Origin of the sequence: Emergencia sp. 1XD21-10 (genome assembly GCF_009936045.1) — a bacterium.
In the GTDB taxonomy this organism is placed as follows: Bacteria; Bacillota; Clostridia; order Peptostreptococcales; family Anaerovoracaceae; genus Senimuribacter; species Senimuribacter intestinalis.
Genome location: NZ_QWEQ01000007.1, coordinates 1 through 57,671, shown reverse-complemented (window position 1 = coordinate 57,671; position 57,671 = coordinate 1). Strand labels below are relative to the sequence as shown.

The window sequence follows — 57,671 nt, the reverse complement described above, 5'->3', positions numbered from 1 at the left end:
ATATTAGAGATGGTATAGTTCCAGGTGTAAACCTGATTTTGACCTTTGACGATGCGGAGAATCACATTGATTCTCTGATGATTGAAAGAACGCTGGACTTGTGGTTCGGCGCAGCGGCGTAGAGACTGCAGCATGTAGATGTCTAGGGGCAAAAAATAAAATTTAATGTCAAGGAAAAACCCTTGACACCCGGTGCCTGATATGGTAAAGTAATACGGTGTTAAGGAATCAGCCTTGACATTTGACTGGATTTTCATCTCAAAAAGAGGGGAAGGAATGATAGATAAGATTACAGAAGCTAGTCTTTTATATGATTTTTACGGACAGCTTCTTACAAAGCGCAAACAGGATGTAATGCGCCTTTATCATGAAGAAAATTTCTCATTAGCAGAGATTGCAGAGGAGTTTGGCATATCGAGAGCTGCCGTTTACGACTCCTTGAAGACAGCGGAGAAATCCCTCAGAGAGTACGAGGATAAGCTGGGACTGGTTAGCAAATTTATGAGATCCAGCGAGGCAATCGTCCGTATTGACCAGATGATTTGTGACTTGACAGTGAAGTATCGGAAGCAGACGGATTTGGTTGAAAAATTAGAAGAGATTAAGTCTGTTATTAACAGTTTGGAGGATGCTTAAGAAATGGCATTTGAGAGTTTATCGGATAAATTACAGAATGCGTTTAAGAAGCTGAAGGGCAAGGGAGTCCTGACAGAAGCTGATATAAACGATGCAATGCGGGAAGTGAAGCTGGCGCTGCTGGAGGCAGATGTCAACTTCAAGGTTGTAAAAGGCTTCGTAAACGATGTAAAAGAAAAGTGTCTGGGCACCGAAGTGCTGGAAAGTCTTACGCCGGCGCAGCAGATTATTAAGATAGTCAATCAGGAACTTGTGGAACTGATGGGAGGAACCGGCAGCAAGCTGACCTATTCGCCATCGGGTTTTACTACCATCATGATGGTTGGTCTGCAAGGTACGGGTAAAACTACCACCTGCGGAAAACTGGCAAACTATCTGAAACAGCATGGTAAAAAACCGATGATGTGTGCATGTGACATTTACAGACCGGCCGCAATCGACCAGCTGGAGGTTGTAGGAAAATCAGTGAATACGCCGGTATTCACCATGCGTGACAGTAAGGAACCTGCAAAGATTGCGCTGGCAGCAAAGAAAGAGGCCGAAAAAAAAGGTTTCGATGTCCTCATTGTCGATACCGCAGGTCGTCTGCAGATTGACCAGGCGCTGATGGATGAGCTTGTGGACATCAAAGGCGAAGTGAAACCTCATGAGATTTTACTGGTAGTAGATGCGCTGACCGGTCAGGATGCAGTTAACGTAGCTGAAGGTTTTAACGAAAAGCTGGGTGTAGATGGAATTGTCATGACCAAGATGGATGGCGATTCTCGCGGTGGTGCAGCCCTTTCTGCAAAGAAAGTAACCGGCAAGCCGATTAAGTTCATGGGCGTGGGCGAAAAATTCGACGCGCTGGAGCCGTTCCATCCGGAACGAATGGCGAGCCGAATTCTGGGTATGGGTGATATGCTTTCACTTATTGAGAAAGCAGAGCAGGCTTTTGACCAGGAAAAAGCTGAGAAACTGGAAGAGAGACTGAAGAAAAATCAGTTTACCTTAGAGGATTTTCTGGATCAGATGGGGCAGGTTAAAAATATGGGCGGCATTGGCAAAATCTTGGAGATGATGCCGGGTGTAAGTGCAGCTCAGATGAAAGGCGTGGACCTTGAAGAAAGTGAGAAGGAATTCCGTCAGATGGAAGCCATCATACAGTCTATGACGATTGAGGAAAGACAGAATCCAAATATTTTAAACGCCAGCAGGAGAAAGAGAATTGCAGCAGGCTGCGGACAGCCGGTTAGCAAGATTAACAACCTGATTAAGCGTTACGAAGAAATGAAGAAGATGGTAAAACAGCTTTCAAACCCGAAAGCCATGAAGAAAAATAAGTTATTTAGAGGTTTATTTTAAACTCTGACATAAAAGCAAAAGAATTATCATAAAAGGAGGAACAGAAAATGGTAAAAATCAGATTAAAGAGAATGGGTGCACACAAGAAACCTTTCTATAGAGTGGTTGTTGCTGACTCTCGCAGAGCTAGAGACGGTAAATTTATCGAAGAAATTGGTTACTACAATCCTCTGACAGAGCCACCTACAATCAAAATCGATGATGAAAAAGCAAAGACTTGGTTATCCAACGGTGCGCAGCCTACAGATGTTGTAAAAGGCCTGTTTAAGAAGTCTGGCATCATTGAATAAGAAAGCGGTGAGACGACGTGACTAAATTAGTTGAATCAATTGCAAAATCGCTGGTTGAACATCCGGATTCTGTTGTAGTGACAGAAACAAAGGACGATCAGGGCAGTGTTTTGCAGCTTCAGGTTGCAGCTGATGATATGGGGAAAATTATTGGCAAACAGGGAAGAATTGCCAAGGCGCTCCGCACTGTTGTCAAGGCTGCCGCCACAAAGCAGAACAAGAAAGTAGTAGTAGAAATCGTTTCAGAAGACGAATAATATTGCTGACAAAATCGGGCACATGGATTTACCTGTCAGGTATTTTCATGTGCCTGAAATAGTATTAGGAGAAAAATGGAAAAAATTAAAATCGGACGTGTCGTTAATGCGGTAGCGCTTCGCGGAGAAGTTAAAGTCTATAATTACTCCGGTTACAAAGAGCGCTACGAGGAATTGACTCGAATTATCGTCGATGATAAAGAATATGAAATTGAAAAAGTCAGGTATCAGCAGCACATGGTGATTTTGAAGCTTTCTGGTATAAACGACAGAAACGCAGCCGAATCGCTGAAGACAAAGGACGTTTATATCACAGAAGATGACCTGTTAGAGCTGCCGGAGAATACCTTTTATATAAGAGATTTGATAGGCCTTGCAGTAGAGGATGCGGACAGTGGGAAGCAGCTGGGAAAGCTGAAGGACGTTCTGCAGCCTTCTAGTCAGGATGTCTACGTGGTGGAGCTTGCCGGCGGCGGTCAGATTATGATTCCAGCGGTCAGCGAGTTCATCAAGGAAGTGAATCTGAAAGAGGGCGTTATTTCTGTACATCTGATAGAGGGGATGATTCCGTAATGAAAATCAATGTATTGACGCTGTTTCCTGAAATGTTTTCTGCTGTAACGGGAAGCATACTTGGAAGAGCCTGCGAAAAGGGTATTTTGGAATTTCGGTTCATCAATATCCGTGATTTCAGTCAGGATAAGCATAAGAAAGCAGATGATTATACCTTCGGCGGAGGTCCAGGGCTTCTGATGCTGGCAGACCCCATCTTTGGCGCATTAGAACATATCGACGCAGATAAAGATAGAGACAAAAAGAAGCTGCTCTACATGTCGCCTCGCGGCAAGGTGCTGGATCAGACAAAAATTGAAGAACTTGCAGCTGAAAAAGAAATTACCATCCTTTGCGGTCATTACGAGGGAGTCGACCAGCGGGTGCTGGATTACTGGCAGATGGAGGAGGTTTCTATCGGTGATTATGTACTGACTGGTGGGGAACTGGCAGCTATGGTGCTGATGGATTCTGTCGCCAGACTGGTACCGGGTGTTTTACCACGGGAAGGATCCGCAACAGAAGAATCTATTTACAGCGGGCTTTTAGAGTATCCCCAGTATACCAAACCGAGAGACTATCGAGGCATGGAGGTGCCGGAAATTTTACTCAGCGGCAATCACAAATTAATCGATTTGTGGAGATTTGAAGAGGCGCTCCGGCTGACAAAGGAAGTTCGTCCCGATTTATTTGAAAAATTTGTGAGAAACCGTGAAGATTTGACAAAAGATGAACGAAAGGTATTGGAAAAAATACTGAAATGATGTAAAATATTTTTATGAAAAAGATTAGAAAAAGTCCAATTGTATTATTTATGCTGGCGCTGATTTTGCTGTATGTGATTATCTACATTGTACCATCAGTAACAGGGGCGCTGGTGTCTTCTTATATCGTTGAATACGGCGAGCTTAAGGTCGCCGATGAGGTGACCGGATATCTGGTTCGCAACGAACAGGTTTATACCGCAGGGACAACAGGTACCGCCAATCGGTATATTGATAACGGCACCTTGGTGCGCAAAGGCACTACAGTGATGGAAATAACCGGAGGGGCGGATGGTGAAATTGATGATAAGTTTTCGCAGATTGTGGACAGGCTGGGAGACGATGCAATTCTCACCAGTGATTATGCGGCTACAAAGGGCGGCGTTATCAGCTATTACGCCGATGGCTACGAAAGACGTATTCGCCCGAACAATATGAAAAACGGCGGATATAGCTACTACAGCAAGTTGAGTCAGGACAGCGTGCAGAACTTGCAAAGAGATACAGTTGTAAGAGGAGAGCCGGTTTTTAAAGTTGTTGATAGAACTAAGTGGTATATCGTGACTTTCGTACCTAAAGACCATGGGGCACGTTACAAAACCGGACAAGATGTCATAGTCGAATTTGAAGATGGAACTGTAGACGCAGAGGTGCACAGCGTAACAGCAGATGTAGATGGCGAACATACCAGAGTTATATTGGCATGCAGCAATTACTACGAAAAATACATGCAGATGCGTGCATGTCCGGTGACACTGGTTACTTATGAGGAGAGAGGGCTTCTTGTCGAAAACAGCAGCATCACCAAGGAAAATGGACAGCTGGGGGTTTTTGTTAAAAAGAAGACCAGCGGCTCTGACTTTGTGCCAATAAAAGTGTATGCGACTGACGGTGTTCGCTCACTGGTAGCTGACACATTCTTTGACGACGCAGAAACAGGCAAACGGTACGATACTGTAGAAATCTACGATGAAGTGCTGAAAGAGCCAAAAAATTAAAAAACTTAAACAAAGGCAGGTGCTTAAAATATGTCGATCAAGTCAAATATCGAGTATATTCAGGAGCTGAAGACAGCTGCGGCCGAAAAATCCGGCAGAAGTGGAAGTGATGTGCTGCTGGTGGCAGTTACCAAGCTGCATGGAGCAGACGAAATCAATGAGGCTATCGATGCAGGTATTACAGATATCGGTGAGAATAAAGTTCAGGAAATCATGGACAAATATGAAAAAGTAAAACCTGTTCGCTGGCATTTGATTGGACATTTACAGACAAATAAAGTAAAATATATTATTGATAAGGTGTCCATGATTCATTCCGTGGATTCACTAAAGCTTGCCAGAGAAATTGACAAGCGGGCAGCGCAGCACAATTTGACTATGGATATTCTAGTACAGGTCAACTCTGCCGAAGAAGAATCCAAATTTGGCATCACTACCGAAGAAACGGATCAGTTGATTCTAGACATTGCTAATCAGTGCCCGAATATCAGAATTAGGGGCCTGATGTGTATTGCCCCTTATGAAGAGGATCCAAATGATGCAAGGGCATACTTTTCAGAAGTAAAGCAAATTTATGATAAGTACGCAGGTAGCCAGGAAGGGAGAATTGACTTCCAGTATTTGTCTATGGGCATGACCAATGACTTTGAAGTAGCCATAGAAGAGGGTTCGAATTTAATCAGAGTCGGGACTGCCATTTTCGGGTATCGTGACTATCGAAGTGAAGAAAAATAATAAAACAAATATAATTTAGGAGGAAAACAATATGGGTTTTGCAGATTCAATCAAGAAGGTAATCGGAATCGAAGAATTAGATGACGATGAAATGATTACAGAAGAAGAAGTTAATGCAGCGAAAGAAAAGCTTGCAAAGGAGCCAAGACGTTCCTTTGTAAGTGAGACAACAGTGCTGCCAGAGAAGAAGTCGAGCGTTTCTCAATCCAAACCAAGCGAAAAGCGCTTCTCTGTAACAGGTACCAGCGCATTTAAACTGGTTCTCATCGAACCAAAAGCTTTTGAAGAATGTCCGAAACTTGTGGACAGCCTGAAAGGCAGAAGACCTATTATTATCAATTTAGAGAAATTAGAGACAGAAGTTGCAAGAAAGATTTTCGATTTTATGAGTGGTGCAACTTATGCCCTTAACGGAAATGTGCAGAAAGTAGCAAACAATATTTTTATCTTTGCTCCAGAAAACGTAGGTATTTCCGCCGCTTCTGATGATAGAACCGCCTTTGAGTTTGGTGCGGAAGAAAAGAGTCCCTGGAGGTAAATAAATTTGGCTATTGTTTTAATAAGAGCAATTTACTGGTTTGCACAGATTTTAACTATGGCTCTTGTCGTAAGAGCACTGCTGAGTTGGTTTGCAACAAATCCTTATTCAGCCGTAGGAAAGATTTATCAGTTTTTAACTAAGCTGACGGAGCCTATTGTAAATCCTTGCAGACAGCTTCTTTATAAGCTGAATATCAACACAGGCATGCTGGATTTTTCTGTGCTTCTAGCGTTCTTTCTCATCGAGATTGTAGCAAATCTTCTAGTGAAACTGGTATTAATCGTTCTTTAAGAAAAATCGGGAGGTAGAGATATGATTACTCCACAGGAAATCGAAACAAAAGAATTTTCTAAATCAATGAGAGGATATAATGCAGAGGAAGTCGATGAATTTCTGGATATGATTATCCTTGACTTGCAGCAGCTGATGGACGAAAACGCACGGCAGCAGAAGACCATCAAGAGCTTAGAAGCAGATTTAAGTCAGTATAAACGTTCAGAGACATCTGTCCTGAATACTTTGGAGTCTGCTAAAAAACTGATGAACGATATCTCTGAGAGCGCAGAAAAGAGAGCAGAGATTATCATCAGAAATGCGCAGCTGGATGCTGAGACCATTCAGAGAGAAGCACGAGACTCTGTGTCCAAGCTGACTGAAGAGGGTGAGAAACTTAAATACAGACTAAGTACATTCAGAGAACGCTACAGAAAGCTTCTTGAAGATCAGCTTAGCCAGATTGAAGGCTCCAGCGAAGAACTTTTTGCGGAGCTTGAAAGAGAGTTTATGCCTGCTTCAATGGAGGAGACAATTGCCCCGAAAGCACCGGCAAGACCAGCGCAGTCACCAATGCAGAGTAATCCGGAACCAGCAATGACACCTTTGCAGAAAACACAGGTGCGTTCCAAGATGGATTCCAGAGATACCATGGTAATCGGCGGTGAGAAATCTTTAGAAGAGATGCTGATGGAAGACCTGCAGAGCAGGCGAAATGAAGAAACGACCCAGGTAAACAGTGACATGTTTAAAACCAGAGTCATCAAATAAGTAAGAATTAGGAGGCGGGGCACATGTGTTGCCCCGTAATTTGTCATGAGATATTATATATTAGCCTGCTTGCTTGTTATAGCAGATCAGCTTTGCAAGCTGCTGGTACGTACCCGAATGTATCTGGGAGAGTCTGTCAGTGTTGTTGGGGATTTTTTTAGATTGACGTATATTCAGAACCGAGGTGCTGCTTTTAGCATGTTCAGCGGTCAAAAAGTGATTTTAATCTTGATTCCGCTATTGGTAGTAATCGCAGCCATTGTGATTCTTCATAGAAAAAAAGGAGAACATTTCAGTTTATACCTTGCGTGGAGCATGATTCTGGCAGGAGGCATCGGCAATTTGATTGACCGCATAGCTTTGGGCTATGTGACGGATATGCTGGATTTCTCTATTTTCCCGCCGGTGTTCAATATTGCGGATATTGGTGTGACAGTGGGGTGCGGCGTATTGGTATTATATGTGCTGGCTGGAGACAAATTAAAGAGCAGGAAGTCGTGAGAAAGAAGATGGAAGAAAAAATCCAATACGAGTTTGATATAGAAGAAAAGCTGCAGGGCAGTCGAATTGATTCTGCGTGTGCGCAGGTACTTTCGGGAATGTCGAGGAGTTTTATTCAGAAGCTTTTTGAGAAAGGCAATATCTCGGTAAACGGAGAAATCTGCATTTCAAAAAAATATAAAGTAAAGTTTGGCGATAGAATTAAAATTGCTATACCGGAGCCGACAAAACTGGACATTTGCGCTGAGGATATTCCTCTGGACATAGTTTATGAAGATGAAGATGTTCTAGTTGTCAATAAGCCAAAGGGCATGGTAGTTCATCCGGCTGTAGGCAATTATACGGGAACTTTGGTTAACGGAATTATGTTTCACTGTGGGGACAGGCTATCATCAATTAATGGGGTTGTAAGACCGGGTATCGTGCACAGGATAGATAAGGACACCAGCGGACTTTTGATGATTGCCAAAAATGATGCTGCTCACGAGTCCCTGTCAAAGCAGTTAGCAGACCATACTATCACCAGAGCCTATCAGGCACTGGTGTATCATAACATAAAAGAAGATGAGGGGACAGTGGAGGCTCCTATCGGCAGAGACCCGGCAAATCGTCTCAGACAGGCGGTGACCGATTTGGACCACGGAAAGAGGGCAATTACGCACTACAAGGTACTGGAACGTTTTGGAAATTTCACGCTAATTGAGGCCAGACTAGAAACGGGACGAACTCATCAGATAAGGGTTCATATGGCGCATATTAAGCATCCCTTGGCAGGGGATATGGTATACGGACCGAGGAAAAGTGCAGTCAAGCTTCCACCTGATTGCAGTGGACAGGTGCTTCATGCTAAGGTGTTAGGATTTGTGCATCCCAGGACGGGAGAGTATATGGAGTTTGAAAGTTCTCTTCCCAGGTACTTTGAAGAGTTACTCGCCAAATTGAGAAAGGAATAGAAAATGGCAAAAATTTCAATGAAGCCCGGAACTATGCTAAATCCAGTACCGGCGGTATTAGTAACTTGCGGTGACAGTCTTGCGACAAACATTATAACCATCGCATGGACAGGGATTATTAATTCGGATCCGCCAATGACTTATGTGTCAGTGCGGAAGTCCAGATATTCCCACCATTTGATTTCTGAATCTGGCGAATTTGTCATAAACTTAACGACAGAGGAACTTGCGAAGACGACAGACTTTTGCGGTGTCAAATCGGGGCGCGATGTGAACAAGGCTTTGGAGATGGAAATTTCTTTGACAGCGGCGGACCATGTGTCTTGTCCGATGATAGAGCAGTCGCCTGTGAATCTGGAATGTAAAGTGGTGGAGGTAAAGGAATATCCGACTCACGATATGTTCATTGCAGAGATTGTAGGTGTTCATGCAGAGGAAGCGCTTTTCGATGAAAAGGGAAAGCTGTGTCTGGAGCGGGCAGGACTTCTGTGCTATAGTCACGGTGAATACTTTGGTCTGAAAAAGGAGCCTTTGGGTAAGTTTGGCTATTCAATTATGAAAGCGAAGACCCGAAAGCGGATTAACAGAGAAAGAATGGAGACTAAAAAGAAGGCCGGATACAGGTATGGGAAAAAGAGGAAGAAAGGCTGAGTGCCTTGCGGCAGTCAGCCTTGTAAGCTTGCGCCCAGCCAGATGTGCCTTTCGTTCGTGTTTGAAATCAAACTGCGATATTTTGCGGTAAGAGTGGAACTTGTACGTCAGCTAATCTAAAGTTTTTGGTTACATTTGATGTATTTAACACAATCTTCACACACATATCCGCCTTTAAATGTTGTGTTGTGATAGATGTTTCCGCAGAGGGAACAGTATTTTTGTATCATGCTAACGCCTCCTTCTAAAGCACGAGGCAAAGTGCAGCTTACAAAGCTACTGTAGACGATTTTTTTCAAAAAAACAAGGGGGATGTCGGATTTTGACACTTTTTTGTAGGATTTTGATACTTTTTTGTAAAGGAGCGTAAATCATGTACGAAAATTTTGCATTTCCAGAGAGAGATAAGGCGGTGACAGGATATCATTTTTCCTGTGAGAATCCGTCTCATGTGCTTTGCCTGATTCACGGAATCGGAGAGCATGCAGGTCGTTATAAGAGAATGGCACGGATTTTAGCAGAAAAGGGGATAGCTATCGTGTCTATGGATTTACGAGGTCATGGTATTTCAAGTGGTGTGCGTGGTGATACTGCGCCGAGAAGAGAAGTACTTGCCGATGTGGATGCGTTGATTATGCGGGCGAAGACACTTTATCCAGGGCTTCCTATCACGCTTTATGGACACAGTATGGGAGGAAATATCGGTCTTGACTATATGATGCGCGGAAGCAAAAATTACATTCCCGCGAAATATATTATTTCTGCGCCGTGGATTAAGCTGGTGATGTCTGTGCCCGGACCACTGCTTCCGTTGATTCGTACTGCCGCAAAGATAGCGCCGAAAGCGACTATCAGTCAGAATATCGATGAGAAGGATCTTGGGAATCCAGACTATGTAAAACCTTTTAAGAAGGATCCGTTGGTACATTCCAGAATTTCTCTGCGTTGTGCTGTGGACGGTTTTGATATTGGTACTGCCATTTATAAGGGGAGTCACCCAGATAATGGAGGAGCAGCGGATAAACCTTTTCTTTTGATGCACGGTGACGCAGATAAAATCTGCGACGTGGAGGGAAGCAGAAGGCTTGCTGCGAGACTTTCTCAGCGAGAAAACTTTACTTATGTGGAGTGGACGGGGTATTGTCACGAAATTCACAACGGAGGAAAAGAGGATACAGGAGAGGCAGTAATAGAAAAGATAGGACAGTTTATTGTAGAATAGGGGTAAAGACATGAATGAAGAAAACACAAAGGTATTGATGGATGAATTGCTTGCAGCTCATGACGGCGATCCGAAGAAAGTGCTGCAGGAGTATGATATTTTGATGATGCGTTATGATTCTGCGATTAGAGAGGTTAGGACAAAGCTGCAGATTCTAAACGATGAGCTTTCGCTGGCACAGCAGAGCCCGATTTCATCCATTACTGCAAGACGAAAAAAGACATTCAGTATTTTAGAAAAGCTGCAGAGACAGGGATTTCCGGTATCGCTGCAATCCATTGAAGAAAACTTAAATGATGTTGCAGGAATCAGAGTGATTTGCTCCTTTCTCGACGATATCTATAATGTGGCGGACATGCTGAAGGCGCAGGATGATTTAAAGGTCATTCAGATTAAGGACTATATCAAGAATCCAAAGCCAAACGGCTACCGAAGCTACCATATGATTGTGGAAGTGCCTGTTTTTTTCTCCAACGAAAAAAGACCTATGCGGGTTGAAATACAGATTCGGACAGTAGCGATGGACTTTTGGGCTACCTTGGAACACAGGATTAAGTACAAGCAGGATATTCCGAATCAAGATGAAATTATTGAGGAACTGAAACAGTGTGCGGATACGATTTCCCAAACTGATGAGAGAATGCTCAGTATTCGTGAGAAAGCCAGAGTATAAATTTTGTTTCCGAAAAGTAAAGGAGTATAGCATGATTGGAATTGGCATTGATACCGGCGGTACCTGTACCGATGCAGTAGTTTTGAATACCGACGGAAATCAGGTATTGTCTTTCAGCAAGACGCTGACGACGAAAGGAGATTTAAAAGAGGGCATTTTGAAAGCGCTGAGAGGTCTGGATGAAAATCTCGTTAAACAGGCGGAGTATCTGTCTCTATCTACGACTCTTGCAACAAATGCCTGTGTCGAAGGCAAGGGCGGTCGTGCTAAACTGGTGCTGATCGGTGTAAAACCACAGATGATTGCGAGGATGCAGGGAACCTATGGGCTTCCGCCGGTTTCAGAAATTTGCTTTTTAGAAGGAGATGCTGCCACTGTTGATAAAGGAACGCCTCTTCCGGACTGGGAGACTTTTCGAGAGACTGTCAAAGAAACCTTTCGTGAGTTTGACAGTGTCGCAATTGTGCAGATGAACGCCAAATACAATGACGGCCAGTTTGAAAAGGAGGCAGAAGCGATTATTGGTGAAGTGCTTTCTGTTCCTTGTGTGCGTGGATACAATCTTTATCAGGAACTGAACGTACAGAAGCGAGCAGCGACAGCACTGCTCAATGCCAGATTGATTCCTGTTATGGAGAATTTCTTTGACTCCATTGACCAATCTCTGGCGGAGCTGGGGCTGTCACTGCCGATTCAGGTCGTCAAAAGTGACGGCAATATTATGAGCAGAGACTATGCTATGGGAAGGCCGGTAGAAACTTTGCTCTGCGGTCCTGCTGCCAGCATTATCGGGGCTATGGAGCTTTCTGACAAAAAAGATGCCTTGATTGTGGACATGGGCGGGACTACCAGTGATGTTGCCCTTTTAAAAAATCGAGTGCCAGTGACAAGTGATGCAGGTATTTCTATCGGACCTTGGAAGACTATGGTTAAAGGGGTCACCATTGATACCTTTGCGTTGGGTGGCGATAGTGCGGTGGAATACGAAGACAACAGCCTTTATCTGGAGAAACGACGTATTGTACCTCTTTCCATGGCAGCAGCCCAGTTTCCAAGGGTTCGGGAAAAGCTGACGGAGCTTAATGCTGGTTTTGCTACCTACAGCTATCCTGCCAATCAGTTTTTTATGCTGGTAAATCGGCCTAAGAATATGGAAAAGTATACCGCTAACGAGCAGAAGCTGATTGAAGCGCTGGCAGTACAGCCTTTGATGTTCAGTGAAGCAGCAGAAGCAGTAGGGGTGAGCCCCTATGTGTTTAGAAGCAAGCGTCTTGAGGATGAAGGCGTAATCATCAGGTGCGGTGTAACACCGACTGACGTTATGCATATTTGCGGCGATTATGATGCTTACGATGTGGAAGCGGCAAAACAGGGTGTGATATATCTCTGCAAAGCAACGAAAAAAGATTTTGATACAGTTTGCAGGGAAATTTATGACTTGGCGAAAGCAAGACTTTACAGCAGCCTTACCGGTATTTTTATGAAATATGAGACAGACGGCAAGCTTTCTGCCGAAGATGAGGCAGCCGTTGAAAAGTTGGCGGCCTATATCTTTAAACAGAGACAGAGTGGTGCAAAGTTCATGCGACCGGATTTTAAATCTCAGATAGACTTTATTGGAATTGGTGCACCGACTAGAATTTTCTTACCGGAGGTAGCAGCGCTCTTTGGTGTTTCGGCGGATGTGCCGGAATATGCTAAAGTTGCTAATGCTATCGGCGCAGCAGTTGGCCGTGTAGTCGCTGAATATACTGTGCACATTCAGCCGGCACTGGGCGTTTATCGAGTCACTGGCGGCAGTAAAACGATGACCTTTGAAGAATACGACGAAGCACTTTCAGCGGCGAAGAAAGTTGCTGAGGAGCGGGCACGCGAGAAAGCGCTGGAGCAAGGTGCAGCAAAAGTGACGCGGGTTGAGACAGAAGTTTCAGAGGATTACTATCAGCTGACTGGAGAATCGCGAAAACTGTTTCTTGAAACCCTGGTGACGGCAAAAGCTGTGACCAAATAATTGTTGTTTGTTTGAAAAAAGCCCCTTTTCCGAAGGAAAAGGGGCTTTCTATTGTGATATTTGAGGCAGCTTGCGCCCCTCCTTTTTGCTTATTACTGAATAAATAAGAGGCGGATTTTTATTTTGATTCAGGCAGCTTCGGGTTGACCCAGAGGGTGCGGTTGTTAGTAAAGATTACCATGCCCGGTTTGGCGCCGGAAGGCTTTTTTACATATTTAACTTGTACATAATCTACAGGAACATTTTCTGAGGTGCGTCCCTTACTGTGATAGGCTGCGATAGCAGCTGCTTCAAAGAGCGCTTCCTCAGAAAGTGCAGCGCCGCCTGTCTGAACGATAACATGAGAGCCGGGGATATCTTTGGTATGCAGCCATAAGTCCGTCTTAGAAGCAGTCTTTAGTGTTAAAATATCGTTTTCTTTGTTGTTGCGTCCCACCAAAACCTGAGATCCATCGCAAAGGGTATAGCGGTGGGGCTGAGGTTTGTATTTTTTCTCTTTAAAAGCGCTTTTACGTTTTTTGATATAGCCTGTTTCGGAAAGCTCTCCGCGGAGTGCTTCTATTTCTTCTATACTATCTGTATTGTTCAGGTAAGTCAGAACTGATTCCAGATACTGGATGTCTGCATCAGTTTCGCAAAGCTGCACCTGTTTTTCTTTAATGGCTGTCTTGGACTTTCCATAACGTTTAAAATACTGCTGTGCATTTTTTGACGGGCTATGCCGAGGGTCAAGGGGAATTTTCACTGTGCTTCCGTCATAGTAGTTCATGACATCCACTGCAGCATCGCCCGGTTTTGCAAGGTGCATATTTGCAGTGAGAAGCTCCCCGTAAAGTCTCAGATCTTCAGAGTTTTCCGCTTTCAAAAGATCTTCAGAAAGACGCTGCTTTTTTAAGTAGAGCTTATCGAGAAGACTGGAGACAGATTTTACTAGATCGTGAGATTTCTGTCTTGCCCGGTTAGATGACTGCTTGTGGTCAAAATAATAGCTGAGACATTGGCTCAGGGTCTCAAAATCAATGCGCTGCGTACTTTCTTCGTACTGAGAAAGTGAAGCGATGTGAAATTCCTGTGGCACTCCTTTTTCATCAGCGTAAATATGGGGCATAAAAGTGCCACTTGCAATAGAAGAACGCTGAGCAGAAAGCCAGCTGACGCGGTCGTCATTGACAGCAAGTTCGCTAGCTACAGCAGGGGAGATACCGCCAACTTTTGAGAGAATTTCTTTTGGGTTTGTAGCCATTTCTAAAAGCGCTTCATCTGAGATTTCTTTGAAGGAAATTTTGTCTTGGGCCGGCGGGTAGACGTATTCCTTGCCGGGCAGAACCTGGCGCACCCGGTTAACATCGATGGAAATTCGTTTGATACTGTCGATGATTCTGCCAGTAGTCATGTCCACCAAGATGATGTTACTGTGTTTTCCCATGATTTCAAAGATGAGCTTCTTAGAGACAGTGAAGCCCAGTTCATTTAAGGTTTCCAGGGAAATCTCTATGATACGTTCTGCGTCTTTTTGAGAAATCTCTACGATACGACCGCCCACAAGGTGTTTTCGGAGCAGCATGCAGAATGCCAGTGGCGCTGGCGGATTGATCGGATTTTCCTCAATAAAATGCAGGCAGCTGTGGGCGCTGTTTATGCTGGCGTAAAGTTTTTTGTTACCCTGCTTTGTGTGTATATGAAATACCAGTTCATCACTTTCCGGTTGATAAACTTTTTCAATTTTTCCAAGCATAATGGTGTCCTGCAGCTCTTTTACCATAGCGCAGGTGATAATGCCGTCAAAAGCCATAATATGACTCCTTTCTTTTTGCGATACTTTCTCTATTGTACCCCGATGTAGAATCGTTTGTCAACGAAAGGAAAATATGATAAAATAAATTTATTATCATTGATGTAAGAAAGAGAGGAAAACGTTAGATGATAAAAAGTATGACAGGATTTGGCAGAGGTGAATATAATGACGGAAAACGGAGCATCATTGTAGAGATTAAGTCTGTCAATCACAGATATTGTGATATTTCGGTGAGAATGCCAAGGAGATATTCTTTTGTAGAAGATAAAGTGAAAAACACTGTGAAGGAAAAGATCAAACGAGGCAAGGTGGATGTTTCCATCATGGTAGAGAATTTGACGGAAAATGATGTCAATATTAAGCTGAATACCATGCTTGCACAGCAGTATTTGGACAATCTGAAAGCACTGCAGGCAAGCTTTGAACTTCCAGGTGAGATTACATTGCAGTACGTGGCAGGGCTTCCCGATGTGCTAAAGGCTATTCCCGATGTGGATGATGAGGAAGAAATGACCAGATGTATTCTCACCCCCGTTAGGGAAGCGGCCTCCAATTTGGAAGCCATGCGCAGCGTAGAGGGAGAAAAGCTGGCGGCTGATCTGGTTATGCGCGGAGGCATCATCAAAGATCTGGTAGATAGAATTGAAGAACGGGCAGCAGAGGTTCCAAAGGCTTATACTGAGAAACTTCGCGAGAGAATCAAGGAACTGATTGGAAACAGCGTGACTGTGCCGGAGGACAGAATCCTTGTGGAAGCAGCCATCTTTGCGGACAAATGCAGCATTGCAGAGGAACTGACCAGACTCAACAGTCATATGGATCAGATGAAAGAAATCATTGAAAAGAGCAGCCAGCCTGATGGGAAAAAACTGGATTTTCTGGTGCAGGAGATGAACCGGGAGGCGAATACGATCGGCTCTAAAGCCAATGATATCGCAGTGACTAATTTAATGCTGCAGGTGAAAGCTGAAATTGAAAAGATTCGTGAGCAAGTGCAGAATATCGAATAATTTCCTTGAATGAGAAGGCGAAAAGTGATATAATATTTACTCATACAACGCTTCGAGGAGATAAAAATGGACAGAGCCGAACACGCAGGAAAACTATTTATTATATCCGGACCTTCTGGCGCCGGCAAGGGAACGATTTGTAAGAGACTGGTAGAAGATACCAAGGTAGAAGTATCCGTATCGATGACGACCAGAAACCCTCGTCCCGGAGAGGAAGAGGGTGTTAGTTACTACTTTACAACGAAGGAGGCGTTCTGCAAGGAGATAGAGGCTGGAGGATTTCTGGAACATGCAGAAGTCTACGGCAATTATTACGGCACGCCGAAAGCCAAAGTGATAGAAAAACTTCAGCAGGGCATCGATGTTGTACTGGAAATTGATATTCAGGGTGCGCTGAATGTAAAGACTGCATATCCTGACGGGATTTTTATCTTTATTTTGCCGCCTTCTATGGCAGAACTCAGAAAGAGAATTACTGGCAGAGGTTCAGAAACGGAAGATGCGATTAACTTGAGGCTTTCGCAGACACTGAAGGAAGTTTCCTACATAGATAAATATGATTACTGTGTGGTCAACGGCGAACTGGAAGAGGCAGTAAGCAGGGTTAAGGCTATCGTAGTTGCCGAACACTCCAGAGTGTCTCAGAATGTTTACAAGCTGATTGAAAAATATAAGGAGGAAGTATAATGCTATACCCATCAATTAACGCGATTAGAAAGAAGGCAGACAGCAGATACACCATCGTAAACATGGCTGCTAAGAGAGCTAGAGATATCATTGACGGAAAACCGATTTTGACAGAATGTGAGATTAATAAGCCCGTATCTATCGCAGCTCACGAAATTGCAGAAGATTTAATCACTTATAAGAGAGAAGCACATTTAGCGGAGTTTGAAGAAATCGAAGAATTATAAGATCCAGCTGAGACTGTAAAAACAGCCCTTTGCATTTGCAAAGGGCTGTTTTATCGTGCTATACCGATATTCTCTGGCTGAATGACAAAAAATATGTTTTTCTTTTTGATTTCTCTTAGTTCTATAAGTTGCAAAATCATAATTTTGTTTTAGGGCGATTTGCCATATTTTGTCATAACCTGTCGAAAATAGTCGGAAAAAGAGGAGAAATTGCCATAGGCTCCTATTTGTGTTTATTATATAATGAAAAGTATAATACTGAGAATAATACGACTAGGAGGAACGATAATGGAAGAACAATCCATTCTCATAATAAGCGGTGCGGAAGTGGCAAGAGTTTTCGTAGGTGACATCGTCCTTGTGGAACAGGAGGGAAGAAAGCTTCATGTGGTAACTTCCTGCCGGGAGTATCGATATTATGAAAAGATGAGAAAACTGGAGGCGGCTCTTGACGGACGGTTTTGCCCCTGTCTAAAGGGGTGTTATGTGAATCTGGAACGCATTGTGTCGATGAAAGAACCGGAAATCCATTTTGATAACGGGTATGTTTTTTGCTTGGGTAGGACAAATTTTATTAAACTGAGACAGAAATACAAACTTTTTCTGAAAAATAGCGTAAATTTGGCATAATAGTTTTTAAAAAAGCTTGCAATTTCAATCTAAATGACGTATAATAATGGTCGGCTTGTTTATCTTTAGCCAAAATGAATTAATTTAACACACCCGGTTGTTTTGTAGAAGCGGTGCCGCGAAAGCGGTTTTATGCACGATAGACCGAGTGGAAGGTAAAACCAGGAGGAAAAGAATCATGGCAGTAATTTCAATGAAACAATTACTTGAAGCTGGTGTACATTTTGGACACCAGACCAGAAGATGGAACCCTAAGATGGCTCCTTACATCTTCACAGAAAGAAACGGAATTTACATCATCGACTTACAGAAGACTGTAAAGAAGATTGAGGAAGCTTATGACTTCATGAAGGAAGTTGCGGCAACCGGCAAACCAATCCTGTTCGTAGGAACTAAGAAACAGGCACAGAACGCTATTATCGACGAAGCGAAGAGATGCGGACAGTACTACGTAAGCGAAAGATGGCTGGGCGGTATGCTGACCAACTACAAGACTATCAGCGGAAGAATCAAGAGACTCTTTGACATTGACAGAATGGAAGAAGACGGAACTTTTGAAAAGTTATCCAAGAAAGAAGTTATCAAGCTGAGAGCTGAACGTGATAAATTAGAGAAGTTCTTAGGCGGTATCAAAGACATGAAGGGTATGCCTGGAGCACTGTTCATCGTTGACCCTAAGAAAGAAAGAATCGCAGTAAAGGAAGCTAGAATTCTGGGTATTCCTGTAGTAGGTATCGTAGATACAAACTGTGACCCGGACGATGTTGACTATATTATCCCTGCTAACGATGATGCAATCAGAGCAGTAAAACTTATCGCTGGCAGAATGGCTGACGCTGTAATTGAAGCTAATCAGGGCGAAAGCTTTGACGAAGGCACAGAGGAAGCAGCAGTAGAAGTTGAGGCTGCTTTAGCAGCAGACGCTGAATAATTCACATCGCTATTGATATAAGATTTGGAGGTCAAAAAATGGCTGTAACTGCACAATTAGTAAAAGAATTAAGAGAAATGACTGGTGCCGGCATGATGGACTGCAAGAAGGCACTTGTTGAAACCGATGGCGACATCGATAAAGCTGTAGAAGTTCTGAGAGAAAAGGGTTTATCCAAGGCAGCTAAGAAAGCTGGAAGAATCGCTGCAGAAGGTCTTGTTAAAATCGCATTTTCCGATGACCACAAGAATGCTGCTGTTATCGAAGTAAACTCTGAAACAGACTTTGTTGCAAAGAACCCTGAATTCGTAGAATTCGTAGATAATCTTTCCAAGATGGCACTGGCTGACGATGCAAAGTGCATGGATTGCTTCATGGAAATGACTTATGGCGATGAGGGTACTGTAAAAGACGCTCTGACCAACAAGATTTCCAAGATTGGTGAAAACATGAACATCAGAAGATTTGAAAAGATGACTACTGATGGCGTTGTTTACACTGGATATATTCACGGCGGCGGCAAAATCGGCGTTATTGTAGGTATCGAGACTGAAGCATCTGCTTCCGAAATCGAGACCGTAGGTAAGGACGTAGCTATGCAGGTTGCTTCCATGAACCCTAAGTTTGTAGACGAAACGCAGGTTGATGCTGATTGGCTTGCTTCCGAAACAGAAATTGCGAAGCAGCAGCTTCTCAACGAAGGCAAGAAGGAAGAACTGCTTGACAGAATCATCCCTGGCAAAATTAAGGCTATCTTAAAGGAAGTATGCCTTGTAGACCAGAAGTTCGTTAAGAACAGCGACCTGACAGTTGCACAGTATGTGGAAGAAGAAGCTAAGAAGCTCGGCAAATCCATGAAGGTTGTAGAAATGGTTCGTTACGAAGTAGGCGAAGGTATCGAAAAGAAAGAAGAAGACTTCGCTGCAGAAGTAGCTGCACAGCAGGCTGCAGCAGCTGCTAAGAACTAATCAAAACAGCAACTGGCAAATAAGTAAGAATGAAAACCCTTGAAAGACTCACCGGCTGAGCGCTTTCAAGGGTTTTTTAGTGGTTTTGATTGTAACGGTTACAAAAAAACAGCGGGTTTATTTGTCAGGGCGAATAAAGATAAAGTGAGGAAGGCCTGCTACCATGATTTAGTGAAAAGCAAAGAGCCACGGCGCTGCGCATATCGCTTTAGTAAAACCGGTAGATTTGACGGTGCTGGAGCTTCGGGAAAATGATTTAATCCAGCGGCTTGTCAGCTGCTGCAAAGAGTTTGAAAAAGACAGGATTACCACCGTTATTTTAGGCTGCACCGGTATGAACCGGGCGGCAGATGCTGTGCAGCTTGCTTAAAAAGAGGTCGGAAGTTGTGTGCAGGTCATTGAACCTTTGAAAACAGGAATCAAACTGCTTGAACTGATGATACAGATGAAATTTGTCAACGGTATTAAAAGTATAGAGATAAAAAGGAGCGATTATATCGCAGAGTAGGAAATGATACAGGGTAGGCTTTCATACAAAATCAAAAAATGATTTTAAACAAAAATGTTGTTTAAAATCATTTTTGGTGTATACTATAAACAGAGGTGATATACATGAAATTATTGAGAGTAAAAGCGAATGGATTCAAGAATTGTAAAGATGATTTTACGATAGACTTTACGGCAAAATCTAAGAAGACTGCTGAAGACAAAGAGTACGAGCTTCAAAAGATAGCGGAAGATTTGTATGTGTTCAATACGATGGCATTTGTAGGAAAAAATGCCTCTGGAAAAACGAGTGCAATAGAGCTTTTGGATTGCTGCTATTCTATACTCGGCAATTTTAGACTTGAGGAAAAATACTATCATTACGACGGAATTCAGCTTGAAATCATTTTTTTTCATGAGAATTCTATCTATCGCTATACAACGGAATTGAAAGGCGACAGCTCTCTTGGAAACAAAGCGAACTTTGTAAGTCAGCATTTGTATCAGAAACCGTATTATAAATCCAAGGTAAACGGTATTTTTGATTTGGAAGATTTCACAGAGTTAAAGGATTTGGGTGCATTGCCGGAGGATACCTCTATTCTGTTCTTTGCTTTGGAGAAGAAAAGAACGCAGGCTTTTTATTTTGATAGTTTCGGAAGCGGCACAGACACATATCAGCTTCTTTTTAAGGCAATGAAAGCTTACGAGATAGAAGAATCGGTATTTCTTACCATTATAAGGATTTTCGACGAAAATATTAAAAAAATAGAACGTGTAGATGCGCATAATTACAGATTAGCTTACGGCAGCAGTGAAGAAGTTGTATCGGATAACGAACTTTTGCATTTTCTTTCCAGCGGAACGACCAAAGGAATTTTTTTATACATTTTGATGGTAGCTTCTCTCAAAAATGGATTTGACCTTTTGATTGATGAAATAGAAAATCACTTTCATAAGACGCTGGTCGAAAATATGATTAGTTTATATAAAGATAAAAATGTAAACAGAAAAAATGCCTCTTTAATTTTTACCACCCACTATTGTGAAGTGCTGGATTTATTTAACAGGCAGGATAATATATGGATTTCCAAGGCGTCAGATAAGGTGGAATTGTATAACATGTATAGCGAGTACAATGTCAGATCCGAGCTTTTAAAGAGTAAACAGTTTTATTGTAATGCATTTAATACAGCAGTAGATTACGAGACACTGATGAAGATGAAGAAGGAGCTGATGGCATGAAAATTCTTATGATGTGCGAAGGCTCTAACGAACTGGAAATCATGAGGATTCTTTTGAAAAATAACTGTTTGAAGTATTCTGAAGATGACCTTTTGAATGTAACCCCTTATCATGCGAGACAGATTGAGAAAAACAGTGCAGTAAAAACGGCATTAAATCTCTATCAAGGCGAGGTGAAGGTTTTTCGTATCGGTGACGGATTTGGCGACAAGCTGAGAATCCCCAAAGATTATAAAGATAAAATCATCAGTGTAGAGAAATACTGCACGAAACCTGAGCTGGAAATGCTTCTTATCATTGCAGAAAAAATGACTGCAGAATTTGAAAAGGTGAAGTCATCGGTTAAGGCAAAGAATTGCAAAGAAATATATCCGCTGCGGCAGAAGAAAGTATGACAACAGCAGTGCATTTTACCAGGAATATTTTGGAAATCGTGCAGAATTACTGGTTGATTCCATAAAAGAGTATAAGAGAATAAAAGGAACGCACAAAAAAGACGAGGGATATTTGGCAGGCCTTCTAAAATGACGGCAAATCTTATTGACATAGACTGGGAATTACCTATATAATAGAGGTACATTTATGTGGCGGAAATCGGAGGTATAGGTATGTCCAAAAATGACTTTGTGTGTGTTCGCATGTTTGGTGGATTCGTCATTAGCTATCAAGGCACGAAGTATAATATGACGCAGCATTTAAACAAGCAGCCGCTGAATCTTTTGCAGTATCTGCTGCTCAATCATGAAAAAATTGTTTCTAATGAGGACCTTTATGACGCACTTTGGAGTGAGAGTAAGAATCCAAAGAGTGCGCTGAAGTTCACTATCCACAGCCTGCGAGCATCCTTGAAGGAATTATTTGGAGATGATACTGACTGGATTGTTTCCAGCAAAGGCGGATACAGAATTACAAATCAGATTAGATTTGTACTGGATACGGATTTACTCACTGAGATTTCTCAAAAACTGGAAGGAAAAGTGGAACTGACAGAGAAAGAGTACAAGTCAGCCATGAAAGTTATGGATCTTTATACCGGACACCTCTATATGACGTCTTCTCAGCATTTTTGGATTATGCAGCTTGCAGAATGGTACAGAGCAAGCTTTGCCAATATTGTAGGAAGAATCTGCAAATATCTGATTAATCAGGGCGAATATGAGCGAATGATTAAGATTGATTATCAGGCAATTTTGCGAGAACCTTTCTATGAGGGTTTGCATTACTTTTACATACAGGGACTGATTAAGACCCAGGAATATCACAAGGCGATTCAATATTACGACGAGATTAATGAAGCCTTTTACAAAGAACTGGGAACGGGCTTGTCACCAAAGTTTAAAGAACTTTATGAACTGATTGAGGAAGAGAACAAGTCAAAAATTCTTAAGATATCAGAAGTAAAAAAAGAACTCAATGACAATCGGGATAAGCAGGCAGACAGAGGTGGATTTTACTGCACCTACGATATGTTTAAGCACGTGTATGAGTTGACTTCCAAGGTTGCTAAGCGTGAAAACAAGAATTATTATCTCATTTTGTTTAATGTGACGGGTGCTGCAGAAATTGATAAGAAAAGCACCATTTTAAACAAACTGAAGGCTATGATTTTAGATTCTATCCGTTCGTCTGATATTTGTGCAAGAGTGGCAGATGATCAGTTCGTGCTTTTGGTGCAGTGCGCTAAACCGGATGATACCTATATCATTGTGCAGCGTATTTCCCAGCTCTTTTATAAATCCTATTCTTCCCGCCAGTATCGTCTGAATTACAGCGTGGAAGACATTAATGATTAAGTAGATAAAAATATCCACATATACTAAAAAAGGACTTTCAAAAAAGTCCTTTTTTTAGTATACTTAAAGTGAGACTAAAGCTTGAATTATAGAGGAAATTTAGATATGGCAGGCAAAGAAAAACAAAAGATTTTAATCGTAGATGATTCAGAGATGAATCGTCTGATTTTAAGTGATATTTTAGAGGAAGAATTTGAAATTCTGGAGGCAGAAGATGGTGAGGAAGGCATTATGATTCTCCAGAAAAGAAATATGGAAATTTCTTTGGTACTTTTAGATATCGTTATGCCGAGCATGGACGGGTTCGGTGTGCTGGAGGTGATGAATCAGAATCGCTGGATTAAAGATATTCCTGTGGTGATGATTTCCGCAGAGAATTCCACCGATTACATCGCAAGGGCCTATGAACTTGGGGTAACGGATTTTATTTCGCGTCCCTTTGACTCTTCTGTGGTTTACCGGCGAGTGAATAACACCATCATGCTTTATGCCAAGCAGAAGAAGCTGGCGACTATGGTTGCAGACCAAATTTATGAGACTGAGAAGCGAAGCGGACTATTAGTTTCCATCTTAAGCCATATTGTTGAATTTAGAAACGGCGAAAGCGGCATGCACGTCATTCATGTACAGGCGTTGACAGAACTGCTGCTTAGAAGTCTGGCGAGGAAGACGGATCAATATAACCTGACCCCGGCGCAGATTTCGCTGATTTCCGTCACTTCGGCCCTGCACGATATCGGAAAGATTGGCATTCCCGATCAAGTTTTAAATAAACCGGGCAAGCTAACCGATGAAGAGTTTGCCATTATGAAGACTCACTCTCAGCTGGGCGCATCTATGCTTGAGGCCATTCCTTTTTACAAAGATGAGGAGCTGGTTAAGGTTGCGATTGACATTTGTCAGTCACACCATGAGCGATACGATGGAAGAGGCTATCCTAACGGTCTGGTTGGTGAGGAAATTCCTATTGCGGCGCAGGTTGTGGCTTTGGCGGACGTCTACGATGCGCTGACTAGTGAGCGCGTTTACAAAAAAGCCTTTTCTCACGAAAAAGCCATAGATATGATTTTGCATGGGGAGTGCGGCGCATTTAATCCGTTGATTATGGAGTGCCTTAGAGACAACGAAGAGGAAGTGCGCAAGGTCATGGATAATGGGACACTGGGCTCCAGCTTAGACAAGGAGTTTTATCATATTTCCGACAGCATTGCCGACCGTGAGGAACTTTCTGCAGTGGACAAAGCTATGCGTCTTTTGGAATATGAACGGAAAAAGAATGAATTTTATGCGGAGATGTCCAAGGAAATTCAGTTTGAATATATAGCAGCGCCCCCTTTGCTTACAGTATCAGCGTGGGGTGCTAAAGTGCTGGGAATTTCTGAAAATATCCTAAATCCTATGGAGGATGAGAGCTTAGGTAATTGTTTCGGGAAAGAAAACATACAGAAGCTTATTGAATGTCTGGAGCAGACGTCACCGGAGAATCCAATTGTTCAGTTGGATTTTGAAATGACGCAGGCAGGCGAGGCAAGATGGAAACGGGTCGTTGCACAGACCATTTGGAGCAGTGAAGGCAGCGAAGGTGTAGGTTCCTTTGTAAAGTTCTATGGAAAGATTACTGACATTCATGAAGAATATGTCGAGCTATCCATTCTGAAGCAAATGTCGTCAAGAGATGGATTAACTGGTCTTTATAACAGAGCTGCTGCCACGGAAATGATGGTGGAGCGCATGCAGAAAAACCCGGATCATTCCTTTGCTTTCATTATGTTTGATATAGATGATTTTAAGTCAGCTAACGACCAGTATGGGCACATTTTTGGTGACTCGGTGCTGAAGTATGTGGCAGATAAGTTAACGCAGAGTATTAGAAGTTCTGATATTGCAGCACGTATTGGCGGAGATGAATTTATGTTGTTCCTGGAATACAGAACCAGTTTAGAGATGGTTGTTGAACGTATCTTTACGGCAATCAACAGCATGTTTAATGAATTTTCTGTTTCAATCAGTATGGGCATTGCAAAATCCGACGATGTGGGAACAGATTATACGCAGCTTTACCACTGTGCGGACTGCGCTTTATATACTGCAAAGAAAGGTGGAAAAGGACGTTACTATTTTTATGATGAAACCATGAAGGACACGTTGCTTGCGACTTCGCAGAACAAAGAGGAAGAAGAGAAAGTGAGGGAGTAAAAATGACAGTAAAAGAATGTTATGAAATGATGGGCGGCGACTACGAAGGCGTACTTTCTCGCCTGCGCAAAGATGAGAGAATTGAAAAGTTTGCGCTGAAATTTTTAGATGATGGCAGCTATCAGCTGCTGTGCGACTCTTTAGCAGCAGGCAATTATGACGAAGCCTTCCGGGCTTCACACACCATTAAAGGTGTTTGTCAGAATTTAGGTTTTGATAAACTTCATGTATCGGCAGACGCTTTGACAGAAAAGTTGAGGGCGAAAGACACCGATGGTCTGGAGGCATATATAGATTGCCTGAAAGAAGATTATGCCGTTACTATTCAGGCAATTCAAGGATTGCTGAAATAAGGAGAAAGAATGTGAAGAAAAATTTTAGCAGATATTTATTAATCAGCGTTATAGTCGCAGCGGTTTTGAGTACTGCTGTTCTCGCCGGGGTTACTATGTTTATGAAGGATAAGAGCGAATCCTCCATCAGTAAAATCGGTGAAATCTATATGGCAGAGATGAACCGTCAGATTCAGCAGAAATTTGATACGGTAGTTGAGCTGCGAATTTCTCAGATAGAAGGACTGATTCAAAGGACACCACCGGAGGAATATGATTTCGGTGAGGCACTGATTGCAGAATTGCAGACAGGTGTTCGTGTGCGGGATTTTCAATATTTAGCCCTTTACACCCAAGAAGGAGATTTCTATCGAATTTTCGGAGAGGAAATACAGCCTTTCGACGAGGCGGAATTTCTGCAGCTTTTGCGAGGGGATGGTAAACAGATTTCACGTGCATATACGGCGGATGAACAGAGCATGCTGATGCTTTCTGTACCTGTCAAATATGATATGGGTGGCGGAAAGAAGAGTGATGTCATCGTTGCAGGCATTTCTATGGAGTATATCAGCCAGAATCTGTTTTTAAATGAGCAGGATACGACTGCATATTCCCATATCATTAACAGCGATGGGGATTTTGTTATTCGTGGCGGCGATGCTTTTAGAGACAACTTTTTTGACCGAATGATGGCAACTTTAGAAACCTATAATGGAAAAACCAAGGAAAATTATGCAGCAGAATTAAAGGAAGCGATTGCGAAAAATATAAAATACTCCACTGTCATTTCTATTAATGGAGAGAGAAGACACCTCTATATGACGGAGTTGTCCGATTCGGAATGGTACTTAATCAGTATTATGCCGTTTGGGGATTTGGACAAGATTGTTTATGAGTTGGATGAAGTGCGTGCTGTTGCTATGCTGACAGCTGGTGGCACCATCCTGATTATGCTGCTTCTGATTTTCCTGCTTTATTACAGAATGATGAAGACACAAATGCGGGAACTGGAGGAGGCAAAGAGAGAAGCTGTGCATGCTAATGCAGCTAAGAGCGAGTTTCTTTCTAGCATGAGCCATGATATCAGAACACCGATGAACGCCATTGTCGGCATGACGGAGATTGCAATTAAGAATGAGGGAGACAGCAGCAGAGTAGATGATTGCCTGCAGAAAATTAAATTGTCCAGCAAACACCTGCTTGGACTGATTAACGATGTTCTCGACATGTCTAAGATAGAAAGTGGAAAGATGAACCTTTCTATGGACCAGCTTTCTCTGCGGGAAGCAATGAAAGATATCGTACAGATTATGCAGCCACAGTTTAAGTCGAAGAATCAGCATTTTGATATTTTTATTCAGAAGATTGTTTCTGAGAATGTTATGTGTGATAGCGTGCGTCTGAATCAGGTGCTTTTGAATTTGCTTTCAAATGCTCATAAGTTCACACCGGAAGACGGTACTATCAATGTATATTTAGTGCAGGAAAATTCTCCTTTAGGCGAAGAATATGTCAGAAATCAGTTCCGTATTAAGGATACCGGAATCGGCATGAGTCCGGAATTTATGGACAAGATATTTGACTCCTTTACCAGAGAAAAATCTATGGCGGTAGAGAAGACTGTAGGCAGCGGTCTGGGAATGGCAATTACTAAACATATCCTTGATGCCATGGGCGGCACCATAGAAATAGAAAGTGAACTGGGAAAAGGAAGCGAATTCCGCATTACTGTTGATTTAAAGAAGGCGACCATAGAAGAAGAGGAGATGACACTGTCGGTTGATAGAGTGCTGGTGGTTGACGACAACGAAAATCTTTGTTTTAGTGCGGTAGCAGCCTTGGAAGAACTGGGAGTTAAAGCAGAATATGCCCTTAGCGGTGAAGCAGCACTGGAAATGATTGAGGCAAAACATAAAGAAGGCAAGGACTATCAGGTGGTTCTCCTTGACTGGAAAATGCCAGGTATGGATGGTGTGCATACTATGCGCGAAATCAGCAGAAGAGTAGAACATAAAATTCCGGTATTTTTAATTTCTGCCTATGACTGGAGTGATATAGAACGTCAGGCGCTGGAAGCAGGCATTACCGGCTTTATTGCGAAACCGCTCTTTAAATCTACCCTTTATTATGGGCTGAAACGTTATCTTCAGGGAGAAGCGGCAGACGAAGAAAAGGAAGCAAGTTATGACTTTTCAGGGAAAAGAATTTTGCTGACAGAGGATAATGAACTGAACTATGAGATTGCCAATGATATTTTGACGGAAGTTGGATTTGAAGTAGAGTGGGCAGAAAATGGACAGATCTGTGTTGATAAAATGAGTCAGTCACCGCTTTACTACTATGATGCAATTCTGATGGATATTCGGATGCCGGTAATGAATGGATATGAGGCGGCCACTGCTGTGCGTGCGCTTGAACGTGAGGATAATAATCTTCCGATTATTGCTATGTCAGCTGATGCGTTTGCAGAAGATATCCAGCATAGTTTGGACTGCGGTATGAATGCTCATACAGCAAAGCCAATCGACATCGATGAAGTGATGAAACTTCTTGTTAAATACATTCAATAGATAATAGAAAGCCCCCCTTTGAGAAAGCAGTGAACTGCCTTCTCAAAGGGGGCTCTTGTATAATTTTCAAAAAAAGCGGCGGGAGTTCTGGAATTTTACAAAACATTTGCTTTTTCAAAGTTGATATACTTTAAATAGATTTTAGACAAGAAGCGTAGTTTTGGAAAGGAAATGAGAGATGTTTACATTACGAGTATTGAGCAGGGAAGTCACAGAAAAAGTTCTGAAGCTTTCCGATGTTATCAGCACGGTAGAGGAAGTATACCGTCTAAAAGCTATGGGAGAGACTGCGGTATTTCCTCTGGTGTTTCATGAATTTGAACCGGGCGTAGCAGACATGGATATCAAGTCCGGCTGGCTGAAAGGCAGCGATATTTTCGGTCTAAAAGTGGTATCCTGGTTTGGCGAAAACACAAAGAAGGATCTTCCAGCGCTGATTGGAACCGTTCTGGTTATGGATGCAAAGACTGGCGTTCCGCAGGGAATTTTAGACGGCAGTCACATTACAGGAATCAGAACTGGCGCGGCAGGCGCAATCGGTGCAAAGCTCCTTGCAAGAAAAGATTCTAAAAGTTTGATGGTAGTAGGCGCGGGTCATGTGGCAACTTTTCAGGTGGCTGCGACTTTGACACAGCTTCCTGATATCGAGAAGGTCTATGTTTACGATGCTCTGAGCCAGGAAAATGCGGAGCGTTTTGCAGCGTCTATGCCGGAAGTTCTAACTGAAACTTTTGAGATGAAGGACTGTAGGGCAGTCTTTGAGGCGGTGACAGATTTACCGGCTGCCACAAGGGACAGCGATATCATCATTACGGTGACACCGTCCAAAGAGCCGATTATCCGCAAGGAGTGGGTAAAACCGGGCACTCATTTCAGCTGTATTGGCGCTGACATGAGTGGAAAGGAGGAAATCGACGCAGAAATCTTTGACGGCGCAAGGGTATTTACCGATGATACACCGCAGTGCATCAATGTAGGTGAAATCGAGATTCCAATCAAGAAGGGCATCCTAAAGGCAGAAGATATCGCAGGGGAAATCGGAGAAATTCTCACAGGAAAGACCTGCGGCAGAGAAAGTGATGAGCAGATTACCGTATTTGATGCAACTGGCACGGCACTGTTAGATTTGCTTACTGCAAAGTTGGCGCTTTCAAAGGCTTTGGAGCAGGGTCTTGGTGAAACCGTAAATCTGTAATAAAGAATTGGAGGAAAAACATGGATATTAAAACTTTTAAAGTAGAACGCTGGATGAATGAGTATGAAGAGCAGGCGGTATATAACCTGGCAGAAACCTGCGTAGATTCTATTACTATTAAAGAACTGTTAGAACTGGCAGGGGAGGATGTGGATAGCTATATGAGAAGCCTTGCAGACCTGCGCCTTTCCTACAGTCATATCTTTGGATCTCCGCAGCTTCTTGCCGGCATTGCGAGCCTTTATAAAGACGTAAAGCCGCAGCACGTAATTCCAACTCACGGTGCAATCGGTGCAAATAATCAGGTGATTACTACGTTGATTGGTCGTGATGACAACATGGTTTCCGTTATGCCGACTTACCAGCAGCATTACTCCATTCCGGAGTCCATCGGTGCAGATGTAAGAATTTTGCAGCTGACCCTAGAGGATGATTATCTTCCAAATCTTGATGTGCTTCGGTCCTTAGTTGATGAAAAAACCAAGATGATTACCATCAACAATCCGAATAACCCGACCGGTTCATGGATTCCGGTAGATATTATGCAGGAAATTATTGAAATTGCAAAGAGCGTGGACGCTTATGTTCTCTGCGATGAAGTATACAGAGGTATTGCTGAGGATGAAAGATATATGCACTCCATCGTAGATCTTTACGACAAGGGTATTTCTGTAGGCAGCATGTCCAAGGTATTTTCCATGGCAGGCGTTAGAATGGGCTGGATTGTTACTAAGGACGAAGCTGCACTGCATTTGTGCCACGAAAGACGCGACTACGATACCATCAGCTGCGGCGTGGTAGATGATGCGCTGTCTTCACTGGCCCTTGCTCATAAGGAGGCAATCTTTGCAAGAAACAGAGGCATATTAAATAAAAATAGAGCGATTTTAGACCAGTGGGTGAATGAAACCCCAGAAGTAAAATATCTCAGACCTGTTGCAGGAACCACAGCTTTAGTGTATTATAATAAGGACATACCATCACAGGAACTGTGCAAAAAGCTCCTTTTTGAAAAGGGTGTGCTTTTTACACCGGGCGAGTGTTTTGAAATGGAAGGAGCAGTCAGAATCGGCTACGCATACGATTCCAAAACCCTGCGTGAAGGACTGGATAAATTCACAGAGTTTCTTAGAGAACTGTAAAATGGCGGGCGGGCTGCTTTAATCATGTAAGCATAAAACTTCGTAAAACGATGGGTGATTCATTGTGCCCATCGTTTTGTTTTTAGCAGAAAGGAGAGAAAAGATGGCATTAAAAGTAAAAGATCTGCTGCATTTGCAAAGTTTGCAGGGACTTAGGCTTCTTTCCGGAGAGAGGGGGCTTGACCGGGTGGTCTGCTCTGTTGGCATTATGGACTATGAGTTTGCTGAGGGTGTGGACTATCAGAATGAGGCGCCTTTTGAGAGGGACAGCTTTGTCATTTCCTCTCTTTTGTTCGCACAGTCGGACAGCAGCAGAATTCTGGAGGCGGTTAAGGCACTGTACGAAATGGGAACTTCTGCTTTTGCCTTTAAGAGTGTCATCTTTGATACATTGCCTCAGGAGGTACTGGATTTTTCCAGGGAAAAGAACTACCCGATCTTTGTTTTTGGGCTGGAGCGGTATTTTGAAAATATTGTCTACGAAATCATGGAAGCGGTGCAGCGAGATGACACGCAGATTTTAGACGAACAGATGATTAAGCGAATGATAGAAGGCGACATGCCAGGGGATGAGGTAAGCCGTATTTGCAAGAACCTTTCACTGTTTTTTAAAGAGCATGCGCAGGCCGTTTACGTGCGACCTAGGGCAAAGGGAGAGAGGCTTAAGACTACGCGCATTTTCAGAAACTTTTATATGAACAAGGCCCTTAAGAAAAAAAGTCTGTTGTGCCGTTATGATGGCGGTGTTTTTGTGATTCTAACTGCCGCCTCTGAAAACCTTGAAGGTTTTGAAGTGATTCTAAAGGAAGTGTGCGACAATTTATCCTTTGAAGGGGCTGTATACTTTAGCAGAAGCGACATTCACCCGCCTCACGAGGCGTTGGACTTGTGTCTTCGAGAGAGTTTTCATACCTTTGCCGCCAGCATGGCAGAAGGTAGAGAATATGCAAACTATGAGAAAATCGGCGCATTTTCCTATCTGGTGCCTCTAGCAAATACGCAAGCCATGCGAACTTTTTCGGAAGGCTTCTTAAAACCGCTTTTGGGCAGAGAGGAATACCTTTCTACCTGTCAGGAATGGGTATTTCAAAAGGGCGATATCAACGCTACCGCCCTTTCTATGAACTGTCATCAAAACACCATTCGCTACAGACTCTCTAAGGTGAAAGAACTTTTGGCTGCGGAGGAAAAGACTGAAGCTGAATTTTATGGAGAATTGTCCGCAGCGCTTCGGATTCATCTGCTCCACGAAAGTGGTGTTCTGTAAATGCAGTTTGTATGTTATTTGATGGACTTGATTTTCAAATCACTGATACTGTCTGCGGCACGACCAATCTTGTTGGCGAGGCAGTTAAGGTCTTTAGAAAATTCACGCATAATAATGATTTCCTTTAAGGGAAGCGTCTGTTTGTCAAGTTCTGCGATGATTTCCCAGTAAAGTCTCTTAACTTGGTTTTCGTTCTTCTTTGCCTTGACTAGATTTTCCCAGAAAACATCACAGTTATCGTTCCAGCTTTCCATGGCTGATGTGATGGCGAGAATGGAACTTGCAATGCAGCGTGCCATTTCTACGTGCTTTTCAAAGGGGGTATAGCTGAAAAATACCAGAAAATCCTTTAAATCCTTGACTTTATCTGTCATGTCGTCGATAGAGCGGGACACGGCAAATAGATCGTGACGATCAAGGGGTGTGATGAAAGAGTTTTCTACATAGTCGATGAGGCTTCTTCTGACCTTATCGGCTTTTTTTTCGCATTGCTCGATAGAATCTGCCAGTTGGTCGTCTGGCTGATTCATAAAGTTTAAGAGCAGGGAAATACTTTTGGATGTATATTCACACTGTTTGAGCAACATGGAGTGAAAATCGGGTCTTTCGTTTTTCTTGAAAAAATTTGGTTTTCTTTTCATGATATTCGAGTTCCTTTCTACCAGTTAAATCAGGTGAAGCAGCAGGAAGACCAGACCGCCGGTTGCTGCCGAGGCGGGAATGGTAATCAGCCACGCGAGGAGAATTTTTTTTGTAACAGTCCAGTTGACGGATTTAGGCGTATTGCCGCTGCCGACTCCCATGACCGAGGAGGTGATGACCTGGGTGGCGCTGATGGGAAGTCCGGTCAGGTTAGCAAGGGTCATTACGCTGATGGTAGCAATCTGGGAGGCAAAGGAATTGTGAATATCGATTTTACAAATTTCCATGCCCACAGTTTTAATCATATTATATCCGCCGGTGATAGTACCGATGGCAAGAGCGGCACTACAGCTTACGATGAGCCAGAATGGGATCTCAATTCCTGCGGAAAAATATCCGGCAAGGCCGATGGCGATAAGTCCCATGACCTTTTGGGCATCATTGCTGCCATAGCTGAACGCTAGGAAAAAACTGCTCAGTTTATGCAGAATACGAATCCTGGGCTGCCATACGATGGTAGCGTTTTTTAAAAGGGTGTTCTGCAATTTCAGGAACAAATAGCCGAAGATAAATCCCAGCAGAGGGGATATGAGCATAGCGAGAATGACTTTTACAAAGATAGAGTTCCAAAGTATGTATCCTGCGCCATAAGCGGCAATACCGCTGCCAATCATGGAGCCAATCATAGAGTGAGAGGCGCTTGAGGGAAGTTTGATGATCCAGGTCAGGATATTCCAGACCATGCTTCCTGCAAAGGAAGCAGCCACAAAGGTGTAGCACTGGTCAGAACTTCCGGCAAGAACTGACGTGATATCAATGATGTTTTCTGATATGGTGTAGGCCACTGCTGTACCCAGTGCTAGAGCCCCTAAAAGGTTTGCAAGCCCGGCGATAAAAACGGCTTTCGCAGGCGGAATAAGCCGAGAGGAAATGGTGGTGGCAACGATGGTGCCGCCATCGTGCATACCGTTGATATAGGCGAAAATAAGTCCAATGGCAATCATAAAATAAAACATAAAATACGCTCCGTTTCAGTATTGTCAACTTCATTATATATGCAAGAAGGAAGAGAAAAGTTTGGAGAATCCTAGAATTTTCGGAAGTTTTTTTGTAGAAATATTGCTATAATTTACACAGTGCAATAATACTATATAAATTTTTAAAGGAGGAACTTATTTATGAAAGATAAGGCTAAGACCAAAGAGCGTCCGGTTCGCGTAAAGAGAAAACCGAACATTGTGGAAGCGCTCTCAGCAGTCATCGTGCTGCTTGTAATCTTTTTCTTCGGTTCCCTTGCAGACCTGTCTGCGCCAGCGCTGATTGGCATTTCCCTGTGCTGGGTGGTATTCATCGGCTGGCGCTGCGGCTATAGCTGGGAAGAGATGGAAAAATATACCGCAGAGAAAATTAAATCTGCTGCACCGGCAATGTCGGTTCTCATTGCAGTAGGGTTTCTGCTGGGCTCCTGGATGTACTCCGGAACCATTCCAATGTTTATTTATTACGGCGTACAGCTTGTCAGTGAAAAGTGGATTTTAGTTTCCGCATTTGCATTGTGTGCGATCTTCTCCACCTGTACAGGTACTTCATGGGGATCTGCTGCAACAGCAGGTATTACTATGATGGGAATCGCAACAGCAATGCCGAACGTAAACATTGCAGCGGTAGCAGGTGCGTGCTACACTGGCGCCATCTTCGGGGACAAGCTTTCTCCGCTGTCTGATACTACCATTTTAGCAGCGCTGTCCACGAAGAACGATATTTTCGATCATATTAAGCACATGTCTAAAACGGTTATTCCGGCTGCGGTCATCGGTGTGGCAGTATATCTGGTGATGGGTATCAGTGCTTCCACCACAGGTACAGGACTTCCGGAAAACACGCTGCAGCTTCTTTCTACGCTGGATTCCGTATTTAAGTGGAATATTCTGGTGCTGCTGCCTCTGGTAATCGTAGTATACGGCGCGGTTACTAAAAAGCCGTCTACGGTAGTGATGATGATTTCTGCGGTTGTAGCGCTGCTCATCGGTATGTTCTATCAGGGATTTGAACTGGCAGACGGTGTAACTGCCCTTTACAGCGGATTTAATCTGGAAATGGTGGAAGGCGCAAGACCTGGATTTATAGCTGCAGAGGCAGGGGAAGACGCTATGACGCTTCTGAATCGAGGCGGACTTTCCTCCATGCTGAAATCTTTCATTCTAATCTATATTTGCTTCTATTTTGCAGGTATTATGGAACAGATTGGCGCAATCGAAGTACTGCTTGGTAAACTGTTGCAATCTGTAAAGACCAGATTCACGCTAATTCTGGCAACTGCGGTTTCTGTAATTATTTTGGTTGCGATCGGCGGAAGCTCTTCGCTAGCACTGATTCTGACTGGTGAGATGTATAACGAAAAGTATAAGGAAATGGGTCTTTCTACACTGAACCTTTCCAGAACTATGGAAGATTTCGGTACTGGTATGGCAGGGTTTATCCCGTGGTCTGGCTCCGGCGTTTACTATCCGTCAGTGCTGGGCGTTCCAATCAGCGCATATCTTCCGTATTGCTTCATGAGCTATGCAGTATGGGTAATCGCACTGGTATACGCTATGACCGGTATTTGCATGAAACCTCTGGAAGCAGATGCTGAACTGAAAGAAAGTGAAGGAGCTGAAGCATAATGATTGCGGATATGCATGTACATACAAGATGGTCCAGTGATTCTACAACACCGGTGGCAGAGCAGGTAGAGCGCGCCATTGAACTGGGCATGGAGTCTATCTGCATTACTGACCATCAGGACTTTGATGCACCGAGATTTCCCCCGGACTATTTTACGTTTCTCATCGACGACAGAGGCGATGATGCGGCAATTTCTGCATATGTTGCAGATTTAGCCAGTGTAAAGGAGCGTTATGGGGACAGAATTGAAGTACTTACAGGTATTGAGCTTGGCATGCAGCCTCATCTTTGTGAAAGATTGACAGAACTTGCAAATTCCTTTCCGTTTGATTTCATTATCGGTTCAACCCATACGTTTCACAAGATGGACGCTGAGGATAAGAGGCATTATGAAGGCGTAGATATCCAGCTTGCAGTCTCTCAATATTTTGAGGAGGAGCTGGAAAATATCAAACGTTTTCAGGCATTTGATGTAGCAGGCCACATGGATTTTGTACTGCGCTACGGTCCCGGTGCACTGGAACAGTTCACTTATGCTAAATATGCAGATATTCTAGATGCGATTTTGAAAGAACTCATCGAAACAGGGCGGGGCATTGAGTGCAACACTTCTAAGTTTGTTGCAAAGAACATGACCAATCCACACCGTGATATTATAAAGCGGTATGCAGAACTGGGTGGTGAAATTATCACCTTTGGTTCTGACTCTCATGTATCTTCCCGCTTAGGCGAGGGCTTTTGTGAAGTCGCAGAGATGGTGAAGGCTTGCGGCATTGATTACTATGCGGTGTTCCGCCAGCATAAACCTTCGTTCTATAAAATTTAAAAAGTAATAAAGAACCCGGATATGTAGGTCATATGCGGGTTCTTTTGCAGTTAAAAGGGAAATCGGCTATTTTGTTATTAGTTTACAGATGTCTTCACCTAGTTTCATGGGGTCTTCTACAGTGAGACCGGAGATCAGGACAGCCTGGCTGTAGAGCAGGTTTGCATAAGTTGCGACCAGATCCTTGCCGTCGTTTCCTTTTGCATAGGTTTCTTTCAGCGTTTCCATTACCGGATGGTTTGGATTGATTTCTAAAATGCGCTCTGCCTTTACATTCTGGTCTGTCGGCATAGCGTTGAGCACCTTTTCCATTTCCAGTGAAAGTCCGCCTTTAGTAGTCAGGCATACTGCGGAGTTTTTCAGGCGAGGGGACAGCTTTACTTCGGTGACCTTGCCTGCCAGGGTTTCTGTCAGGAATGCGAGAAGGTCTTTGCTTTCTTCTTCTGCTTTTTTCATTTCTTCCTGCTGGGCTTCTGATTCCTCAAAAGAAAGGTCTTCTGCGGAAACGGACTTAAACGGTTTTTCCTTGTAAGTTCCCATCATCTGCAGAACAAATTCATCGATTTCATCGGTCAGGTAAAGGATTTCATAGCCTTTATCCTTGATAAATTCAGTCTGCGGCAGCATGTCGATTTTTTCTACAGATTCACCTGATGCATAGTAGATTGCGTTCTGCGCTTCTCCCATTTTGGCAAGATATTCGTCTAGGGAAATCATTTTCTTTTCCATGGACGAGTAGAAAAGGACTAAGTCGGAAAGTACATCCTTGTGCATTCCAAAGTCGTCGTAAATGCCGTATTTTAACTGTCTGCCAAAGTGATTGAAGAACTGCTCGTAGCCTTCGCGGTCGTTTTTCATAAAGTCTGCCAGTTCTTTTTTGATTTTCTTTTCCAGGTTCTTTGCAATGTTGCGAAGCTGTCTGTCGTGCTGCAATGTTTCCCGGGAAATATTCAGTGTTAAATCCTGAGAATCTACGAGCCCCTTTACAAAGTTGAAATAATCTGGCAGCAGTTCTTTGCATTTATCCATAATCATCACGCTGCTGGAGTAAAGCTGCAGACCTTTTTCGTAGTCCTTAGTATAGTAGTCGTATGGTGTGTGTCCCGGAATAAACAGAAGGGCAGTGTAGCTGGAAACGCCTTCTACACTGGTTCTGATGACACGACAAGGATCCTGGTAATCGCCGAATTTACTCTTGTAATATTCGTTGTAATCTTCGGCTTTAACTTGGCTTTTGGCGCGCTTCCAGATTGGTTCCATGGTGTTTAGCGTATCCAGCTCCATGTAGCTTTCCATTTCCGGCATTTCGCCTTCTTTGGTTTCAGCATCTTCCTTTGGACGGCGCTTTTCGACCATCATCTGAATCGGGTAGCGAATATAGTCGGAGTATTTTTTGATTAAATTGCGAATGGTATACTCTTCCAGGAATGTGGTATAGTTTTCGCCTTCGGTATCCTCTTTGATATGAAGTACGATTTCGGTACCTGGGCTTGTTTTTTCCGCTGGTTTGATGGTGTAACCATCTGCACCCTGGGATTTCCAGACGTTAGCTTCCTCGCTGCCGTAGGCTTTAGATGTGACAGTAACTTCGTCAGCCACCATAAATGCGGAATAAAAGCCAACGCCGAATTGTCCGATGATGTCAATCGGGTTTGTATCTTCAGATTTCTTTTCTTCAGCATGTTCTTCCTTAAAGGCAAGGCTGCCGCTCTTTGCGATGGTACCAAGGTTTGCTTCCATTTCAGCAGCGCTCATACCGATGCCGTTATCGCTGATGGAAAGGGTACGGTTTTCCTTATCGGCTGTGATGTCAATGTGAAAGTCGGAACGCTTAATGCCGGTATCACCGGACTGCAGACTCTGGTAATACAGCTTATCCAGTGCGTCACTGGCATTGCTGATAAGTTCTCTTAAAAAAATCTCTTTATGGGTATAGATTGAGTTAATCATTAAATCCAAGAGTTTCTTGGACTCTGCTTTGAATTGTTTCTTAGCCATTGTCTCTCCTCCATAGTCTTCTACTCTGTGTTGTTAGCACTCGATAATAATGAGTGCTAAAACTCATATAATATAATGTACCACTTCTGGCAAAAAAGTCAAGAGGGATTCGAAAAGAAGTTGAAAATGAAGAGATCTAGTGCCCGTTTTGAAGTTCTTTGCTGAGAATCATTAAATTATTCCAAAACATGTTCAAGCCCCTGTGCCATGATGGTAGCGACATGATCGTCAGCCAGTGAATAGTAGATGGTTTTTCCTTCTCGGCGGAATTTTACTAGGGCAGTCTGCTTGAGAACGCGCAGCTGATGAGAAATTGCGCTCTGGGTCATTGACAGCGCATCTGCAATTTCCTGGACGCAGAGTTCCTGAGAGGATAAGATATACAAAATCCGGACTCTGGTAGGATCGCCAAAGACCTTAAATAGCTCTGCTAAGCTGTAAAGGGTTTCTTCCTCGATAGGGTGATCTGTTTTTTCAAAGTCCATGTTTCTTCCTCCGTATTTTTATGGATGGGAGGAAAGCGGCATTGGCGTTTCCTCCCGATAACATTATTTTTTGTATAGTGCTCTGATTGCATTCAGTACGCACAGCATAGCCACGCCTGTGTCGGCAAATACAGCAAGCCACATGTTGGCAAAGCCGATAACACCTAGAACCATGACAGCTGCTTTGATTACAAGGGCAAAGATGATGTTTTGCTTTGCGATTGCGTTTGTTGCTCGTGCAATAGAAATGGCGCTTGGAATAGAGTTTACCTCTGTTTGCATAAATACTGCATCGGCAGCTTCAATTGCTGCATCGGCGCCGCTTCCCATAGCAGCACCTACATCAGCTCCGGCGAGAACAGGTGCATCGTTGATACCGTCTCCGACAAACATAACGCTGCCTTTTTCTTCTCTTACTTTTGTCAGCATGGTCAATTTATCCTGCGGAAGCAGTTTTGCATATACCTGATCGATGCCTACTTGAGCTGCAACAGCTTCAGCGCTGTTTTTTGCATCACCTGTCAGCATGACGGTGTGAAGGCCCATTGCCTTAAGACGGCTGATGGCGTCTTTTGCATCAGCTTTTATAGTATCTGCGATGATGAGGCGCCCTGCAAATTTTCCGTCGATGGCGACAAAGACTTCGGCGCCGCTTGCAGCCTCAGAAAGTGTCGGCATAGCAATTTGATATTTTTCCATCAGTTTTTGATTGCCGCAGAGGACAAGCCCTTCTTTCATTTGGGCGACGATACCGTGTCCTGCGATTTCATTCCGCTTTTCTGGAACCGAAAGGGTGAGTCCTTTACCAGTGGCAGCGCTGACGATGCTGGTTGCGATCGGATGCGTAGAGTGCTGCTCACAACTTGCACAGATTGCAAGCAGTTCGTCCTCGCCATAAGTTCCGGCGGAGATGATTTTCTGCAGGAGGAAATTTCCTTCTGTAATCGTGCCAGTTTTGTCCATGACAACGACCTTCAGCTTACCCAGGGCTTCTATGGAAAGTCCTCCTTTAAACAGGATGCCTTTCTTTGAGCCTGCACCGATGCCGGAGAAAAAGGCAAGGGGTACACTGAGTACTAGCGCACAAGGGCAGCTCATAACAAGGAAGGTAAGGGCAGTATAAACCCAGTAGTTCCAATTTCCTGTTGCCAGAGAAGGTACCACAGCAAGAAGAAGTGCAGCGATAACGACGCAAGGCGTATAGACTCTGGAGAATCTGGTAATAAAGCGGTCTAATTTCGGTTTACTTGCAGCAGCGTTTTCGACAGAATCTAAAATTTTGGAAACCATAGATTCGGAAAGGGATTTTTCTACTCTGATTTGCAGTTGACCGGAAGTATTGAGGCAGCCGCTGGTTACAGCGGTGCCTGGTTTTGCGCTAACAGGAACAGGTTCTCCTGTGATTGGAGAGGTATCAATACGGCTTTCTCCATCTATGATGATGCCGTCCAGAGGGATTCTGTCTCCAGGACGGATAAGCAGGATGTCTCCGACTGCAGCTTGTTCTGCGGGGATTATTGCTACGGATGTTCCTTTTACTAAATTAACCACTTCGGGACGCATATCGATAGCATCCATGATCTGTACGCGGCTTTTCTCGACAGCTTTATGTTCAAAGTATTCGCCGATGCGGTAAAAGAGCATAACGCCTACCGCTTCTAAGTATTCAGCGATGATAAAGGCACCGATGGTAGCAATGCTCATCAGGAAGTTTTCATCAAAGATCTGTCCTTTTGTAATGTTTCTCAGGGCTTCTAAGATGATTTTTCCTCCCAGAATCAGGTAGGATATGACGGACAGTGCAATCATAATGCGGGGATCCAGCCCCATATGGTGGGTAATGACACCGCCTGCAAAGAGGAGGGCGCCTGCCAGAATCGTGCCGAGTTCCAGTTTGTCTTCTGAAATTTTTTTCTTTTTGGAATTGCTGCGGGCTTCTTTTGTATCTGCAACGCTGGATGGCTGTTTTGCCTGCATTGTAGCAGGATCTACGACTTTTACCTGAGATTCAATAGAACTGCAGATTCTGCGGATTTCTGGCAGCAGTGCATCACAGTCATCAGCAGCAATGCGAAGCTGTTTTGTCGCGTAGGTAATGGTTGCGTCTTTTACAGTCGGCAGCTGATTGATTTTGTCTTCCATCTTGGAAGCACAGTGGGCGCAGCCAAGATTTTCCAGTAGATAGATTTTTTTGTCTGCCTTAGCAAGAACAGCAGCGTCAACGTGGTGATGCTCATGCTCGTGGTGCTCATCGTGTTCGTGGTGGTCGTGCTCGCAATGGCAGTCGCAGTGTTCATGATGATGGTGCGAGTGTTCCTCATCTCCATCACCGCCGCTGTCATCTTCCTCACAGCAGTGCTCATGCTCATGGTGATCGTGGCCGCAACCGCAATCGCAGATTTCTTCTTGGTGTTCATGGTGATGCTCATGGCTATGACCGCCATCACAGTGTACACCGGCTTCGTGATGGTCGTGATGCGCATGACCGCAGCCACAGTGTTCATCGTGATGGTGAAGTAATGGCTGTAAAGAATTTCTTTTGTGAATTGCTTTCATTATAAAACCTCCTCTTTATCATTCAATTAACATGAATGAATGTTCATATGTTTATTTAATCATATATCGTGGCTGTTGTCAAGAGGAAAAGGCAAATTTTAAATAAGTACACCATAGAAGCAGTGTAAAACGTCAAAGAAAAACTGGAAAAAGGAAAACTTTAACCTAAATTGCGATTTTTATTAAATGATGTATAAAAGATTTTTGGCAGAAATCTTTACTTTTGCGTTTTATGCAAGATACTGAGTAAAGCTTCAAATAAACTTACGCAAAATGCAAAGTATCAACAAGGCAGCAGGGATAATATCTGTAAGAATAACCGGTAAGTATATTTTTTCAGATGGTTTTATACATTTTTTCAGAATTTTATAATTTTCGGTTAAGAATCGCACATCCACTTTATACACTTTTTCAAGAAATACCTGTTTTAAGTTAAAATCATTGCACGGGTAAGACAATTTTCAGGTGGATAATTTTTTCTTCATGCCCTTGCCATGTTACTCAACTATCAGTTGGTTGCGGCTTTAGATATGTCTGTGGTAAAATATAAAAAAGGAGGAAGAGGATGGACACCAGGACTTTAGATTATGAGAAAATCGGCGCATTTATTGCGCAGCGGCGGAAGGAAAAGCATTTGACCCAGCTGCAGCTGGCAGAACTTTTAGGGGTAACAGATCGGGCAGTTTCTAAGTGGGAGAGAGCAAAGAGTTTTCCCGATGTATCCATATTGCATTCTTTATGTGATGCTCTTTCGATTTCGGTAAATGAGCTCTTTGCAGGGGAGCTGAGTACGCAAAGATGTTTTTGCGAATCAGAAGGCGGAGAGCGGATGCTTAAAGGGATTAGAAGTTATTTAAAAAAACAGAGAAAGAGAACAGTCGCAGCTTGGATGACTATAGGTGTTCTGATGATTATAATTCTTTTTTCAGTAATTTTTTACTGGCAGAGTAAACAGCCAGTAAATTTTGCTGAAGGAGATTTTGTAATCCGTGAGATACAGGGCGTGCTTTCCGATGGCACGGTGTATACGCTTGTTGCGGAAAGCGGAACTGAGGAAATAGCACAGAAGAGAATTAAGACGTTGCTGCAGGATATTGAAGGCATAGAGAGGATTGATGATGCGAGACAGCTTTATCAGGAATATTACATAGAAATAAAAGGAATTGGGATTTTTTATCAGAACGGATATTATGACGAAAAAAGTGCGTGTTATTATAGCTATGAACAGATTTGGTTTACTTATCTAGAAAATCTGGTGAGGAATTATGCAGAAGAAGAAAACTATATTTATAGAGGAAAGAAAGCGTTTGATTTTGGGGACAGATCTGTTACACTGAACACAGAGGTGGTAGAAAAACCACAGGAACTGATTATAGATGAATTTTGTGATATGATCAAAGGGAATGAGGCAGGTAATAAATCGGCGCATGTGGAAAGTATTAAAATTTTGTCTATAGAAAATCTTTCTGATGATATACTGTTTTCTCATTCTGAGGTGGAAGCGATTCAAAAAGAAATTACATATCTCTCCTTGTATGATTATCGAGTATATGAAGTTGTTTCGGAATTTAAATATACTGAATCGCTCAAGGCTTTAGGACCGCAGATAAAAGAGGGTGTACGGCAGCAGCTTTTTCTCATTGGAGATAGAGGCGATGGCTATGAGATCTGTTATAAAACTTTTCCTTTCTTTCCTTGAATTTCGTGATAAAATAGAGTTGAAAGTAAATACTATTTTAGTCAGAGGTGTGACAAATGATTCAGGAATTAGGAGAACGGAAGTTGTACAACGAGTTTGAAAAGAAAGAGGCAGAGGCGGAAGATCGGGTCTTTGTCTTTGACGAGGATAGAATTTTAGTAAGGAAAGGTAGCAACGGCAGGCTGGCAGTGCCTAGTGCTGTTTTTTTTGAAGGGGCTGATCTGCAGTACCTTTTCAGAATTGAAAAAGATGGTTACTTCTTAATGAAAAGCGACGGGGAATCTGTAATTCAACAACTTTTGAATGATGGATATTTTTGGGAATCCACAAGGAATTTGCGGGATTTGGAACATAAGGAACTGGCCTTCGCGGCATCTACTGCACATCATTTATATCAATGGTACAGAACCAGCAGATTTTGCGGGAGGTGCGGAAAGCGTCTGAAACCCGATGATAAAGAGCGGATGATGCGCTGTGCTTGCTGTGGAAATACAGTGTATCCGAGAATTGCGCCGGCAGTTATCGTAGGGGTAATCAATGGCGATAAGATACTCCTCACAAAGTACAATGGCAGAGCGTACAAGAAATATGCATTGATTGCTGGCTTTACAGAGATCGGCGAAACAGCGGAAGAAACGGTGAGTCGTGAAGTCATGGAAGAAGCTGGGCTTAAGGTAAAAGATATTACCTATTATAAGAGTCAGCCATGGGGAACGGATTGCAATCTGCTTTTGGGATTTTTCTGCCATGTGGATGGAAACGATGAGATTACCATGGATTCTGAAGAACTTTCTGTTGCGGAATGGCTCAGCCGAGATGAGATGGATGTTAAAGACGATGGCATCAGTCTGACGAGAGAAATGATGCGCATTTTCAAGGAGGGAAAAGTAGAGTGATGTATGACATTATAATTATTGGAGCGGGACCTGCGGGGCTTACTGCCGCTATTTACGGACAACGTGCCGGAAAGAAAACTCTTCTGATTGATGCAAAAGGATTTGGAGGGCAGATATTAAACACGCCGGAGGTAGAAAATTACCCGGGGATCAAGAAAATTTCGGGGTTTGAACTGGCGACAAGTTTCTATGAACAGGCGACAGAGCAGGGCGCTGAGATTATCTATGAAGAAGTGGTTTCTGTTGAAACTTGTGAGAATGTAAAGCTCGTTGTGACAAAGAACGGCAGCTACGAGGCGAAAACAGTTATCCTCGCTGCTGGGGCGAAAAATCGTCCGCTGGGTCTTCCAGAAGAAGAAAGATTTGTGGGAAGCGGAGTTTCCTACTGTGCAACTTGTGATGGCGCTTTCTTCAGAGGGAAAAAAGTAGCGGTCATCGGCGGCGGAAATACAGCCCTGGAGGATGCGGAGGTTCTTTCTGATCTGGCAGAAGAAGTCTATCTGATTCACAGAAGAGGCACTTTTCGCGGAGAGCAGACTGTCGTAAAAAGACTGCTCACTAAGGATAATGTAGAGTTTTATCTGGATAGCGTTCCTGAAACAATTTTGGGAGAAGCGCTGGTGAATGGTCTTAAGATCCGTAATGTGAAAACAGAGGAAGTTACAACGCTGCAGGTGTCAGGCGTATTCGTCGCTATCGGACAGATGCCTGCAAATCAGGCGTTTTCAAAGGTAGTAGACCTGGATGAGAAAGGCTATATCATCGCTGGTGAAGACTGTCTTACAAAGACACCCGGCGTTTTTGCCTGCGGAGACTGCAGAACCAAGTCTGTTCGCCAGCTGGCTACAGCTGCCGCCGATGGAGCCGTAGCAGCACTTGCAGCTGCAGCGCATGTGAATGGGTTGTAAAGGAAAATTTGTCTGCGGTAGAGTGATATGAATAGTAAGAGGAGAAAGCATGACAGAGAAGAAAAAATTTGTAGCATCATTTAGTACAGGCAAAGATAGCAGTTTAGCACTTTATAAAGCGATAGAAGCCGATATGGAGCCGCTGGGACTTTTAATTACTTATAATACAAACGCAGAGAAAGCTTGGTTTCACGGAGTGGGACGGGATGTGCTCGATAGACTTTCTGCGGCGCTGGAAATTCCAATCGATTTAATTATGACGGACGGAACAGATTACGAGGAAAGGTTCGAGGAGAAACTGCGTGAGTGGAAAGGCAGGGGCGCTGAGTACTGTGTCTTTGGCGATATCGATTTAGAAGCACATCTTAAGTGGGACAAGGATCGATGTGAGGCAGCAGGTCTTACAGGATATTTTCCTCTCTGGCAGATGGATCGCAAAGAAGCGGTGAAGGAACTTTTGAAAGCGGGATTTACTGCAAGAATCACTACAGTAAATACAAAATATATGGGTGCAGAGTATCTGGGGAAAGCATTATCTTTGGAACTGCTTACACGTCTTGCAGCAGAAGGTGTTGATGTCTGTGGAGAGAATGGAGAATATCATACGCTGGTTACAGATGGTCCACTGTTTAAACAGACTTTTGATTATGAGTTTGGAAAAACGGTTTTTGACCATGGATATGCAAAGCTTATGGTGGAATAGATCGTGTGCGAAAGTTTAAGAAAAACTTCTGAGGAATTTTAAAATTCCTATTGACAAACCTCCAAGAAAATGGTAATCTATTCAAGCTGTTCATTGAATGGAAAGATGGGCAGTGCAGGAAAGATACCTGCCGGCAGAATGTTAAGTTGCGACATATTAAAAGCATAAAATACTAAAAAAGTTCTTGACATTCTCAGCTAGGTTTGATAATATATTTCTTGCAGTGATTTGAAGAAACTATGTGGCGGTGTAGCTTAGTTGGCTAGAGCGTCCGGTTCATACCCGGAAGGTCGGTGGTTCGACTCCACTCGCCGCTACCACTTTGGGCGTTTAGCTCAGCTGGGAGAGCATCTGCCTTACAAGCAGAGGGTCATAGGTTCGAGCCCTATAACGCCCACCATTTTTCAAATCACTGACGCTTGTATGCGAGCTGTGTAAGTGATAGTTCCTCAGCTAGCAAGCAAGTGGCTTACGGAGGTCGTTTACTGTATTTGTAGTGGCAGTACGGTAAATGAACCGGTAATGCGGCCTGGTAGTTCAGTTGGTTAGAATGCCAGCCTGTCACGCTGGAGGTCGACGGTTCGAGCCCGTTCCAGGTCGCCAATTTTTTTAAAGTATATTTTGCTGTGGATGATGCAAAAGCTGAGCATAAATTGACGGTGAATTGCATAATTTCAGCAGAGTAGTATATACTATATGGTGGGTATCGTCAAGTGGTTAAGACACAGGGTTGTGGCTCCTGTATACGTGGGTTCGAATCCCACTATCCACCCCATATCATTTTTATGATTATGGCGACATAGCCAAGTGGTAAGGCAGAGGTCTGCAAAACCTTTATTCCCCAGTTCAAATCTGGGTGTCGCCTCCAAATGTTGGGGTATCGCCAAGCGGTAAGGCAATGGATTCTGATTCCATCATGCGCAGGTTCGAATCCTGCTACCCTAGCCAATCTATTGAAAATGCTTGAGTCCAGCGACTTGAGCATTTTTTTTATTAGGAATAATAGGCAGTTCATTTTGCTAGGGTGAATTTGCTCAGTATAAATATAATAAATTTATAGGGGATTGATATATATATTTAGTAAATTTTCTTATAAGAATAGCTATATAGGTATTTTGAAGATATAAGTAATGGTTCCATTGATGACAGACTTCTGCGGATTGACTATCGTTATCCACAGGGACGTGAACGTTTTACCGGTGGCGAAGATATCACTGTTTACGGGGTAGTGGGTGGTTATAGAGAAAATGATCCATATGTGCAGTCGTTATGAGTTAAATAACTTCAAAATATAGACATATAAATATATTCTATGATATAATACAAGAAAAACCCAATACCGAGATTTATATTAGGAGGTAGAAGATGTATTGCAGTAAATGTGGAACTAAGGCAGATGATGATGCTTTGTTTTGTGCATCATGCGGAGCAAAACTTGTACATATTGAGCCTGCTGAGGAAGAGAAAGTGATAGGAGCGGAGACAGCAAATAATCTGGAAGAGGCAGAACTTGCTCAAGGAGAGATCCCCATGGATGCAGTTGCTGCAAACAAAGCGAAGAGATTTAAATGGCTGATTGCAGCAGGAGTTGTAGTTGTGATTCTAGTTGTTTTCTTAATTTTGAAAATGACTTCTGCTCAAGGATATTTAGGCAAAATGCCATATGGTATTAACTTCGGAGAAAGCTATGAGCAAATTTTGGAAAAAGATGCTGACGCAGGGAAACCTAACTGGAATGATACGCAGGACATCAGTACACATGAATCGCTGGACGGAACATTTTTGGGTCTGGAGAAAGATGACCTGGAAATTAATTTGTCTTATGCATTAGGAACGGATAATTCTCTTCGGACAATCACTGAGGTAATACAGAGAACGAATGATTCTGATATTCCTGAAGGAGAATTATTTGACACTTTGCAGGAACGTATGACCAAGAAGCTAGGTGAACCAGAAACTACAACGTTGGGCGTGCAGTGGAAGAATTCTGATGGTATCACATTTGAATTACTTTACTTTGGTGATGATATCATATTTTTGACTATTTCACCGGAATAAATTGAACAATCTGAGAGGATAGCAGCAGCGGTCGGGCTTGTGTATTTGCAGCCTGACCGTTTTTTATTGGTTTCACAAACCACCCATTTTGATGTATAATGAACGCAGACGATTATACCAGCGTTGCTGCAAGGAATCGTCATGGTATAATGAACGCAGTTATGAAAACAGAGGGGGATTTCATGAAAAATATCGCAAAGACTATTGCAATCATAGATGATGATGTACCAATCGGAGACATGCTCTGTGAGGTGCTCGAAAAGGAAGGTTACAGCGTGTGCAGAGCTTATTCGGGCACAGAGGCTCTCTATTTGCTTGCGCAGAAAAGACCGGATTTAATCCTGCTGGATTTAATGTTACCGGGTCTTTGCGGCGAGGAAGTCCTGAAACATACTTCCGGGATACCGGTCATCGTAATCAGCGCGAAAGTAGATGTAGAGGATAAAGTCAATCTGCTGATGAGCGGCGCTGTAGATTATGTGAGCAAGCCATTTGCAGTGAAAGAGCTTTTGGCGCGCATCGCGGTGCACCTCAGGACTGCGGTAACGCCTTCGGAACTTCTTTCTTTTGGGGATTTAAGATTGGACGAACAGCGCCGGCTGGTGACCGTAGCCAATCAGGAGGTAAAACTTACGAAGACAGAGTTTGCGATTTTGAAGCTGCTGATGCAGCAGGCAGGCGGCGCGATTTCAAAGTCAGCCATTTTGGAGCGCATCAGTTTCGATACGCCGGACTGCACAGAGGCTTCGCTGAAAATCCATGTCAGCAATCTTCGCAAGAAACTGCGTGAGACTTCCGGCAGAGATTATATTGAAGCCGTATGGGGAATTGGATTTAAGTTGACAGAATAAACCTTGTAAAAGCTTTACGAAATCTTTACATTTTTCTTTACCGCTTTCTTTACCGTCTGCTTGTAAACTGATAGGCGTGAAGAGAAGGAGGTATATCATATATGGAATACGTTTTAACGACGGAGGGTCTGTCCAAAAGCTACAAGCAGTTTAAGGCGCTGGACGGACTTTCTATGCATGTGCCGAAGGGCTCTATTTATGGGTTTGTAGGAAGAAACGGCGCGGGAAAAACGACACTGATTCGGCTAATTTGTGGTTTGCAGGAGCCATCTGCGGGAAGCTTTGTCCTCTATGGGAGAAAAAACTGCGAGAAATCAATTGCAGCAAGCCGCAGCAGGATGGGTGCTGTGGTAGAAACGCCATCTATTTATGGCGAGCTTACGGCTGTCGATAATCTAAAAATGCAGTGCAGGATGCTGGGGCTGCCGTCTTTTGACGGTATTGCGGAAATTTTGGCGTTGGTAGGACTTGGGCATACCGAAAGAAAGAAGGCGAAACATTTTTCTCTTGGTATGCGCCAGAGACTGGGGATTGCCATTGCCCTTGTAGGAAATCCTGATTTTCTGCTGCTAGACGAGCCGATTAACGGATTGGATCCGCAGGGGATTATTGAAATGCGGGAATTAATTTTGAAGCTGAATCGGGAGCATCAGATTACGGTACTGATTTCCAGCCATATTTTAGATGAACTTTCCAAGCTGGCGACCCATTATGGGTTCATTGACGGCGGCAGAATGATGAAAGAAATCAGTGCGAAGGAGCTTGAGGAGGTTTGCCGCAAATGTGTGCGCACGGAGGTTTCAGATACGAAACGTCTTGCAGTAGTCCTGGACCGCATGGGAATCGAGTATCACATTTTCTCAGAAAAACAGGCTGATATCTATGCGAAGGTCAACGTTTCAGAACTTGCGATGGAATTGGCAAAGGAAAATTGTCAAATCATTTCAATGGAAGAACGGGACGAAAGTCTGGAAAGCTACTTTGTCAGTCTGGTGGGAGGTGCAAGTCATGAATAATTTAATTTTGGCAAATTTGATGAGATTAAAAAAATCAAAAATCTTCTGGGGCATTGCGGCTTTTATGGCAATGTTGGGATTTTTTTTCGCTTTTATGAAGAAACAGGTCCGGGACAGTGGAATGGACGCTACCCTGGAAAGCGGGGCTTTTCAGTACGTGGCGCTTGTTGGAATAGTGATTGCCGTATTTTGTGCAATTTTTACAGGAACGGAATACGCTGACGGAACGCTTCGAAATAAGATTATTGCAGGACACCAGCGGTGGGAGATCTATCTGTCGACGTTTGTGGTATGCAGTCTTACCTCGATGTTTTTCTGCCTGATTCATATGGTCTGCTACCTTGGATTGGGCGCGGTGCTTTTGGGCGGCTTTGGCGAGGCAGTTTGGGCGATGGTGATTTTTGCCGGCTGCGCTCTGATGTTAAGCGTCTGCTTTTCCGCAATTTTTACGCTGGTTGTGCTTTTGTGCCACAACAAAGCAGCCTCTGCGGTAGCCTGCATTCTTTTGGCGCTGCTGCTGCTTTTTGCCGGTTCTTATATAAAGGGGTTGCTTGATGAACCGGAGGTTTACGGAGGCTATTACATGGATGAAACGGGAACGCTGCAAAATGCTGAGCCGGAACCGAACCCGAGATATATTTCCGGGACTACGCGGGATGTCTATACATTTTTATTGGATGCGACGCCGGGCGGACAGCAGATACAGGTATCCACGATGGAAAATGATAAACCATGGTTGCTGGCTGGCTACTCGGCGGTTATATCGGTTGCGGTCACGGCTTTGGGTATTGCGCTGTTCAGAAAAAAAGAACTGAAATAGAGGCTAAGATAAAGGACGTGTTTTATGGTATTTTTCTTATGGGGAATAATCGGTGTTTTAGGCTGCACTGTGGTAGTGCTTGGCTATAAGCTTTATGGAGTTAGAAGAGCGGCAGAGGAGATTCAGCGGGAATTCGCGCTGCGTCTTGAAATGGATACAAACACGTTGATTCATCTGTCACATCAAGATCCCGCAATGCGAAAGTTGGCGGCGGCAATCAACGACCAACTGCGCAGGCTGCGCAAACAACGTATGCATTTTTTGCAAGGGGATACGGAGCTAAAGGAGGCAGTCACGAATATTTCTCATGATCTTAGAACACCGCTTACGGCAATCTGCGGTTACCTGGAACTTTTAGAGGATATAGAAAAAGACGAGGTGGCGGAACGCTATCTGACACAGATTACCAGCAGGGTGGAAGTGATGAAGCAACTGACGGAAGAACTCTTTCGCTATTCGGTAGTTGCTTCGGTGAAAGAACTGTCGGAGGAAACGCTGGACTTGCGCAGGGTGCTGGAGGAAAGCCTACTTTCCTATTACGGCGCTATGCAGCAAAGAGGTATTATGCCGAAAATCAATATATGCACAGAGCCGGTTGAACGATATCTGGATAAAGCGGCGGTGAATCGAATTTTCGGTAATGTCATCAGCAATGCACTGAAATATAGTGATGGAGATTTTGAGGTAACCATGAGTGCAGGTGGTGTAATCATTTTTGCTAATACAGCAAGGGATTTAACATCACTGGATGTGGAGCGACTTTTTGATCGGTTCTATACAGTGGAGACAGGCAGAAATAGCAGCGGTCTGGGACTTTCTATTGCAAAGCTTTTAACGGAAAAAATGGATTGTACTATAGAGGCCGAATATGTGTGTGATAAGCTGCTTATTATTCTAAAATTTCCTTGCATGGGAGAAGACGGTAGGCTATAATATTTGGTATGAAAAATATTGTACGCTATTTTCTTTAACAATATATGGAGGAAAAAATATGGAAAAAATTGTACGTCCTGAGTCGATGGAAAGAATCACAACTGCCGCATTGGCAGAGGCTTTCATTTCCGAACAGGTGGAAGAAGTGAGAAAACAGGTTGGGGATAAGAAGGTACTGCTGGCGCTTTCCGGCGGGGTAGACTCCTCTGTCGTAGCGGCGCTTTTGATTAAGGCAATCGGAAGCCAATTGGTCTGCGTGCACGTAAATCACGGTCTTCTGCGCAAAGGCGAGCCAGAGCAGGTAGTAGAGGTGTTCAGAAACCAGATGAACGCGAATTTGATTTACGTAGATGCTGTGGATCGTTTTCTGGACAAGCTTGCCGGTGTGGATGAACCTGAGAGAAAGCGTAAGATTATCGGCGCGGAGTTTATCAGAGTATTCGAAGAGGAGGCTCGCAAGCAGTCCGGCATTGAATTCCTGGCACAGGGTACAATTTATCCGGATATTTTAGAAAGTGATGGCGTTAAGGCGCACCACAATGTTGGCGGTCTTCCGGAAGACCTGCAGTTTGAACTGGTTGAACCGGTGAAGCTTCTCTTTAAGGACGAGGTCAGAGTGGTAGGAAAAGCGCTGGGACTGCCTGACAACATGGTGTTCCGTCAGCCGTTTCCTGGTCCTGGACTTGGCGTTCGCTGTCTTGGCGCGATTACAAGAGATCGTCTTGAAGCGGTTCGCGAGTCTGACGCAATCGTTCGTGAAGAGTTTGCGAAAAATGGGCTTGAGGGCAAGGTATGGCAGTATTTTACCGCGGTGCCTGATTTTAAATCTGTAGGCGTAAAGGATGGCGCAAGAAGCTACGAATATCCAGTCATTATTCGTGCGGTCAACACTGTGGACGCGATGACTGCAACGATTGAAGACATCGACTGGCCGGTGCTTCACAAGATTACTGATAGAATTTTGGCTGAGGTTGAAGGGGTAAACCGAGTGTGCTATGATTTGACACCGAAGCCATGCGGCACCATTGAGTGGGAATAAATCATAAAAAATCCTACATTCCTTGAAATGAAAGGAAACGACAGGCTGGTGCTCCTTGGAGCGCCGGCCTGATTTATGCTTGTCGACGGGAGTGTTTGCTGTTATAATGAAAGAAACAAATCGGTATTTGAAGGAGAGAATCACTGTGAAAGACATCAAAAAAATCTGCAAAATTGCATTGGTACAGGCAGAGCCTGTTTTGTTTGATAAAAAAGCATCTCTGGAAAAGACACTTCGATATATCGACGAAGCGGCATCCCAAAATCCAGACCTAATCGTTTTTCCTGAGCTTTTCATTCCCGGCTACCCGATTGGAATGAACTTTGGTTTTAGCATGGGCAAGCGAACTGAGGAAGGCCGAAAGGATTGGAAACGGTATTATGATGCTTCTGTTGTTGCCGGGGCTGAGGAATTCAGAGAACTTGCCGACAGAGCGAAGAAGACAGGTGCCTATATTAGTCTTGGCTTTTCTGAGCGGGATGCGGTCAACGGGACGCTTTATAACAGCAATGTCATTTTCGAGCCGGATGGGACCTATAAGGTGCATCGCAAGTTGAAACCGACCGGATCAGAACGGACTGTCTGGGGTGACGCAAACAAGGATTATTTTCCGGTGACAGAAACGTCGTGGGGGCCGATTGGCAGCCTGATTTGCTGGGAGAGCTATATGCCTCTTGCCAGGGTAGCACTTTATCAAAAAGGAATCACCATCTATATTTCGCCGAATACGAACGACAATCCGGAGTGGCAGGCTACGATTCAACATATCGCGATTGAGGGCAAATGCTACTTTATCAATGCGGATATGATTGTTAGACGTTCCTCCTATCCTTCTGACCTCAATGAGAACAAAGCGGTTCTTCAGCTGCCGGAAATGGTCTGCAGTGGGGGCAGCTGTATCATTGATCCCTATGGGCATTATGTGACAGAGCCTGTTTGGAATGAGGAAACGATTATCTACGCGGAGCTTGATATGGATTTGCCTGCTGCGTGCAAGATGGAGCATGACGCGGTGGGCCACTACGCAAGGCCGGATGTACTGAAGCTGCTTGTCAATGAGCAATAACTTCTGGTTTATCAGAAGCTTTCTATTAATAAATGTCTTGGAAAAAGGCGGGGAATGCGGTTGTATTTTCCGCCTTTTGTAATTCTATTTTGACACTAAGAAAATGAGCGACCCAAAATAACAGGTGAAATATTAATAAACCTGCGAATTTTTTTCCGTGAGTGCACAGAAAATACAGCCCCATATAAAATAGACGTTTTCGTGGTTCTATTGTCATTTTGGTAAAAAAGAAGTATGTCTAGTTATATAAATTATACTTATGAGATAGAAGAAAATGAAAGCACCTGAAGGAAAATATGTATGAACAGCCAGTGCCGGTGAAAAGGAACAGATTGTAATACCGAAACAGGCTCGTGATATTTTGGGGATTAAGCCGGGAGATACGCTCCTCCTGCTTTGCGATATTGAGTGTGGGATTGCGATACCTCCGAAAGGAGCATTTGCCGAATTGTTCGGTATAGCATATGGAGAAAAGGGCGGTGATTGAAGAAAATAGCCTTTTGTATCCCTGCACATGGTAAACCCAATCCCATGCTGCCAGTTGCAACAGAACTGGTGAAACATGGAGATGCGGTCAGGTTTTATTCGTTCAACGAATTTGAGTGCTGTAAATTTGCATTTTGAACCGTGTGATATCTAAAAGAAAACGACAGAGTATTTGAAGCTGAAAAGACAGCTGAAAGTGCTATTTTTCTTGCATTTTGGCAGGCGATGCCGTATAATGCATGGCGGAGGCGATAACTACTAAACCAGACGGGAGGAACCAATGACTGAACTATTAGCTCCGGCGGGAAACATGGAAGCGTTAAAGGCTGCGATTGCAAACGGCTGCGACGCAGTCTATTTGGGGATGCGGAAATTCGGCGCCCGCGCTTATTCGTCCAACTTTGATACGGAATTATTAAAAGAAGCGGTTGCTTATGCGCATCTCAGAAATGTAAAAATATATGTAACCATGAATACGATTGTATTTGAAGATGAGATTGACGACATGAAGAAGCAGCTTCAGCTGCTGAATGAGATTGGCGTAGATGGTGTCATCGTGCAGGATTTAGCGGTTTTTGACTATGCTGTCAACCATTTTGAGGATATGGAAGTACACTGCTCGACCCAGATGGGCATTGATGACCTTGAAGGCACTTTACTTTTCAAAGAATTGGGTGCTAAAAGAGTTGTTCTGTCGCGAGAAGTCGAAATTGAAAAGGTGAAAGAAATCAAACGGACTGCGAAGATACCTCTGGAAATCTTTGTCCACGGCGCTCTGTGTGTATCTTACTCAGGAAATTGTCTTATGTCCGGTCTCATCGGATATCGGAGTGGAAATCGGGGCAGATGTGTTGGATCCTGCCGCAAACCTTATGAACTAATTGACAGGACCACAGGCGAGTCTTTTGGAAAAAACTACCTGTTATCGACCAAGGACTTAAATACCATCGACTATATAGAGGAACTTAAGGAAATCGACTCTCTGAAAATCGAGGGGCGTATGAAAGAGCCTGCCTATGTGGCAAACGTCGTTTCAAAATACAGAGCCGCACTGGATGGCAAGGTGACAGTAAGTGACAAGGAAGATTTGAAAAAAACTTTCAATAGAACCTTTACAAAAGGGTATCTGTTTCACGAGGACCCGAAAGACTTGTCCAATATTCAAAGACCGAACAACTTCGGTTACGAGATTGGCAGAATTACAGGATTTTACAAAGGCATGTATGAAATCACCCTGGATAAGGTATTAAATCAGAACGATATCATCAGAATCGATGCTGGAGGCGAAGACGTTAATCTGTCCGTTGTAAAACTGTACGACAGAGAGGGAATGCTGATTAACAAAGCTGAAGATGTTTGCTATATCAAAATAAAAGAAAAGCTATCCATAGGAGACGTAATCTATAAGACGAAAGACTACCTGTTTTATAATGAGCTGGGAAACGGTTTACAAGACGAATTCAGACGATTTCCGCTACATATGAAAGTTTACGCTTATCCCGGTGCAAATCTGGTCATTGACGCAGAAGGGCTGGGATGCAGCTACTTGTATGAAAGCGGAGAAATTTTGGAAGAGGCGATGAATAATCCGACCACTAGAGAGCAAGTTGTGAAACAGCTTTCTAAACTGAAAGACACAGTCTTTTCCCTTGGTGATGTGGAATTTGAAGAGTACAACGCTTTTATTCCGGTGAAAATGCTCAACAGCGCCAGACGCACAATCGTCCAGGCCTTATACGACGCAAAGATTACAGGCAAAGCACGACGTACGAAAATTCCCGAGGCGAAAAAGAAAATCTCTTTCGCACAGAAGAATCCGTATCTTACTGTTTCCGTTACGACAAAAGCGCAGTATGACGCCTGCGTAAAGTGCGGCATAAAGGAAATCTATTTTGACAATGTTATTCGAAGAAATCAAATTACTTATGAAGAAAAAGAAGGGGAACTTTTGATCGGCGGATACGGCGGAATCTATTATTACAGAGACCGCAATCCATTTGTCACCGACTATTCTCTAAATGTAGTCAATGCAGATAGCTGCTACGAGCTTTTTCGACTGGGCGCAAAGCGAGTAACTTTGTCCTATGAGTTGAACAAAAAGCAGATTGGTGATCTAATTGACGCATACTATGCAAAAAATGATGGCTATCCAGCTTTGGAAATGGTGGTATACGGACGTGCACCGTTGATGTTCACAAAGTATTGTCCTATGAAAAAAATGAATCAGTGTGGTAACTGCAGAGCAAAGACCTACGAGATGAAAGATGAATACGGTACCTTTCCGATTCTTTCCCATGGTGACTGCACAACCACGATTTTGAACGGCAAGATACTGAATCTTCTAGATGAAATACCGTCCATTAGAGGTATTGAGGCTTTTAGACTGAACTTCACCATTGAATCAAAAGACGAGGTAGTCAAAGTAGTTAAAGCAGCGCAGCAAAAGCTGAACAGCGCAAATGCTACAGCTAACAAACCTCTTTTCAATCAGGAAACAGATACCAGGGGACACTTTAATAAAGAAATTATCTAGCAATAGTAGAAACGAGGATAAAAAGAATGATTCGAGTAGAAAAACTATCTTACGGTTTTCCTGCAAAAGATTTATATCACGATATTTCGTTTTCTTTAGAAATAGGGCAACACTGCGCTTTAATCGGAAGCAACGGAAGCGGCAAATCAACTCTGGTCGATATGCTGATACAACCTGACGAATATCTTTACGACGGAAAAATATACAGATCAGAAGATTACAGAATTGGATATGCTAGCCAGTTCAATGCAAAAGATAAATTACAGGATTGTACTGTTTTTGAATATCTCAGTGAAAGATTTTTAAAAATCCAGAAAGACATCGCTGGAGTTTGCGAAGAAATGGCGAAAGCGGAGGATATGGAGGCGGCACTGGAAAAATATCAGCAGCTTCTTGACATAAATGAAGCCATGGACGGGGACCATTATGAAAGCAATATCCGCAAACAGCTGTACATCGCACATATGAGTGGTCTCGCAGAAACAAAGCTGTCTAAGATTAGCGGTGGTGAATACAAGGTTCTGCAGATTATGAGAGAAATGCTTCTTGCACCGGATTTGCTGATTTTGGATGAACCCGATGCATTCTTGGATTTTGCCAACCTGAGCAGTCTCTGTCAGTTAATCAACGAGTATAAAGGAACTTTGCTGGTGGTGACTCACAGCAGATATCTGCTCAATCACTGCTTTAACAAAATCCTGCATTTGGAGAATGCAGATTTGCAGGAATTTGACGGCAATTACACGGAATACCGCTGTTCTATTTTTAGAGAAAAGTTGAAACTGAGGATGCAAAATGCAGCGGAGCAGGAGGAAATTGAACGTACAGAACAGATGGTTCAAATCCTTCGCAAAAGAGCAACGGATATGGTGAATCCGGTCATCGGAAGGTCTGTCAATGCAAAACAGTCTCAGCTTGATCGTCTGCGCACAAGGCAGATTAAGGCTCCCTTTATTGAAATTCGTGAGCCGGAAATCGTGCTGCCGGAGGTTTCGGCTGCTGAGTCTGGAACTGAAACAAAGAAAACTGTACTTCACGTTGCAGATTATGAGGCAGCGTTTGATGAAGACTTGCTGCAGAATGTGAATTTTCAACTGTTTGCAGGGGAAAAGGTGACGATTGTTGGCGCAAACGGCACAGGTAAGACTACTTTAATCCGTGACATTTTGGAAAATGATAATCCTTCCATTTATATAGACGAGAACACAAAGTATGCGTATCTGTCACAGCTACAAGGCGTATTACACGATGAAAGCAAGACTGTATATCAGGTTCTGCAGAATTATGGCTTTGAGACAAAGGAAAGGGCGCGTGGATACCTTGCAAAGTTTTGCCTGGAAGAAGCGCTGCTGGATCAAAGAGTAGGGCAGCTTTCTGGAGGTGAACAGAATTTGCTTCAGATTGCCCTCATCACAAATTCAAACGCAGAGCTTTTAATTCTCGACGAACCGACCAGTCATCTGGATATTTACGCGCAGATGGCCTTGGAAAAAGCGATTTCCGAATACAGAGGAGCGGTGCTCATGGTCAGTCATGACTTTTATTTAGCAGCAGGATGTGCGGATTATGTGCTTTTAGTAGAAGATAATACTGTCAGACGCATGCGAACGAAGAATTTTCGTAAAATGGTGTATGATAAGTATTTTGACCGAAATTACCTGGAAACAGATAAACGGAAGCAGGAGCTGGAAGCAACCATCGCTGCAGCCTTTAAGCGTGACGACTTTGCCGCAGTGGAGAAACTGTGCGGAGAATTGGAAGAAGTGAGCGCTGAAGGATTCAGAAAAAAAGAACAATAGAAAAAAGGGAAAAAGGTACTTGACGGGAGAAGAAAAGGGTGATA

General features: G+C 43.4%; 55 protein-coding genes, 6 tRNA genes and 1 pseudogene (1 of these 62 running past the window's edge). 56 read left to right on the top strand and 6 right to left on the bottom strand.

Annotated elements, in window-relative coordinates:
• From D1151_RS05265 to D1151_RS05180, 18 genes are all read left to right on the top strand, one after another.
• On the top strand, window positions 1-122 hold the end of the coding sequence (locus D1151_RS05265; RefSeq protein ID WP_161908215.1) for a hypothetical protein. The gene continues 508 nt to the left of window position 1, outside the view; only the last 122 of its 630 coding nucleotides appear in the window; the start codon falls outside the window, past its left edge; its stop codon occupies window positions 120-122.
• A gap of 154 nt (window positions 123-276) precedes the next feature.
• Window positions 277-636 carry a YlxM family DNA-binding protein gene (gene ylxM / locus D1151_RS05260; protein WP_201759528.1) on the top strand — a complete coding sequence of 120 codons (360 nt, stop codon included), beginning with the start codon at window positions 277-279 and terminating at the stop codon, window positions 634-636.
• 3 nt (window positions 637-639) lie between these two features.
• Entirely contained in the window at window positions 640-1,980 is a 1,341-nt protein-coding gene (ffh, locus tag D1151_RS05255) for a signal recognition particle protein (protein ID WP_160201255.1), read from the top strand.
• Window positions 1,981-2,027: 47 nt separating this feature from the next.
• Window positions 2,028-2,270, top strand: coding sequence for a 30S ribosomal protein S16 (gene rpsP, locus D1151_RS05250; protein WP_160201254.1), 243 nt, complete (start codon window positions 2,028-2,030; stop codon window positions 2,268-2,270).
• 17 nt (window positions 2,271-2,287) lie between these two features.
• The gene (locus D1151_RS05245; protein ID WP_160201253.1) at window positions 2,288-2,527 is read left to right on the top strand and encodes a KH domain-containing protein; all 240 of its coding nucleotides are present in this window, start codon (window positions 2,288-2,290) and stop codon (window positions 2,525-2,527) included.
• A gap of 75 nt (window positions 2,528-2,602) precedes the next feature.
• Entirely contained in the window at window positions 2,603-3,100 is a 498-nt protein-coding gene (gene rimM / locus D1151_RS05240) for a ribosome maturation factor RimM (RefSeq protein ID WP_161908214.1), read from the top strand.
• On the top strand, window positions 3,100-3,843 hold the full coding sequence (gene trmD, locus D1151_RS05235; RefSeq protein WP_160201251.1) for a tRNA (guanosine(37)-N1)-methyltransferase TrmD: 744 nt from the start codon (window positions 3,100-3,102) through the stop codon (window positions 3,841-3,843). Before rimM ends, trmD begins: the two co-directional genes overlap by 1 nt.
• A 14-nt stretch (window positions 3,844-3,857) precedes the next feature.
• Window positions 3,858-4,841: an HlyD family efflux transporter periplasmic adaptor subunit gene (locus D1151_RS05230; RefSeq protein ID WP_160201250.1), complete on the top strand. Its 984-nt coding sequence runs from the start codon at window positions 3,858-3,860 to the stop codon at window positions 4,839-4,841.
• Window positions 4,842-4,871: 30 nt separating this feature from the next.
• Entirely contained in the window at window positions 4,872-5,576 is a 705-nt protein-coding gene (locus D1151_RS05225) for a YggS family pyridoxal phosphate-dependent enzyme (protein ID WP_160201249.1), read from the top strand.
• Window positions 5,577-5,607: 31 nt separating this feature from the next.
• Window positions 5,608-6,114 carry a cell division protein SepF gene (locus D1151_RS05220; RefSeq protein WP_160201248.1) on the top strand — a complete coding sequence of 169 codons (507 nt, stop codon included), beginning with the start codon at window positions 5,608-5,610 and terminating at the stop codon, window positions 6,112-6,114.
• A 6-nt stretch (window positions 6,115-6,120) separates the two neighbouring features.
• Window positions 6,121-6,408, top strand: a complete 288-nt coding sequence (locus D1151_RS05215; protein WP_160201247.1) for a YggT family protein — start codon at window positions 6,121-6,123, stop codon at window positions 6,406-6,408.
• 21 nt (window positions 6,409-6,429) lie between these two features.
• Entirely contained in the window at window positions 6,430-7,161 is a 732-nt protein-coding gene (locus tag D1151_RS05210; protein WP_161908213.1) for a DivIVA domain-containing protein, read from the top strand.
• 45 nt (window positions 7,162-7,206) lie between these two features.
• Window positions 7,207-7,662, top strand: coding sequence for a signal peptidase II (gene lspA, locus D1151_RS05205; protein WP_160201245.1), 456 nt, complete (start codon window positions 7,207-7,209; stop codon window positions 7,660-7,662).
• 8 nt (window positions 7,663-7,670) lie between these two features.
• Window positions 7,671-8,615: an RluA family pseudouridine synthase gene (locus tag D1151_RS05200; RefSeq protein WP_160201309.1), complete on the top strand. Its 945-nt coding sequence runs from the start codon at window positions 7,671-7,673 to the stop codon at window positions 8,613-8,615.
• Window positions 8,616-8,618: 3 nt separating this feature from the next.
• The gene (locus D1151_RS05195) at window positions 8,619-9,266 is read left to right on the top strand and encodes a flavin reductase family protein (RefSeq protein ID WP_160201244.1); all 648 of its coding nucleotides are present in this window, start codon (window positions 8,619-8,621) and stop codon (window positions 9,264-9,266) included.
• Window positions 9,267-9,639: 373 nt separating this feature from the next.
• Window positions 9,640-10,488 (top strand): alpha/beta fold hydrolase, encoded by an 849-nt coding sequence (locus D1151_RS05190; protein WP_160201243.1) that lies wholly within the window; start codon window positions 9,640-9,642, stop codon window positions 10,486-10,488.
• 10 nt (window positions 10,489-10,498) lie between these two features.
• Window positions 10,499-11,161 (top strand): GTP pyrophosphokinase family protein, encoded by a 663-nt coding sequence (locus D1151_RS05185; RefSeq protein ID WP_160201242.1) that lies wholly within the window; start codon window positions 10,499-10,501, stop codon window positions 11,159-11,161.
• 31 nt (window positions 11,162-11,192) lie between these two features.
• Complete coding sequence (locus D1151_RS05180) at window positions 11,193-13,172, top strand: hydantoinase/oxoprolinase family protein (protein ID WP_161908212.1); 1,980 nt, start codon at window positions 11,193-11,195, stop codon at window positions 13,170-13,172.
• Between the two features lie 118 nt (window positions 13,173-13,290).
• Here the strand turns inward: D1151_RS05180 and D1151_RS05175 are convergent, their stop codons facing one another.
• Window positions 13,291-14,964 carry an NFACT family protein gene (locus tag D1151_RS05175; RefSeq protein ID WP_161908211.1) on the bottom strand — a complete coding sequence of 558 codons (1,674 nt, stop codon included), beginning with the start codon at window positions 14,962-14,964 and terminating at the stop codon, window positions 13,291-13,293.
• Window positions 14,965-15,092: 128 nt separating this feature from the next.
• Between D1151_RS05175 and D1151_RS05170 the strand changes: the two genes are divergently transcribed.
• The 16 genes from D1151_RS05170 (at window position 15,093) to D1151_RS05095 (ending at window position 31,646) form a co-directional block, all read left to right on the top strand.
• Window positions 15,093-15,977, top strand: a complete 885-nt coding sequence (locus D1151_RS05170; protein ID WP_161908210.1) for a YicC/YloC family endoribonuclease — start codon at window positions 15,093-15,095, stop codon at window positions 15,975-15,977.
• Between the two features lie 66 nt (window positions 15,978-16,043).
• Window positions 16,044-16,664, top strand: coding sequence for a guanylate kinase (gene gmk / locus D1151_RS05165; protein WP_160201238.1), 621 nt, complete (start codon window positions 16,044-16,046; stop codon window positions 16,662-16,664).
• The gene (gene rpoZ, locus D1151_RS05160) at window positions 16,664-16,891 is read left to right on the top strand and encodes a DNA-directed RNA polymerase subunit omega (RefSeq protein ID WP_160201237.1); all 228 of its coding nucleotides are present in this window, start codon (window positions 16,664-16,666) and stop codon (window positions 16,889-16,891) included. The genes gmk and rpoZ overlap by 1 nt, the downstream gene beginning before the upstream one ends.
• Before the next feature lie 288 nt (window positions 16,892-17,179).
• Window positions 17,180-17,521 carry a LytTR family DNA-binding domain-containing protein gene (locus tag D1151_RS05155; protein WP_161908209.1) on the top strand — a complete coding sequence of 114 codons (342 nt, stop codon included), beginning with the start codon at window positions 17,180-17,182 and terminating at the stop codon, window positions 17,519-17,521.
• A 178-nt stretch (window positions 17,522-17,699) separates the two neighbouring features.
• Window positions 17,700-18,452: a 30S ribosomal protein S2 gene (gene rpsB / locus D1151_RS05150; protein ID WP_160201235.1), complete on the top strand. Its 753-nt coding sequence runs from the start codon at window positions 17,700-17,702 to the stop codon at window positions 18,450-18,452.
• A gap of 38 nt (window positions 18,453-18,490) precedes the next feature.
• Complete coding sequence (gene tsf / locus D1151_RS05145; RefSeq protein WP_161908208.1) at window positions 18,491-19,420, top strand: translation elongation factor Ts; 930 nt, start codon at window positions 18,491-18,493, stop codon at window positions 19,418-19,420.
• 232 nt (window positions 19,421-19,652) lie between these two features.
• Window positions 19,653-19,790: a hypothetical protein gene (locus tag D1151_RS05140; RefSeq protein WP_160201197.1), complete on the top strand. Its 138-nt coding sequence runs from the start codon at window positions 19,653-19,655 to the stop codon at window positions 19,788-19,790.
• A gap of 242 nt (window positions 19,791-20,032) precedes the next feature.
• Complete coding sequence (locus D1151_RS05135) at window positions 20,033-21,151, top strand: ATP/GTP-binding protein (RefSeq protein WP_160201196.1); 1,119 nt, start codon at window positions 20,033-20,035, stop codon at window positions 21,149-21,151.
• Window positions 21,148-21,546, top strand: coding sequence for a hypothetical protein (locus D1151_RS05130; protein WP_243151014.1), 399 nt, complete (start codon window positions 21,148-21,150; stop codon window positions 21,544-21,546). Before D1151_RS05135 ends, D1151_RS05130 begins: the two co-directional genes overlap by 4 nt.
• A gap of 213 nt (window positions 21,547-21,759) precedes the next feature.
• The gene (locus D1151_RS05125) at window positions 21,760-22,944 is read left to right on the top strand and encodes a winged helix-turn-helix domain-containing protein (RefSeq protein WP_160201195.1); all 1,185 of its coding nucleotides are present in this window, start codon (window positions 21,760-21,762) and stop codon (window positions 22,942-22,944) included.
• Window positions 22,945-23,049: 105 nt separating this feature from the next.
• Window positions 23,050-25,140, top strand: coding sequence for a diguanylate cyclase (locus tag D1151_RS05120; RefSeq protein WP_161908207.1), 2,091 nt, complete (start codon window positions 23,050-23,052; stop codon window positions 25,138-25,140).
• Window positions 25,141-25,142: 2 nt separating this feature from the next.
• Window positions 25,143-25,493 carry an Hpt domain-containing protein gene (locus D1151_RS05115; RefSeq protein WP_160201193.1) on the top strand — a complete coding sequence of 117 codons (351 nt, stop codon included), beginning with the start codon at window positions 25,143-25,145 and terminating at the stop codon, window positions 25,491-25,493.
• Window positions 25,494-25,504: 11 nt separating this feature from the next.
• Window positions 25,505-28,042, top strand: a complete 2,538-nt coding sequence (locus D1151_RS05110) for a response regulator (protein ID WP_330588290.1) — start codon at window positions 25,505-25,507, stop codon at window positions 28,040-28,042.
• Window positions 28,043-28,220: 178 nt separating this feature from the next.
• Complete coding sequence (locus D1151_RS05105) at window positions 28,221-29,237, top strand: ornithine cyclodeaminase family protein (RefSeq protein ID WP_160201192.1); 1,017 nt, start codon at window positions 28,221-28,223, stop codon at window positions 29,235-29,237.
• Window positions 29,238-29,257: 20 nt separating this feature from the next.
• Window positions 29,258-30,379 carry an aminotransferase gene (locus tag D1151_RS05100; protein ID WP_160201191.1) on the top strand — a complete coding sequence of 374 codons (1,122 nt, stop codon included), beginning with the start codon at window positions 29,258-29,260 and terminating at the stop codon, window positions 30,377-30,379.
• A 103-nt stretch (window positions 30,380-30,482) separates the two neighbouring features.
• Window positions 30,483-31,646, top strand: a complete 1,164-nt coding sequence (locus D1151_RS05095; RefSeq protein WP_160201190.1) for a PucR family transcriptional regulator — start codon at window positions 30,483-30,485, stop codon at window positions 31,644-31,646.
• 14 nt (window positions 31,647-31,660) lie between these two features.
• Here the strand turns inward: D1151_RS05095 and D1151_RS05090 are convergent, their stop codons facing one another.
• Window positions 31,661-32,287: a DUF47 domain-containing protein gene (locus D1151_RS05090; protein WP_160201189.1), complete on the bottom strand. Its 627-nt coding sequence runs from the start codon at window positions 32,285-32,287 to the stop codon at window positions 31,661-31,663.
• Window positions 32,288-32,311: 24 nt separating this feature from the next.
• Window positions 32,312-33,304: an inorganic phosphate transporter gene (locus D1151_RS05085; RefSeq protein WP_161908206.1), complete on the bottom strand. Its 993-nt coding sequence runs from the start codon at window positions 33,302-33,304 to the stop codon at window positions 32,312-32,314.
• 162 nt (window positions 33,305-33,466) lie between these two features.
• Between D1151_RS05085 and nhaC the strand changes: the two genes are divergently transcribed.
• Window positions 33,467-34,954 (top strand): Na+/H+ antiporter NhaC, encoded by a 1,488-nt coding sequence (nhaC, locus tag D1151_RS05080; protein ID WP_160201187.1) that lies wholly within the window; start codon window positions 33,467-33,469, stop codon window positions 34,952-34,954.
• Window positions 34,954-35,781: a histidinol-phosphatase HisJ family protein gene (locus tag D1151_RS05075; RefSeq protein WP_161908205.1), complete on the top strand. Its 828-nt coding sequence runs from the start codon at window positions 34,954-34,956 to the stop codon at window positions 35,779-35,781. Before nhaC ends, D1151_RS05075 begins: the two co-directional genes overlap by 1 nt.
• 66 nt (window positions 35,782-35,847) lie before the next feature.
• Here the strand turns inward: D1151_RS05075 and htpG are convergent, their stop codons facing one another.
• The 3 genes from htpG to D1151_RS05060 all read right to left on the bottom strand — a co-directional run bounded on the left by htpG (window position 35,848) and on the right by D1151_RS05060 (window position 40,820).
• Window positions 35,848-37,779, bottom strand: a complete 1,932-nt coding sequence (gene htpG / locus D1151_RS05070; protein ID WP_161908204.1) for a molecular chaperone HtpG — start codon at window positions 37,777-37,779, stop codon at window positions 35,848-35,850.
• Window positions 37,780-37,955: 176 nt separating this feature from the next.
• Window positions 37,956-38,264 carry a metalloregulator ArsR/SmtB family transcription factor gene (locus D1151_RS05065; RefSeq protein WP_161908203.1) on the bottom strand — a complete coding sequence of 103 codons (309 nt, stop codon included), beginning with the start codon at window positions 38,262-38,264 and terminating at the stop codon, window positions 37,956-37,958.
• Window positions 38,265-38,327: 63 nt separating this feature from the next.
• A complete protein-coding gene (locus D1151_RS05060) occupies window positions 38,328-40,820 on the bottom strand; it encodes a heavy metal translocating P-type ATPase (protein WP_161908202.1) in 2,493 nt (830 codons plus the stop codon).
• Window positions 40,821-41,385: 565 nt separating this feature from the next.
• Here D1151_RS05060 and D1151_RS05055 point away from each other — a divergent pair.
• The 20 genes and pseudogenes from D1151_RS05055 to D1151_RS04955 all read left to right on the top strand — a co-directional run bounded on the left by D1151_RS05055 (window position 41,386) and on the right by D1151_RS04955 (window position 57,627).
• A complete protein-coding gene (locus D1151_RS05055; protein ID WP_161908201.1) occupies window positions 41,386-42,519 on the top strand; it encodes a helix-turn-helix domain-containing protein in 1,134 nt (377 codons plus the stop codon).
• A gap of 56 nt (window positions 42,520-42,575) precedes the next feature.
• Entirely contained in the window at window positions 42,576-43,415 is an 840-nt protein-coding gene (gene nudC, locus D1151_RS05050) for an NAD(+) diphosphatase (protein ID WP_161908200.1), read from the top strand.
• Entirely contained in the window at window positions 43,415-44,323 is a 909-nt protein-coding gene (gene trxB / locus D1151_RS05045) for a thioredoxin-disulfide reductase (protein WP_161908199.1), read from the top strand. Before nudC ends, trxB begins: the two co-directional genes overlap by 1 nt.
• 49 nt (window positions 44,324-44,372) lie before the next feature.
• A complete protein-coding gene (locus D1151_RS05040) occupies window positions 44,373-45,026 on the top strand; it encodes a diphthine--ammonia ligase (protein ID WP_161908198.1) in 654 nt (217 codons plus the stop codon).
• 243 nt (window positions 45,027-45,269) lie between these two features.
• Window positions 45,270-45,346: transfer RNA gene (locus tag D1151_RS05035), tRNA-Met, on the top strand.
• Between the two features lie 4 nt (window positions 45,347-45,350).
• Window positions 45,351-45,426, top strand: a tRNA-Val gene (locus tag D1151_RS05030).
• Window positions 45,427-45,552: 126 nt separating this feature from the next.
• Window positions 45,553-45,629, top strand: a tRNA-Asp gene (locus D1151_RS05025).
• Between the two features lie 96 nt (window positions 45,630-45,725).
• Window positions 45,726-45,801 (top strand) — tRNA-His (locus D1151_RS05020).
• An 18-nt stretch (window positions 45,802-45,819) separates the two neighbouring features.
• Window positions 45,820-45,894: transfer RNA gene (locus tag D1151_RS05015), tRNA-Cys, on the top strand.
• 5 nt (window positions 45,895-45,899) lie between these two features.
• Window positions 45,900-45,974: transfer RNA gene (locus D1151_RS05010), tRNA-Gln, on the top strand.
• Window positions 45,975-46,391: 417 nt separating this feature from the next.
• Complete coding sequence (locus D1151_RS05005; protein WP_161908197.1) at window positions 46,392-47,084, top strand: zinc ribbon domain-containing protein; 693 nt, start codon at window positions 46,392-46,394, stop codon at window positions 47,082-47,084.
• 182 nt (window positions 47,085-47,266) lie between these two features.
• The gene (locus D1151_RS05000; protein ID WP_160201301.1) at window positions 47,267-47,935 is read left to right on the top strand and encodes a response regulator transcription factor; all 669 of its coding nucleotides are present in this window, start codon (window positions 47,267-47,269) and stop codon (window positions 47,933-47,935) included.
• A gap of 101 nt (window positions 47,936-48,036) precedes the next feature.
• Window positions 48,037-48,951 (top strand): ABC transporter ATP-binding protein, encoded by a 915-nt coding sequence (locus D1151_RS04995; RefSeq protein ID WP_161908196.1) that lies wholly within the window; start codon window positions 48,037-48,039, stop codon window positions 48,949-48,951.
• Entirely contained in the window at window positions 48,944-49,771 is an 828-nt protein-coding gene (locus D1151_RS04990) for an ABC transporter permease subunit (RefSeq protein ID WP_161908195.1), read from the top strand. The genes D1151_RS04995 and D1151_RS04990 overlap by 8 nt, the downstream gene beginning before the upstream one ends.
• A 24-nt stretch (window positions 49,772-49,795) precedes the next feature.
• Window positions 49,796-50,704, top strand: coding sequence for a sensor histidine kinase KdpD (locus D1151_RS04985; protein WP_160201175.1), 909 nt, complete (start codon window positions 49,796-49,798; stop codon window positions 50,702-50,704).
• 85 nt (window positions 50,705-50,789) lie between these two features.
• Window positions 50,790-51,743, top strand: a complete 954-nt coding sequence (guaA, locus tag D1151_RS04980) for a glutamine-hydrolyzing GMP synthase (RefSeq protein WP_243151017.1) — start codon at window positions 50,790-50,792, stop codon at window positions 51,741-51,743.
• A gap of 145 nt (window positions 51,744-51,888) precedes the next feature.
• Window positions 51,889-52,809 (top strand): carbon-nitrogen hydrolase family protein, encoded by a 921-nt coding sequence (locus D1151_RS04975; RefSeq protein ID WP_160201173.1) that lies wholly within the window; start codon window positions 51,889-51,891, stop codon window positions 52,807-52,809.
• 274 nt (window positions 52,810-53,083) lie between these two features.
• A pseudogene (locus D1151_RS17225) lies at window positions 53,084-53,296 on the top strand (AbrB/MazE/SpoVT family DNA-binding domain-containing protein).
• A 279-nt stretch (window positions 53,297-53,575) separates the two neighbouring features.
• Window positions 53,576-55,828 (top strand): U32 family peptidase, encoded by a 2,253-nt coding sequence (locus D1151_RS04960; protein WP_161908194.1) that lies wholly within the window; start codon window positions 53,576-53,578, stop codon window positions 55,826-55,828.
• A 26-nt stretch (window positions 55,829-55,854) separates the two neighbouring features.
• Window positions 55,855-57,627, top strand: a complete 1,773-nt coding sequence (locus D1151_RS04955; protein ID WP_161908193.1) for an ABC-F family ATP-binding cassette domain-containing protein — start codon at window positions 55,855-55,857, stop codon at window positions 57,625-57,627.
• The last annotated feature ends 44 nt before the right edge of the window (window positions 57,628-57,671 follow it).

Excerpts from the sequence above, each read along its gene's own strand:
- ylxM (WP_201759528.1), top strand. The coding sequence starts at position 277 with ATGATAGATAAGATTACAGAAGCTAGTCTTTTATATGATTTTTACGGA.
- ffh (WP_160201255.1), top strand. The coding sequence starts at position 640 with ATGGCATTTGAGAGTTTATCGGATAAATTACAGAATGCGTTTAAGAAG.
- rpsP (WP_160201254.1), top strand. The coding sequence starts at position 2,028 with ATGGTAAAAATCAGATTAAAGAGAATGGGTGCACACAAGAAACCTTTC.
- rimM (WP_161908214.1), top strand. The coding sequence starts at position 2,603 with ATGGAAAAAATTAAAATCGGACGTGTCGTTAATGCGGTAGCGCTTCGC.
- trmD (WP_160201251.1), top strand. The coding sequence starts at position 3,100 with ATGAAAATCAATGTATTGACGCTGTTTCCTGAAATGTTTTCTGCTGTA.
- D1151_RS05230 (WP_160201250.1), top strand. The coding sequence starts at position 3,858 with ATGAAAAAGATTAGAAAAAGTCCAATTGTATTATTTATGCTGGCGCTG.
- D1151_RS05225 (WP_160201249.1), top strand. The coding sequence starts at position 4,872 with ATGTCGATCAAGTCAAATATCGAGTATATTCAGGAGCTGAAGACAGCT.
- D1151_RS05220 (WP_160201248.1), top strand. The coding sequence starts at position 5,608 with ATGGGTTTTGCAGATTCAATCAAGAAGGTAATCGGAATCGAAGAATTA.
- D1151_RS05210 (WP_161908213.1), top strand. The coding sequence starts at position 6,430 with ATGATTACTCCACAGGAAATCGAAACAAAAGAATTTTCTAAATCAATG.
- lspA (WP_160201245.1), top strand. The coding sequence starts at position 7,207 with ATGAGATATTATATATTAGCCTGCTTGCTTGTTATAGCAGATCAGCTT.
- D1151_RS05200 (WP_160201309.1), top strand. The coding sequence starts at position 7,671 with ATGGAAGAAAAAATCCAATACGAGTTTGATATAGAAGAAAAGCTGCAG.
- D1151_RS05195 (WP_160201244.1), top strand. The coding sequence starts at position 8,619 with ATGGCAAAAATTTCAATGAAGCCCGGAACTATGCTAAATCCAGTACCG.
- D1151_RS05190 (WP_160201243.1), top strand. The coding sequence starts at position 9,640 with ATGTACGAAAATTTTGCATTTCCAGAGAGAGATAAGGCGGTGACAGGA.
- D1151_RS05185 (WP_160201242.1), top strand. The coding sequence starts at position 10,499 with ATGAATGAAGAAAACACAAAGGTATTGATGGATGAATTGCTTGCAGCT.
- D1151_RS05180 (WP_161908212.1), top strand. The coding sequence starts at position 11,193 with ATGATTGGAATTGGCATTGATACCGGCGGTACCTGTACCGATGCAGTA.
- D1151_RS05175 (WP_161908211.1), bottom strand. The coding sequence starts at position 14,964 with ATGGCTTTTGACGGCATTATCACCTGCGCTATGGTAAAAGAGCTGCAG.
- D1151_RS05170 (WP_161908210.1), top strand. The coding sequence starts at position 15,093 with ATGATAAAAAGTATGACAGGATTTGGCAGAGGTGAATATAATGACGGA.
- gmk (WP_160201238.1), top strand. The coding sequence starts at position 16,044 with ATGGACAGAGCCGAACACGCAGGAAAACTATTTATTATATCCGGACCT.
- rpoZ (WP_160201237.1), top strand. The coding sequence starts at position 16,664 with ATGCTATACCCATCAATTAACGCGATTAGAAAGAAGGCAGACAGCAGA.
- D1151_RS05155 (WP_161908209.1), top strand. The coding sequence starts at position 17,180 with ATGGAAGAACAATCCATTCTCATAATAAGCGGTGCGGAAGTGGCAAGA.
- rpsB (WP_160201235.1), top strand. The coding sequence starts at position 17,700 with ATGGCAGTAATTTCAATGAAACAATTACTTGAAGCTGGTGTACATTTT.
- tsf (WP_161908208.1), top strand. The coding sequence starts at position 18,491 with ATGGCTGTAACTGCACAATTAGTAAAAGAATTAAGAGAAATGACTGGT.
- D1151_RS05135 (WP_160201196.1), top strand. The coding sequence starts at position 20,033 with ATGAAATTATTGAGAGTAAAAGCGAATGGATTCAAGAATTGTAAAGAT.
- D1151_RS05130 (WP_243151014.1), top strand. The coding sequence starts at position 21,148 with ATGAAAATTCTTATGATGTGCGAAGGCTCTAACGAACTGGAAATCATG.
- D1151_RS05125 (WP_160201195.1), top strand. The coding sequence starts at position 21,760 with ATGTCCAAAAATGACTTTGTGTGTGTTCGCATGTTTGGTGGATTCGTC.
- D1151_RS05120 (WP_161908207.1), top strand. The coding sequence starts at position 23,050 with ATGGCAGGCAAAGAAAAACAAAAGATTTTAATCGTAGATGATTCAGAG.
- D1151_RS05115 (WP_160201193.1), top strand. The coding sequence starts at position 25,143 with ATGACAGTAAAAGAATGTTATGAAATGATGGGCGGCGACTACGAAGGC.
- D1151_RS05105 (WP_160201192.1), top strand. The coding sequence starts at position 28,221 with ATGTTTACATTACGAGTATTGAGCAGGGAAGTCACAGAAAAAGTTCTG.
- D1151_RS05100 (WP_160201191.1), top strand. The coding sequence starts at position 29,258 with ATGGATATTAAAACTTTTAAAGTAGAACGCTGGATGAATGAGTATGAA.
- D1151_RS05095 (WP_160201190.1), top strand. The coding sequence starts at position 30,483 with ATGGCATTAAAAGTAAAAGATCTGCTGCATTTGCAAAGTTTGCAGGGA.
- D1151_RS05090 (WP_160201189.1), bottom strand. The coding sequence starts at position 32,287 with ATGAAAAGAAAACCAAATTTTTTCAAGAAAAACGAAAGACCCGATTTT.
- D1151_RS05085 (WP_161908206.1), bottom strand. The coding sequence starts at position 33,304 with ATGTTTTATTTTATGATTGCCATTGGACTTATTTTCGCCTATATCAAC.
- nhaC (WP_160201187.1), top strand. The coding sequence starts at position 33,467 with ATGAAAGATAAGGCTAAGACCAAAGAGCGTCCGGTTCGCGTAAAGAGA.
- D1151_RS05075 (WP_161908205.1), top strand. The coding sequence starts at position 34,954 with ATGATTGCGGATATGCATGTACATACAAGATGGTCCAGTGATTCTACA.
- htpG (WP_161908204.1), bottom strand. The coding sequence starts at position 37,779 with ATGGCTAAGAAACAATTCAAAGCAGAGTCCAAGAAACTCTTGGATTTA.
- D1151_RS05065 (WP_161908203.1), bottom strand. The coding sequence starts at position 38,264 with ATGGACTTTGAAAAAACAGATCACCCTATCGAGGAAGAAACCCTTTAC.
- D1151_RS05060 (WP_161908202.1), bottom strand. The coding sequence starts at position 40,820 with ATGAAAGCAATTCACAAAAGAAATTCTTTACAGCCATTACTTCACCAT.
- D1151_RS05055 (WP_161908201.1), top strand. The coding sequence starts at position 41,386 with ATGGACACCAGGACTTTAGATTATGAGAAAATCGGCGCATTTATTGCG.
- nudC (WP_161908200.1), top strand. The coding sequence starts at position 42,576 with ATGATTCAGGAATTAGGAGAACGGAAGTTGTACAACGAGTTTGAAAAG.
- trxB (WP_161908199.1), top strand. The coding sequence starts at position 43,415 with ATGTATGACATTATAATTATTGGAGCGGGACCTGCGGGGCTTACTGCC.
- D1151_RS05040 (WP_161908198.1), top strand. The coding sequence starts at position 44,373 with ATGACAGAGAAGAAAAAATTTGTAGCATCATTTAGTACAGGCAAAGAT.
- D1151_RS05005 (WP_161908197.1), top strand. The coding sequence starts at position 46,392 with ATGTATTGCAGTAAATGTGGAACTAAGGCAGATGATGATGCTTTGTTT.
- D1151_RS05000 (WP_160201301.1), top strand. The coding sequence starts at position 47,267 with ATGAAAAATATCGCAAAGACTATTGCAATCATAGATGATGATGTACCA.
- D1151_RS04995 (WP_161908196.1), top strand. The coding sequence starts at position 48,037 with ATGGAATACGTTTTAACGACGGAGGGTCTGTCCAAAAGCTACAAGCAG.
- D1151_RS04990 (WP_161908195.1), top strand. The coding sequence starts at position 48,944 with ATGAATAATTTAATTTTGGCAAATTTGATGAGATTAAAAAAATCAAAA.
- D1151_RS04985 (WP_160201175.1), top strand. The coding sequence starts at position 49,796 with ATGGTATTTTTCTTATGGGGAATAATCGGTGTTTTAGGCTGCACTGTG.
- guaA (WP_243151017.1), top strand. The coding sequence starts at position 50,790 with ATGGAAAGAATCACAACTGCCGCATTGGCAGAGGCTTTCATTTCCGAA.
- D1151_RS04960 (WP_161908194.1), top strand. The coding sequence starts at position 53,576 with ATGACTGAACTATTAGCTCCGGCGGGAAACATGGAAGCGTTAAAGGCT.
- D1151_RS04955 (WP_161908193.1), top strand. The coding sequence starts at position 55,855 with ATGATTCGAGTAGAAAAACTATCTTACGGTTTTCCTGCAAAAGATTTA.